The following is a 57332-nucleotide window of genomic DNA, read 5'->3' as shown; positions in this document are numbered from 1 at the left end:
AGCATTTGAGCGGAACACACCCGTATGGGGCGATACGTATCATATTCCATTCAAAGAGATGGCGGCATTACAAGGTCCTGTCTTAAATGTCGGCCCATTTGGTAAGGATGCCCATCAAAAAACAGAGCGATTACATGTGGACAGTGCGTTTAAAGAGATGCCTATTATGATTGATACATTGATTAAAAGTTTATTTTAAGTAAAAGAAACTTCATTCAAAAGAGCTTTCATATCCTCTCATTTAAATTGTTACCTAATAATCTAAGATGACACAGTACAAAATAGAAAGAGGTTGTTATATGGATTTTGCCGCTTTAACAGGTAAAATAGCAGGGATTATCTGGAGTAATGCATTAGTTTATCTTTGCTTAGGAGCTGGCGTTTACTTTTCGCTTATTATGAAGTTTCCACAGCTACGTCTCTTCAAAGATATGATTAAACAATTATTTAATAGAAAAACTTCGGCAAATGGCGTTTCATCTTTTCAAAGCTTTGCAATGGCATTAGGTGGACGTGTCGGTATTGGGAATATCGCTGGTGTAGCTACAGCAATTTATTTTGGAGGACCAGGGGCTATCTTTTGGATGTGGGTCATAGCCTTTTTAGGAGCTGGTGCTGCCTATATTGAGTCCTCGTTAGCCCAGGTTTGGAAACAAGAAATCGCAGGAGAGTATCGTGGAGGACCCGCATACTATATTGAAAAGGGTTTGAAAAATAAGCCATTTGCTATATTATTTGCTATCGCTACTATTATAGCAACTGGTTTCACTGGTTCAGGTGTTCAAGCCTTTAATATTGCTGATTCTACAAAAAATGCCTTCGGGATTTCACCAATAATTACAGGTATTATTGTTTCCGCAATATTTGGATTTGCTATTTTTGGCGGTATTAAAAGGGTTGGAAAAGTTGCTGAATATGCTGTACCGTTTATGGCAACTGCTTACATACTTCTTGCATTCATTATTTTATTTATCAATATAAAAGATGTACCTGCAATATTTGCTTTAATTTTCAGCTCTGCCTTTAATTTAAATGCTGCATTCGGTGCTGTTTTTGGAAATGCAATTATGTGGGGTGTAAAAAGAGGGGCTTATTCAAATGAAGCAGGTCAAGGTACTGGAGCACAGGCAGCTGGTACCGCAGAAGTATCTCATCCTGCTAAACAAGGGCTTGTCCAAGCATTCTCGGTCTATGTTGATACACTACTTGTATGTACAGCTACAGCCATTATGATCATCTCCACAGGCAGTTACAATATTGCCCATCCTAATGGGGGATTTTTGGTTGAGAATCTACCAGGAGTTGAAGCAGGTACGGCATTCGCACAAGAAGCAATTAACTCATTCATTCCTGGTTTAGGAAGTCCTTTTGTGGCTGTCGCTGTATTTTTCTTTGCAATAACTACTATGCTTGCTTTTGGGGTATACACGGAAAGTAATGTTGCTTACTTATTTAGAAACAATAAAAACTTTGCTACTATTGCTATTGTCGTAAAAGTACTACTAGTTATCTCAATCTTTTTTGGAACAATTCGTTCCTCATCAACTGCTTGGAATCTAGCTGATATCGGTGTAGGTACACTTGCATGGTTAAACCTAATTGCTATTATCTTATTAACAAAGCCAGGTTTAGCTACATTAAGAGACTATGAAGAGCAGAAGAAGTTGGGGCTTGACCCAGTCTTTATTCCCGAAAGATGTGGAATTAAAGATGCAGAATTGTGGAATGAAATCACTGAAAAAAACTATCCAGATCAATTAGCCGCATTAAAAGAAAAAGTTGGCGACTTGAAATAATTAAATGAACCCTGTAGTAGTCACTAAGAAGTTGAAAAGTTGCCGCTATGCAGGGTTCTTGCTTTTTAGATTTCCATAGAATTCAAGTTAGATTATCTATCTTTCAGTTGGGAAATGCTTTACTTGATCAACTGCCTCTAATAATTTTTTTGTTACCATTTCTGATTCATCAATATGGCTTGTTAGAACGCGATTTGTTTCATCAAATAAGGCTGTCGTCCTATTAAATTTATGCATAACGTCTTCGTTTGATAGCTTCTGCTCTTTAATTGAAGCTAATAGCTCATTTATTCCCGTTTGAACATTTGTCATAATATGCAGCAATTGATCAATTTTTACTGATGTTTTAGCACTTTTATCAATGCCTTCCGTTACTAGCTGCATATTATTTTTATTATCCTCGTAAGCAAGTCCAATTTGTTCTTCTATTTTCTTTGTTAAATTAGCAATATCTTCTGTGCTTGTTTTCGTATTTTCAGCTAATTTGCGAACTTCCTCGGCAACAACCGAAAAGCCTTTACCATGCTCCCCTGCTCTTGCTGCCTCAATAGATGCATTCAAAGCTAGTAAATTGGTTTGATTTGATATTTCTCCAATAACATTAACAATTTCCGCTATTTGCTTTGAGCGCTCACTTAAATTACTCATGCTTAAAGATGTTTTTTGAGACTGCTCTCCTAACGCATCAATCAAATGCTCTACCTCCTGAACAGCCTGCTTACTTTCAACCGATAATGTCATCATTTGATCCGAGGAAGAGATTAATAAATCGCCTTTATCTAGGGCATTTTCAGAAATTTTATTGGATTGAATTGTGCTATCCTCCACTTTATTAAACTCTCCTACAATATTTGCGACCATTTCTCCTAAAATAGTATGCTGGTCATTTACCTTGTTATGTTGTTCAATAGTTTCAATGATTTCCTTATGTAACTCATTTAAAAAAATTTGAAATTCATGATCTTTCTTATCCAGCTTTGCATTCAGTTCATCAATTTTAGCCTTAAATTGCTCTATATCTACTTTTTTTGATTGAAACATTGTTAACACAGCCATCACCTCAGAAAATAGAATATGAATATGTATTTATTTTACTGGATTTAAAGTAATTAATATACATTTTAAAAAAACAAACACTCACTACTAACAATGACATAGCGTGATAGTAGTGAGTGTTTTGTTTTTTAATAGGCTAAACCAAATAAAGCTTTAATATGTGTTAAGTAACGAATATTAGAAGCTTCTTTCATTAATGTTGCAGGAAGGCCTTTAAGCTCTGTGTTGCTCGCACCAATTGTAGCAACAGCATCTTTACGACCTAAGCTTGCAAGTGTGCCAGAGTTTACAGCTGAGAATGCTTTCATGTCTTGGTTTTTGTATTGTGCAAATACATTATAACCAGCACATTCACCCATTTGCCATGCAACTTGTGCTGTTGGAGCGTATAGTGGACGACCTCCATCAGCTGGTAGGGCAACCGATGCATCACCAATAACAAAGACATCTTCGTGAGATGTAGATTGTAAGAATTCATTAATCGTTGCTTTGCCACGATCAGCTGCTAGACCTGATTCGCCTACGATTGGAAGTGGAGCTACCCCACCTGTCCAAACAAGTGTATTTGCAACAATTGGTTCACGATCTTTTAAAGAAATAACGTTGCCGTCAACACCTGTTACTGGTGTACCTGTAATAAATTCTACGCCACGTTTAGTTAAGCTTTCAGTAGCACGTTGGATAAGTGTATCTGGAAGAACTGGCAAGATTTTCGGACCAGCTTCAACAAGTTTAATTTTAAGATCAGCAAAATTAACACCATGTTTTGCAGCGATTTTCGGGAAGTTGTCCACGATTTCACCAACAAGCTCAACACCTGTTAAACCGCCACCACCAATAACGATTGTTGCATCTGCTTCATCTTTAGATTGTGCATATGCTTCAATGCGGTCTTCAATATGTTTGTTGATTTTATTGGCATCATTTACTGATTTAAGAACCATAGAGTTTTCTTCTAATCCTGGGATACCAAAGAATCCTGTTTGGCTACCTAAAGATACTACAAGTGTGTCGTAAGTTAATGTATAACCATTATCTAGATCAACTTTTTTAGTATCAACATTAAATTTGGATACTTTCGCAATGTGTAGGTCAATATCTAAACCTTTAAAGATTTTTTTAAGTGGTAATGCAACAGCACCTTCTGCAATTGTACCACCAGCTAAACGGTGAAGCTCAGTGATAATTTGGTGTGTTGGGAATTGGTTTACTACAGTGATTTTAGCTTCATCAGCTGATAGATACTTACGTGCTGTTAATGCAGTTAAAACGCCAGCGTAACCTGCACCTAAGATGACGATTTCTTTTGACATGATTAATTAATCCTCCGTCCTTACGAATTGAATTTACCTTGAGTCTTATTTGGCTTTGCGTTCTGAGCTTACTTGTAAGAAAGCATTAACAAAACGGAAAACATTTTGAACTTGAGGGTCTTTTAACATTTTCACAAGACCGAATAAACCAATTACTTCATGGCTTTCAGATGCACGGTCTTTCGCTTCAATTGCAGTTGCTGCAAGGTTTTTCGCAGAGCCAACTACAGGACCAGCGATTTCTGTTACTGCTCCAACAGTATCGTTTTTAAGCACTTCGTCTGTTGCAACAGCTTGAGCAAACTCATATGATTTCGTTAATAATGTCATCATTTCAGTTAACTTCGGTAATTGCTCAACTAAAGTTGTAAGTGATTCTTGAACTTCAGGCTTTAATAATTGATCTAGTACATCTAATTGCTCTTTACTCACAGTTACTTGTTCAGCCTGTGTTTGGTTATTCGTTTCTGACATTTTGAACTCTCCTTTGCCATCACTAGTACTATTTTTTATTGCTTACATGTAAAAAAGACCATTAAGGTAAAACTTAACAGTCGTTACAGCGTATATCTTACACAATCACCAGTCACAAGGGCTGGATAGCGATTCGTATGACTTGTTATTACAATGTTTACTTTAAATCGCAAAAAGCGCATCATAATACCATCCTTATCTTGTCTTGGTGACATTACAACCTTCATTATAAGACTGTTTGTACATTATTTCAATGAGCTATATCACAATTTCGACAATCTTTTCAAAATTCATTGATTTCATCAACTATTAACTGTCTTGCTATAATAAATTTTCCAACACATCATAATTTTTATTGACAATTCTTTTTCCTGTCATCTCTATATACCCTTCTTTTTGGAAAGCAGATAATCGACGGCTTAAGGTTTCTCTAGTAGTATTCATTAAGGAAGTTAAATCTTTTTTGTTAGTGTCAATAGAAATGTATCATTCTTGGCTAACGAAGCAGATTTTAGAATAAAGGAAGCAAGTCTTTCACTCACTTCTTTAGAAATAGCTTCACTCTAATGATTTTTCGTCTCCTCTATACGAGCAGAAAGCTGGGCTTGTGCAACTGTTGTATCAAACGTTTATGAAGCATAAACAGCTTCTACAAGGCCTCTCTATCGTTGCACGTCTGTCACCACATAAAATTATAGTTCTTCAAAAATGAGCATATAAAAAGCTCCATATAAAGTAGGAGCTTTTCTTTATTTTAATTTAATTACAATAACACGAACGTCTGTAATTGCTTCTAAGCTGTGCTTTTCAGATGGTTTTAAAGCTAAAATTGTATCTGGTGTCAAAATTTCCTCCACACCTTCAACGATAAAGCGAGCTTCACCAAATTGAACAATAATTAGCACTTCATTGTCCGCATGATGCTCAGGAATTTTTTCACCAGCACGCAATTGAATGTTCAAAATATCTGCACCAGCGATACTCCCTAATTTACCAATATGTTTAGTCTTTTCTTCTAGCATTGCTTGGATTGAAATAATTGTCATTGTCATTCCCCCATTACGGTTGTCCCTAGTTTTAGGCTAAAATAGTTTCTTTTTGAGTTACGATGTTCCACTACTTTCTAGGCCACACCCCTACTATAATGAAGAATCGCTCTAATTGTCTGTGACTTACATCACTAAAAAGAAGTATCCCAAATACAATGAGATAACTCCTTTTAAAAACCTATTTTGTGTTAACGTTTTTCAACAGAAAGCCAGAAGAAATTTGTTACTTCCTTTGCCGTCACATCTACTGAGCCTAGCAAAGTTTTACCATCGCCATCTTTAAAATACCCTACAGTCATTAATGCCATAAAGTTATGAGCGAAAAACTTTGCATTTCCTTTTCGAATTGTGCCCTTTTCCATCTCTTCTTGCATAGACTGCTCTATTGTTTGATACATACCATTTTCGGATGCTTGAACTTGTCTCAGCTGCGTTTCCGAAAGATTGATGGTAGCCTCTTTCATAAAATTTTTCATATCAATATCGATCGTGGCTGATAAATGAACTTCAACGAGCTGTTCGAGTCGTTCTTTAAATGGTTTAGGCTGCTCTAAAATTTGTAGAATAGATAGCTTGATACGATCCATCATAGCAATTAAAGCAGATGTATATAAATCCCCTTTAGTTGGGTAGTAGTAATAGACAGTCGCCTTTGTTACGTTACAAGCCTTTGCTACATCATCCATTGAAATATTTTTGTAGCCCTCTTTAATAAAAAGTCTTGTGGCCGTTTCAAGGACAATATCTTTTGTAGGTTTCGCATTTTCATCATGGCGAGGTCTTCCGAGAACACGCGGTGATTGTTTCAACAAGTTCGCCTCCTTAATTAAGCATTCTTTTTACGCATATTATAACATATTAATATTTATGGATTGATTAATTAACCTTCTAGTATATATAATTAAGTCACTTACATGAAATGGGGGTCTTTTGATGAAAAAACATCCACTTGAGCAATGGGGCTCAATGGTTGCAAGTAAAAAGGGAAGATTATTAGCACTAGCTTTTTGGGTGTTATTAGTAGTTGTATTCTCATTTGCTTGGCCACAAATCAATAGCATAGAAAGTGAGTCAGGCAAAAACTTACCTGACACGGAAATGTCTGAGCAAGCTGCGTCCATTATTGCAGAGCAATTTCCTAATGATGCTGGAACACCTCTATTGTTGGTGTGGCATCGCGAAAATGGCTTAACACCTGATGATTTTTCGGCTATACAAGGTGTATACAAAGAGCTGCAAGCAAAGCCCTTAGCCCATCAAACAATGGTTCCACCATTTGATCAAATGCCACCTCAGGCTTTAATGGCTTCCGCTTCCGAAAATGGTACAACAATTGTTACACCTGTATTTTTTGAAAAAGGTGTCGCAACAGATATGCTACAGGATAGTTTAGATAAGCTGACAAAAATAATGGAAGGATATCAAGTCCAATTAGATGATAAATTATCAAGCGATGCACTCCATGTGCGCTATTCTGGGCCAGTGGGGATTGCCACTGATGCTGTCAGTTTATTTTCACAAGCAGATGTGAAGCTATTGATCGCAACTGTATTACTCGTTTTGGTATTACTTATTATTATTTATCGTTCTCCATTGCTAGCTATTATTCCTTTAATTGTTGTAGGGCTTGCCTATGGTGTGATTAGCCCGACACTTGGTTTTTTTGCTGAACAGGGATGGATAGATAAAGATTCACAGGCAGTTTCCATTATGACTGTTTTACTTTTTGGTGCAGGTACTGACTATTGTTTATTTTTAATTTCAAAATATAGAGAAACTCTCTTTGAGGTTGAGGATAAAACGGTCGCAATGAAGCTAGCTGTCAAAGAATCGGGTGGTGCTATTTTAATGAGTGCCCTAACAGTGGTTATTGGTTTAGCGACCCTTAGTCTTGCCCATTATGGCGCATTTCAACGCTTTGCCGTACCATTTAGCTTTGGGGTTCTTGTCATGGGGGTCGCAGCACTTGTTGTCCTACCTGCAATTCTTGTCCTTATTGGGCGAGTAGCGTTCTTCCCCTTCACTCCTCGGACTGAGGAAATGGCCAATAAAAAGGGCAAGAAACAGCATAAGCCTTCACATAAAGTCAGTCATAAAATTGGTCATTTTGTTACCCATAAACCTTGGGTCGTTATCGCTGTAACTGTCATCTTACTTGGAGGATTGGCGGCATTTGTTCCGCGAATTCAATATACATTTGATTTGCTTTCATCCTTCCCAAAAGATATGCCTTCTAGAGAAGGATTTACATTAATAGAAGAGAATTTTTCGCCTGGAGAGTTAGCACCTGTTCAATTAGTAATAGATACAGAAGGTACTGATATTAATATCCAGCAACAACTTGAAGCTATCTCTTATATTGATAGTGTGGCAGATGTACAAATTGGCGAAAAAAATAAAAATATACACTTGTATGAACTCAATTTCAATGCCAACCCTTATGCACAGGAGTCATTAGCTCATATTCCTGAACTACAAAAAGAGGTTATTAAAATACTAGAGGAACAAGGTCTCAACAACGCTGAGAAACATGTTTGGCTTGGTGGAGAAACAGCTAGTCAATATGATACACAACAAATAACTAAGCGAGATGAAACAGTAATCATGCCAACCATGATTGCCTTAATCGCATTATTATTATTTGTCTATTTACGTTCTATTACAGCAACTGTTTATCTATTAGCGACTGTTATTATTTCTTATTTTGGGGCATTAGGCGCTGGATGGTTAATCTTACATCATATCATGGGGGCCGAGGCAATTTCTGGAGCTATCCCATTGTATGCTTTCGTGTTCTTAGTAGCTCTCGGAGAAGATTATAATATCTTTATGATCTCAGAAATTTGGAAAAAGCGTAAAACCACTGACCATTTAACGGCTATAGAAGAAGGTGTTGTCCGAACAGGAAGTGTTATTACATCTGCTGGACTCATCCTAGCAGGTACATTTGCGGTGCTGGCAACATTACCGATTCAAGTGCTTGTTCAATTTGGTGTTGTGACAGCAATTGGTGTATTGCTCGATACATTTATTGTACGACCATTACTTGTACCAGCTATCACAACAGTACTAGGTAAATATGCTTTCTGGCCAGGTAAGCTATTTAAAAAAGATGCCTAAATAGATAACATGGACATTAGCTAGGTATGATTGTCATACATGCTCATGTCCGTGTTTTTTTTATATTAATACTATAAGCATTTCATCATATAATTATAGTAAATTGACCTTATTACATTCTATTTAAATAAGGAGTGGCATGCATGGATCTTCAAAAATTACAGCAACGTTTCCCATTATTAAGCCCCTTCTCAGGTAGAACTGATGGAAATTATGTATTTAATTTCGACAATCAGCTTTACGAAATTCCAATACACACAATGACACAAAATGAATATGAGCTATTGCGAATATTCTCAGAACCCACTGTCTTATCCGATAACTATGATATAGTTTGGCTTGACTATTTAACAGATAAAACAGATATTGCTCCAACTACTCTTCCTATGCATCGTTTGTTATTTTTTCACTTTGATAAAGACTTTACAACACCTACATTATTGCGTTCAGTCTTCGAAGCTTTACTCGGGAAGGATATTATACTGCTATCGCTTCAGCCACAATTATTTGTCATAATCGAATGTATCGACTGCCATGAGTTTTTAGATTTGGCTCATTATGTTAACCCCATAATGGCAGACTTAGAGGCTCATTTTAAGATTTTTGTTTCTGATGTTATACACAACATCACCACGACCAAGGAACGATTTAACTGGTATGTTCACCTTCTACCATCCATTTGGACTTATACACCAAAGCATATACTCACACAGCAAGAGCTTTTAGTGCCATATGTAACGCAGCATCTAGCTTATCAAGAGAAAGAGATTTTTATCTCCTCTATCCTAAAAAGAGCCACTTCTCAGCCAGAATTACTCCATACAATCAAGAAATTGATTGAATGCGATGGAAATATTACATTAGCCTCTAAAAAAATGTATATGCACCGTAATACCTTACAAAATCGCCTAGAAAAATTTCAACAAATGACGCAAAAGGATATTCGGCAATTTTCTCATCGACTAGAAGTTTATCTCGCATTTATTTTCTTAGAATCACTTTAAGACCAACTGCACAAATTATGCCTTCAACACTGTGCAAGCTTTCCATATCACTCTATTCTAAAGTCATTTACAATGAAAATATGACTTGAAAAGGGGTGCAGTATGTATGGCGGAATTACGGTTAGAGCATATCTATAAGATTTACGATAAAAATATCCAAGCCGTAACTGATTTTAATTTGCATATCCATGATAAAGAATTCATTGTGTTTGTAGGTCCTTCTGGCTGTGGTAAGACCACAACTTTACGTATGATTGCTGGCTTAGAGGATATCTCAAAGGGAGAACTATACATTGACGATGTTTTCATGAATGATGTGGAATCAAAAGATCGTAGCATCGCAATGGTATTTCAAAGCTATGCTTTATATCCACATATGACAGTCTATGATAATATGGCATTTAGCTTAAAGCTACGAAAGGTCGATAAAAAGGAAATAGATCGTCGTGTTAAAGAAGCTGCTAAGATTTTAGGATTAGAGGATTATTTAAAAAGGAAGCCGAAAGCTCTATCTGGTGGACAACGTCAACGTGTTGCACTGGGAAGAGCACTTGTCAGAGATGCTAAGGTATTTTTAATGGATGAGCCTCTTTCGAATTTGGATGCCAAATTACGTGTACAAATGCGAGCAGAAATACAGAAGCTCCATCAACGAATTCAAACGACAACGATCTATGTCACACATGATCAAACAGAGGCTATGACGATGGCTACCCGTCTAGTAGTGATGAAGGATGGCCTCATACAACAAATCGGGACACCTAAAGATGTATATAATACACCCCTAAACATGTTTGTGGCAGGCTTTATTGGTTCACCATCCATGAACCTCTTCCACTGTCGCCTAACAGATACCGAGATCCTTTTAGGTGAGCAAAGCTTCCCTATTCCCTCCTTATACCTGTCATTATTAAAGGAAAAAGATTATTTAGGGAAAGAAATTGTTATGGGTATACGTCCTGAGGATTTACAAATTACTGATATTATTTCTCCTTACACGTTCACTGCAACAATTGATGTTGCAGAATTACTAGGAGCAGAAACTTATCTCTATTGTTCTTTAGCAAATCAAAACTTTATTGCTCGAGTACAGGCTGATAGCAATTTGCATCCAACTGACAAGGTTTTCCTAGTTATGAAGGAAGAAAAGATCCATTTCTTCAATCCTCAAACAGAGGAGCGTCTTTGATAAAAACATGCATTGCTCCCACTTGAAAGAAGGGAATTTTTATATCTGACTCGTCAAATAACTTTGCTGAATTAAGATAAAAAACGAAGACGGTGCTATAGCTAATAGCATCGTCTTCGTTACTTTATTTTATTTTTTCGTTTAGCCACTTTTTTATGCAATCTTTGTATAACAGAACGTGTTTCATCTAAATAATCCACTGTCTGCTCATAGGCACTCGTTACTACTCCCATAAATAAAATGTCAATGACAAGTAACTGCGCTAGACGTGAGGAAGTGGCACCACTTCTAAAGGTTGCTTCAACATTGGGAGATACATATAAACAAATGTCTGCTAGGCTAGACACTAGTGAACTACCATAGCGCGTTAAACTGATTGTAGTGGCTGGTGTTTGGCTAGCTATTTCAAGGATTTTAGCCACTTCGTGCGTTTCTCCTGAGAAGGAGATACCTACTACCACATCCCCCTTCTGTGTATTGACAACGGCTGTAGCTCCTAAATGCAAATCCACAAATGCCCTACTATTTTTATTGATTCGTAAAAATTTTTGATCTGCATCCATTGCTGCTATACCTGATGCACCCACTCCAAAAAATATAATTTTATCGGCTTGTGATAAGGCCGTTATGGCACGTTCTAATTCAGCAATATCTATTAAATTAGCTGTTTGTGTCAAAATTTCACTACTTTGCATCGTTACCTTCTCTACAATCGATGGCAACGCTTCATTCGCCTCAATATCCCGATCTTCAATTTTAGCATGTTGTAAATCACCAGCAATGCGCAATTTCAGCTCTTGAACACCACTAATATTTAACGATTTACACAGCCGAATAACTGCTGCACTACTTGTTTGACTTGCCTCTCCTAGTTCAACCGCAGTCATTTTTATAGCCTGTGTTGGATGTGCTAATATATAGCTGGCCACCTTTTTTTCGGAGAGTGGAAGCTTTTCGCACATTTCAGCAAGCATAATTAAACCCGCATTTATTTTTTCCATTTTTCCAGCTCCATCTCTAGATAAAAGGAAGTTATCCACGCACCTCCTTCCTCAATATTTCTTTAGTGCCACCGCTCTACGCACATGCCCTTCTGATTGAGCAAGTAATTCCGTTGCCTCTTCAATCGTTGCATTCGTTAGTAGCACCACAATCGCGAGCTTTACTTGATAATTGTTTTGCTCTAGAACACTTTCAGCCTGACTATAAGAAACACCCGTTACCTCACAGACGATTTGTTTGGCTCTCTCACGCAATTTAAAATTACTAGCATGAACGTCCACCATTAAATTTTTATAGACCTTTCCAAGCTTAATCATGGTTGTCGTTGTAATCATATTTAATATTTGTTTATGAGCTGTTGCAGCCTTTAGCCTTGTAGAACCTGTTAAAATTTCTGGTCCTGTAATCACCTCTATAGCAATATCTGCATGCTTACTAATAATAGAATGAGCGTTGCTGACTAAGCTGATTGTTTTTGCCCCTAGTTGTTGAGCATAGTTTAATGCCCCTTTGACAAAAGGCGTTCGACCGCTTGCTGCAATCCCTATTACTACATCTTGGTTTGTTAGCTGCTGTTTCTTTAGTTCAACCTCTCCTAATGAAAGATCATCTTCTGCACCTTCTATGGCAATCATTACTGCATCTACTCCTCCAGCCAATATTGCCTGCACAAGCTTTGGTGACGTACTAAATGTAGGTGGACATTCTACGGCATCTAGCAAACCAATTCGCCCACTTGTCCCTGCACCAACATAAAATAATCTACCGCCATTCTTTAGTGCATGCACAACAGCTGTGATAGCTTGCTCGATTTCAGGTAAAACCTTTGCTATGGCTAATGGTACTTTTTTATCCTCTTCATTCATCAGCTTTACAATTTCAATAGTGGACATTAAGTCTAGGTTTGTCGTATCTGGATGATAGCCTTCAGTCGTCAGTTTTGTCATTCGTTCCATTGAAATTAAATCCCTCCATACTATTTTTCATGGATACTCATCCAAGTTCCTTTTACCTTTCGTTGTAAAGTCTCTGTGATTGGAATTCCTTCACTGAGAAGTCCATTAACGAAAGCTCCTATAACAGGTGGCACCTCTGGCTGTATTAGTCGATTAAGTATTTTAGCAAGCTGTAATTTTTCTCGAAAGCATTGAACAAAATATAAATTTTCGAATAACCCTCCACATAGGACAATAGAGTCACCTTTTAGCTGCGGCTCTTTTTTCAATATTATTTGGATGAATTGAGTTAAATGATGTATAGCGTGTTCAATAATTTTTTGTGCCCTATCATTATTTTGCTCTGCTAAACACAACACTACACGAGCTATAGAGGCTATGAGTACACGTGGCTGTGGATGCTCATAAACATGCGTAATAATTTCACTAGGATCTTTTAACGCTAGCTGCTCCAAAATAGTCGCTGTAAACAGATCCTCATTCACGCCAATAGCATCATAATGTCGCGTAATAAATCGCAATGCCTCTTGCCCAATATAGTACCCACTGCCCTCATCCCCTAATAAATAACCCCATCCTCCAACACGACTAACTTGATGATTTTTTCCAACCGCATATACGATGGAACCCGTTCCTGCTATCACAACAAGCCCTTGCTGTGTAAATGTGCCGCTAGTAAGGGCCGCTACCGCATCATTGGTGATGGTTATCTTACAGGAGCTAGCAGGGAAAAGGAAGCTAATCCATTGCTCCCATCGTTCTTTATCTAATTGGCGATCGCCCCCTGCCACACATAAGAACACCGTAGCAATATCATTATTTGTCGCATCTATCTTTTGTAGTAACGTGGCAAGAAGCTTGATAATATGTAGCCTTACCTCGTCTGGTGAGGTTGATTTTATATTCGTTCCAGCTCCTTCAACAAAAGCTAGCACTTCCCCATTTCTTGTCCCAATCACTGCACGGGTTCTCGTCCCACCACCATCGATCCCAATAATATATTGCCTATTTAATGGCACCAGCCGTCAGTCCCTCCATAAATTGCTTTGAGGCAATAAAGAATAATAGGATCATTGGTAATGAAGCTAATGTTAAACCTGCAAAAAGAGAGCCCCAATCTGCCGAATGCTCCCCAAAAAGTGACATCATTCCAACAGGTATCGTCCGTTTCATTTTTTCTGTAATAAAAATAAGAGGAAAGAAGAAATCATTCCATGAAGCAATAAAATTTATAATCACCACTGTTCCAAGTGCAGGTCTCATTAACGGTAACATTACATGCCAAAGAACCCTTAAGTTCCCCGCCCCATCTATACGGGCTGCTTCCTCCAATTCATAAGGCATCGTTTTAAAAAAGCCAGTTAAGATCAGCATGGATAGTGGAATACCTGTCGCCATGTTCATCAAAATTAAAGACCATAAGGAATTTATCAGCCCTAAATCACGCATTAAAATAAAGAGCGGTACAATCCCCAACTTTATAGGAATCATCATGCCTAATAAAAAAATAAAGAACAATGCCTGATTCCAAGAGAATTTAAAGCGAGCAATATAAAATGCAGCCAATGAACAAACAACCACTATTAGTACAACAGATACAATACTGACAAATAGACTGTTTAGAAAGTACGTGGTAAATGGAATTTTTGCTAATAATGTACGGTAAGTATCTAAGCTAAAGCTAGTCGGTAAACCCAATGGATTTTTATAGATGTCCACGCTCTTTTTAAATGAAGATAAAATCATTAACAAAATTGGATATAAACTAATGGTCGCCACCGTAAACACCACAAGATAATAAAATGGTCGAACCCAAATAGCGCCTTGCTTCACTAGACTCACCCCTTACATTTGAACATCCCTTTTATTGGCAAAGCGTAAAAATAGCGTGGTACAAACTAATATAAATAAGAATAGTACTGTAGCCAACGCCGAACCCAACCCAATAGCTGTTGTGCCAGAAGCGGTAGAGCTACCAAATGCTAAGCGATAGAAAAACACTGCTAACGTATCTGTAGAATAGTAAGGCTCTCCCATGGAGCCCTGCATTGCATATACTAATTCAAATGCTTCAAACGACTGGATAAATGTTAAAATGCCCATGATCATTATTGATGGTACCATTAAAGGTAAGTAAATTGTACGCAATAAAGTAAAGCCCTTAGCGCCATCTAACTTTGCAGCTTCGACTAACTCACTTGGGATCCCTTGAAAGCCAGCAAGAAAAATTAAGACACCAAAACCTAATCCAAACCAACAATTGACTAAAATAATGGCGATTAATGCCGTTTTGGGGTCACCAAGCCAAGCCTTTTGTAAGGTCTCAAGACCTAATTTCTCCAAAATGACATTTAAAGTACCAAAATTAGGATTGAGAATGAGCTTCCATAAGAAACCTACAACAATAATTGATAATAAACGCGGTAGAAAGAAAGCAGCCTTAAAAAACTCTGCTCCTTTAATTTTTTGATAAATAATAAAGGCAAGAAAGAAAGCTAATCCATTCATAACAATCATTTGCACTACAAAATAGAGGACATTATGTTTAAAGGCATTCCAAAACATAGAGCCATAGGGTTCTGTCGTAAAAAGCGTCACAAAATTTTGGAAACCAATAAAATCACCACGATCCATCCCTTTCCATTCAAAAAAACTATAGGATAATGCCGCTATTATCGGATAAAGTACAAACAACCCATAGATTATCAGTGCAGGGATAGGAAAAAGATGGATAGTCCATCTTACTCTAGATTTCCTTCTTCTTACTGATGAAGCTGTATATTCCCTTATCATGAGTAGCCTCCTTTTACTAATCATGAAACAACAAGACCCCTAAACTCCTTATAACACTTTAGGGGTCTGCTGACTTGATGCTTTCATTATTTTTGAAATGGCGTAAACCAAGTTTTAGCGTTTTCCTGTACTTTTGTGGCAACCTCTTCAGGCGTTACTTGATCTAAATACATACCTTGTAGCTCACTTTCAAGCAAGCTCTTTGTTGTTGGGTCCCCACCAGTAAAATTAGTTACCCACATATATGGCGTTGCTTCATTTGCAGTCGATTGACTAATAGCATTTAACAATGCATCGTCAGAGGTAATACCAGGAATAGCACTGATCATAGAAAACTCTTTTACAAACAACTCCCCAAATTCCTTAGTTGTTAAAAATTCTAAAAATACTTTAGCCGCTTCTTTATTTTTCGAATTAGCATTGATTGCAAATGAGCCATCTACCCAAGTCGTCACTGTTGTATTACTCTCTTTAGATGGAATAGGAAAATAACCTAAATCTAAATCTGGATTCATTTCTAATACAACAGGAATTTCCCAGCTACCTAACGGGAACATAGCCGCGTCTTCTAGCGCAAACAAAGTCCGGATATCATCCATTCCTAAGCCTTCAGAATTGACAGGAAAATACTTTTTCAAGTCATTCATTACTTGAATGGATTCAATAAACTGCGGATCTGTAAAATCCTTTTCTCCTGCGAGCACTGCTTGATAAAAGTCATTACCCTCATAAACAGCAGGACCGACAATACCGTGTAGCAACGATAATAGCCAGCCTTCTTTTGTACCCATTGCAATTGGTGTAATACCCTTTTCTAATAATTGGTCATTTAATGCCATGAATTCATCCCATGTAGTAGGAATGTCAAGATTATTATCTTTAAAGATCTTCTTATTATAGAAAAATTGTGTAGAGCTTAAGTTAATTGGTACACCGTACTGATTCCCTTCGTCATCGCGAGATGCCTTTAATGCTTCTTCAGGAAATACATTCAATTCATTTAAGCCGTTTATTTTCTCAACATAACCTGCCTCCGCAAGCTTCAATCCAGCTGCATAAGGACGTAAGTGAAAAATATCTGGACCCTCTCCAGCCTGTAATGCCGTATTGAGGACTGTATTATATTCAGTATTTTTAGTTGGGTTAAATGAAACATGTATTTCAGGATGTTGTTCATTGAATAAAGCAATCACTTTTTCATACTTGGCAACATCTTCTGTGCGCCAACTCCCTATTGTTAGCGAAACCTCTTCAGTTTTCGGTTTCTCTTTATTATCAGGTGTTGTTGAGGTCGTTATTTTCTCATTCGTGTTACAGCCTACTAAACCCACAACGAGTAATAAAAGAAGCTGCAATAACCATTTACTCTTTTGTCTCATACCAGCAGATCCACCCTTCATATCAGTAATTTTTCATAAATCATCGTATGAAGCTTCTCTCTAATCCTTCCCATGTTTGTATTTCTCCCATAATGCACAGCATTCGTTAGTAAAATGACAAATGCCTTTTTTACAGGGTCCATCCAAATACTCGTGCCTGTAAATCCTGTATGACCAAATGAACCCTTGCTCCACCTCCTACCAAAACAAAATGATGCTTCATCTCCTCCCCATACCTCAAACCCAAGACCCCTCGTTTTAAAAGTTTCCGTATAGGCAAGCTCTAACCATTCATATGGAATCACACTTTGTTGCTTGATCCCCAACCAAATTTCCGCATACTTTGCTAAATCCTCTACACATGAAAATAAACCTGCGCTACCAGCAATACCATCTAGTAATAAAGCTTTCTCATCATGGACTATTCCCTGCACAAATTGACCTGCCACCATTTCTGTAGATGCTGCAAGCCTTCTTGTATGCGCAGGCAGTTGAAAAGATGTATGATGCATGCCCCATGGCTTAAAAACTGCTTGCTCTACAAAACTTTTTAACGAAATGCCAGTAACTTTCTCAATCACCTTTCCTAGGATAATCATACCTAAATCACTATATTGCACTTGTTCATTTGGCTGCCAAACTACATCACTTGCCAGTACCTCCTGAAGGATGTCACGCTTATGATGTCTCTTAACTACAGGTGTTAAATCTGCTGGCAATCCTGAGCAATGCTGCAATAAATGCTGGATTGTAATAAGGGGATATTTAAAATCAGGCAAATAGATTTGAACTGGATCTGTTATATAAACTTGATTTCGACTCATCAGGAGTAAAACAGCCGGGAGTGTTGCGACAACTTTTGTTAAGGAGGCTAAATCAAACAACGTATTACTTAAAATAGCCTGCTCGCTGCCATCCACAGCTGTATAGGCTCCATAATTGCCTGAAAATAGCCTTCTTTCTTGCTGCTGAACAATTAATACAGCACCTGGAATTTTCTGTTCTTTCACTAAGCTAGTTATATATGCATCTACCAAGGAAGCACCCCACTATTAAATATCTAAATTTTCTGTAAATTAGTATTATCATATAAAATAAAATGATGAAAAATAACACCAATCCTAAAATTTTTTTTCATTTGGGCTCAATAAAAAAAATCCCTAGCTAGTAAATGTTTACTGGCTAGGGATACTTGTTTATTTAGTTGGTTTTTTTAAATCCATTGACGCTGCTGCGCTTTCAATTTTTACGCGTTTTAAGAAGAATGCAAGCACGACTGCAATTACTGTTATACCAGCGGCAATTAAGAATGAGTGTGTAATACCATCTAATAAGGCCGTTTGCATAATTTGATCTTGCATTTGTTGCATTTGCTCTGCTGTAGGTGCTGCACCTGCTTGTGCCGCATTTGCTTTTGCCTCGACAATTAATTCCTCAGCTTTGGCTTTTGTACGATTATTCATGAATGTAACTAAAATTGCACTACCAATTGCTCCTGATACCTGCTGTAATGTGTTGTTAATAGCTGTACCATGTGGATTCATCATTTGTGGTAGTTGGTTTAAACCGTTTGTCATAATAGGCATCATGACCATAGACATACCGAACATACGGATTGTGTACATCGATACGATAAATGTGTAGCTTGAATCAATTTCTAGCTTTGTTAAACCGAATGTTGCGATTGTTGTAATCGTTAATCCAATAATGGCCAACACACGTGGACCAAATTTATCGAAAAGCTTACCAGTGATTGGTGACATAATCCCCATGACAAGTGCCCCTGGAAGCATCATCAAGCCTGCTTCAAATGGTTCGATACCACGAATAGACTGTACATATGCTGGTGTTAAAATCATCCCTGAGAACATTGCCATAGAGACAATAACTGAGATAACTGACCCTAAAGCAAACATTGGGTATTTATATATACGTAATTCCAATAATGGCTCATCCATTTTCAGCTGTTTAACAACGAAAATAATTAAAGCAATGAAACCGATTGTAATCGTGCCATATACCCACGGACTTGACCAACCTTTATCCCCTGCTGTACTAAAGCCGTATAAAATACCACCAAATGCAACTGTTGATAAAAGTACTGAAAGGAAATCTAAGTGAACTTCACGTGTCTCCATCACGTTTCTTAGTTTCCAAACGCCAAATAATAAACTAATTAAAGCAAATGGAATAATCATTTGGAAAAGCATACGCCAATCATGATGTTCCACAATATACCCTGATAATGTAGGACCAATTGCTGGCGCCATAATCATAACTAAACCAAAGATCCCCATTGCTGCTCCACGCTTTTCTTTCGGGAAACTTGTTAGCATAACGTTCATTAAAAGTGGTGACATACTAGAAGCTCCTGCTGCTTGCACCATACGACCTGCTAACAGCACGCCAAAATTAGGAGCGAAACCTGCCATAATTGTACCAATTGTAAAGATAGACATCGCTGTAATAAATAAATGCCTATTTTTAAAGCGTGTCACAAAAAATGCTGAAGCAGGCACTAAAATACCGCTCACAAGCATATACCCTGTTGCTAACCATTGTACTTTTGAATAGGTGATCCCAAAATCTTTCATGATTGTTGGTAATGCTACATTCAACAATGTGTTATTTAGAAAAGCAACAAAAGCACCCACAAATAGAATAGCTATCATGCCATAAGGGGGCTTTTTCATTGTTTGCTCACTATTCATTTATATCCCTCAATTCTTTCTTGTGTTTTACGATAAAACTTATTTTATACTCGTAGTCTACTTTTTTCAACAAATAAGTTTATATTTTTTATAAACGTTGATATATAAGCGTTTCAAGTGTAGAATAAGAGTATAATATTATAAAAAAGGTGAGGTTATGAACAAAAGAAAAAGACAAATTATAACAGCAGCACGTGAACTTTTTATTGAAAAAGGCTTTCTAGATACATCGATTAATGACATCATCAATGCAGCTAAAATCTCTAAAGGTACATTTTATAATCATTTTACTTCGAAAAATGAATGCTTAATCGCCATTTTAGATGAAGGTCGTGAAGAAGCTAGTAATCGTCGCCATGAGCTCATTTATGGCAAAGACCCTACAGATTTAGAGGTATTGACGCAGCAAGTCGCTGTTCTCATGTATGTCAATCGTGAACATAATTTAGTACAGATATTCGAATCCATCTTCCAATCAAGAGATAAAGAACTAAAAAAAATTATTATTAATTACCATTTACAAGAACTAGAATGGCTCGCCAATCGTCTAGTACAAGTCTTTGGAGAAGAGATTAGCCCTATTAGCTATGAATGTGCAGTTCAAACACTTGGAATGATTAACCTCACTCTACGCGCTGTCTTTATTGCCGATTATAAATATATCAATCGAGAAGCTATTGTACGTGTAGCATTGCGCAATATTAGCGTAATTATACCCACTATGCTTGAGTCGAAAGAGATTATCGTAAGTGTTGAAATGATTAATACCATTCAAAATGTCGTGAACTATAAAACCGTTACAAAAGAAATGGTTATTGAACAACTACAAGGATTTACAAAGGGATTATCAAATAATGAAACAATGGAAGGTTTGGAGTATGCACAATTCTTATTAGAAGAATTGCAGAAAGAAAAACCAAAGCTTTTTATCATCGAATCACTTCTAACACCTTTTCGTAAGGCTTTCGTCGGCACTGAACATATCGCAGAAGCCCGTGACATCGCCAATAACTTATGGCGTTACGTAAAAATTGAACAGCCCGCTGAACGCTGTACGAAAAATAAATAAAAAACGAGGTATCAAATGAATACTTTGATACCTCTTTACTCTGTTGAATGAAATTAAGTTCTATGACAGACTTTTGTCTAGTATTAAGAAAACACAGTGATTCACCTTAATGACATTGAAATTTTAGCACAAAGATTGTCCCATTTTGACCTGAACGAACACTAATTGTGCCATTGTGTAAATCAATGAGCTGCTTCGTAATGGCTAGTCCTAGCCCTGTTCCTGTAATATCGTCTGTTGTATTCGTACCTCGATAATAGCGTTCGAATAGATTATCGAGCTCCTCCTGAGGAATACCTGGTCCTTGATCAGCAATGGTAAGCATCACTTCTTTACCAGTATGTTGTGCTTCCACAATTACCTTCGTTCCTTCAGGTGTATATTTTTTCGCGTTAGTAATTAAATTATCCATTATTCGCTTGAGTAAAAGCTCATCTGCTTGTAACAACACATCACCATACACCTTCACACACACCTGTTCGTCTGCAAATTGTGGTAGCCATGTTGCTAGCGGCAGTACCACTTTATCTAGCTGTATGGCTTTATTTTTTAATTGATACGTATACGTCAAATCCTGAATCAGTGCGTCCATATAGGTTGCCTTTTCCTGCATGGTTGTTGCAAAAATACGCATCTCTTCCTTTGTCCACTCATAATCCTCCGATGCCAGCATCGTTGAATAGCCGTAAATTGAGCTTAACGGGGTCTTTAAATCATGCGATAAACCTGTTATCCACTCCTCCCGTAATTGCTCTGCATGCTTGATTTGCCTTTCATTTGAATCAAGTCGCTCCGATAAGTGATTGAGTGACTCTTCTACAGGTTGGAACAGTTTAAATTTTCTTTTCAACTTCCCTGTCTTTTTATGATGGATTTTTTTGTCACTAATCTCTCTGTAATCGAATTGGGTAAGTCGCTCAATGCGCGATATCACATAGACAAGTGGTCGCACGAATTGACGTGAAATACTAATAGATAAGAAAATAACACCCAACAGCAAAATAACATGTCCCCCAAAGAAGATAGAAACAAACAGTACCATTGCCTTATTAAAAGGCTCTTCAAATGGCTTATACGATGGATTAGGCATTCTTACAACAAATGTCCTATCGTTGGCTAATGTTGTACTTTGCTTTAACTCCGCATGCTCGAAAATATCGTATTTTTCCTCTAGTAATTGTGGCTTATTTAGCTTCTCATAACGTTCGCCTATGACCTCAATCCGATTCCATTGCTCGTCATAAATTTCAACACTAGCTTTATTTTCTTTTAGACGTTGCCGTGTTACAGCTGAAATGTCCCCTGTTGCTGTCCAGTTTTCAAGTGCCTCCTCAAAAAGTGGTTGCACAGGAGTAGTCGGAAGAAATAATAAGTAGTAATTCGGCAATTCCCATGTATGCATGCCTGGTTGCTGCAATGCCAATATTTCACTATCTGACTTTCCACATAGGCCACAGGTATCTCCTGTATAATCAACAATCGTCATGGTTGGATCAAATAAATACAGCTGTCCAACATTTTCTTCAGCTCTCTTCACTAAATAATCAGCAATTTTAACTGTCTTTCCTTTCTCTACAACTGCATCATCTTCGATTTCAAAGGAGCTCATCACATGAATGTTGTCACCCACACGGTCATTGATAAAAATGGCAAAAAACACCAAGCTTATAATAAAACCTGAAATGATCAATAGATAGAATATGATGAAATACGAAACAAAACGGAGTGTTAATTTTCCAGCTGGCTTCATGAAGAAATGTCCCCAACAAGCTTATAGCCAATGCCTCTGACAGTAATAATGCATGTCGGCTTTCCAGGATTTTTTTCTATTTTTTCTCGCAGCTTTCTTATATGTACCATCACTGTATTATCATCAAATAAGCAATCACCCCATACACGTTCGTATATTTGCTCTTTTGATAACACTTGCCCTGCATTGTCACATAAATATTTTAATAAATGAAACAACCGACCACTGATTATTTCCTTTACACCATCTACCTCGATTTCTGCTGCATCACTGTCAAATGTAAAACGTCTGCAAGTAAATATGTGATTTTCTGGTACACTTTTTTTCTTCATATAACGGACTAGCTGCACTTTTACTCTTGCTACAAGCTCTAAGGGGTTAAACGGTTTTGTAATATAATCATCTGCACCATTCATAAAACCACGAAGCTTATCTGCATCACTACTTTTTGCGGTTAAATAAAAAATAGGGGCATCACTTTTTTCTCGAATACTATTCGCCATATCCAGCCCACTTCCATCTGGTAGCATGATATCTAATAGATAAAAGTCAAATGTTTTAGTATTCATTTCTTCTTTTGCTTCTTCAATTGTATTACATAAGGTAATATTGTTAATTCCTTCTTTTCTTAAAATGATTTCAATCATTTCAGCAATGGCACGTTCATCCTCTAACACTAAAATTGATGCTTCCTGCATTTCCTCACCTACTTTTAAGATTACTTTAAGGTAGTCATTATTTCACCATAAGCTTCCCTATTTATTATATGTATAAGATAACCAATTAAGGAGATAAAACGCAATGACAACTAATCGTGTTACTTTCATTGATACAATGCGTGGATTTAGTTTATTTGGCATCTTAATGGCAAATTTGCTAATCTTCCAATTCGGGATGTATGGCAAAGATGAATTAAAAAATCTTTCTACCTTAGATAACGGGGCTTTATATTTTGTAAAAGTTGTGATTGAAGGCTCATTTATGCCCATCTTCACTATTTTATTCGGCTTCTCACTTATTAAATTAATTGAATCCATCCGCAGAAAAAAGAATAAAAGCCGCTGGTCTATTTTACGTCGTGCAACAGGATTAATTGCCCTTGGCTTATTACATTCTATTTTATTGTGGGAAGGCGATATTCTATTTTCTTATGGCTGTATGATGTTATTTTTAATCCCATTTATTAATCGTAAACCAAAAACTTTATTTATTTGGGCTGGCATCCTATTTGTATTAACTACGGCGTTAACATACGGCTCTATGGAAACATCTAAAAAAGAACAAAAAGAGATAGAGACATACATCGAGCAAGCGGATGATGTTTACGCTAACGGAAGCTACTTAGAAATTTTTGATTTTAGAGCTAATGCTGAAGTACCAGGAATGGAGGATTCTTCATTTATTTTCATTATATTAATTTTTGCACCTATGTTCTACGCACCACTATTCCTGTTTGGGATGGCGCTCGCTAAAAAGCAAGCCTTCGTGGAGATGAACAAGGAAATGAAATGGTATAAGCTAGGTGCTCTTCTTGTACCCATAGGACTCGTATGTAAAAGTGTAAGTTTTATAGAAAGTAAAAGTGCATTTTCTTCTATCTTATTAATGGGCGGCTCCCAGTTATTAGCGATTGGCTATGTTTGCCTCGCAGCATACATTTATAACACCCGTCCAGTTCAACTACTAGCTCCTGCATTTGAGAGCGTTGGCAAACTATCACTAACCAATTATTTACTACAAACCATCATTTGTACAACTGTTTTTTATGGCTATGGCCTTGGCTTATATGGCAAATTAGGAGTCTTTGGCGGAATCCTTTTTGGAATCATTGTTTATAGCTTGCAATGTGTTTTCAGCCTTGCCTATTTAAAGAAATTTAAACGTGGTCCATTTGAAACAATCTTACGAATATGGACAAATTGGTCTTGGACTGGGCAAGTAAAGTAACACCCCTCAAACAAGCAAATTAGAAAGGAATATTTTTTATGAATAGTGACACAAAAGAAGACTTTACAGACTCATGGTGGTTTTTAGGCATTTGTGCAGCTGTAGCAGTAATTTTAACACTATTTGCCTTTTCATAGACAACATCGATTTCATTTGCCCCCTTGCTGTATACTAGTATTACAACTATACAGCTTAGGGGGTATTTTGGTGTTACAGCGTATTATGATTACTGGCTATAAACCACATGAGCTTGGTATCTTTAATGATAAACATCCCGGTATTGTCATCATAAAGAAAGCACTGGAAGCTCGCCTACGTACACTGCTTGATGAAGGACTCGAATGGGTTATTATCAGCGGTCAGCAGGGCGTAGAAACTTGGAGTACTGAAGTCATTTTAATGTTAAAAAAAGAATTTCCTCATTTAAAATACGCCGTGATTACACCCTTTTTAGAGCAAGAGAAAAATTGGCAAGATCATAAAAAAGAAAAGTATCAGGCATTAATTGCCCAAGCTGATTTTGTCACAAGCGTGACCAAAAAACCGTATGAAGCTCCTTGGCAATTTATTGAGAAGGACAAATTTATTATCCAAAATACAGATGGACTCTTATTAGTTTATGATGAAGAAAATGAAGGTTCACCGAAATATATCAAACGACTTGCAGAAAAATATATGGAGTCCCATGATTATAATCTTTTAACAGTAACTGCCTATGACTTACAACTAATAGCTGAAGAAATTCAACAGCAAAACTGGTAGAAAAATATTGATATAATTTTCTGACAATTATATACTAGAAGTAATAAAAGCTGATTGTTCTTATGGTTTTTACCTATAATTTGAAAGGAGCTGTCATCATTTGAATAAACATATTGAAATGATTCTTGAAGCTTCTCCCGTAAATGTGTCACATGATACGTATCGTAGAGAATGTCGGTATACACGGGGAATTCATATTGAAGAACAAGAATTTCTTGCTATTTTAAATTCAATGAGTCATGATTCACGCTTATATTTTGATTTCCATAATCCACGTAAAGAAATTAAAAAGGGAACCTATTTGAATGGACACTCCGGTTTAGCCTACAATATTTATGATTACTATAAACAAAATTATAATATTGAGATATCTGAATTAATCAATGGTAAGGATTTTTATGTGAAAATCGTATAAAGCTGAAGCCCCGTTAAAATTTTAACGGGGCTTCTTCGATCTTATAGGTCTGCTACTTGAGCACCTAATTCTTTATTATTATACATTTCTGTATCTAATTCTTTAGTAATACGCGCTGTTGTAACACCAGCAGTCATTGAACCACTTACATTTAACGCTGTACGACCCATATCAATTAAAGGCTCAACAGAGATTAATACACCTGCTAGAGCAATTGGTAAATCAAGTGCTGATAATACAAGGATAGCTGCAAATGTTGCACCACCCCCAACACCTGCTACACCAAACGAGCTAACCGCTACTACTGCGATAACTGTAATAATAAACACAGGGTCAAGTGGATTAATGCCGACTGTTGGTGCAATCATAATGGCTAACATCGCAGGATACACACCTGCACAACCATTTTGCCCGATTGATAATCCGAATGAGCCTGAGAAGTTTGCAATCCCCTCAGATACCCCAAGGCGACCTGTTTGCGTTTTAATATTCATCGGTAAAGTACCGGCACTAGAACGTGATGTAAAGGCGAATAATAATGTTTCTGCCGATTTTTTCAAATACGTAAATGGATTTAAACCACTTAATGTAATGATTAATAAGTGTACGATTAAAACAATAAATAGTGCTACATAAGAAGCAATGACAAACTTACCTAAATTGTAGATCGCTCCAAAATCAGATGTTGCGACAGTACGAGCCATAATCGCTAGAATTCCGTATGGCGTTAAGCGTAATACAATTGTTACAACACCCATTACAAGGGCATAGATGGCATCTAAGCCTTTTTTAATTGTAGCTGCAGTTCCCTCATCTTTACGCGCCACACGTAAATAAGCAAAACCTAGGAATGCTGAGAAAATTACAACCGCAATCGTTGAAGTAGAACGAGCACCAGTTAAATCAAGGAACGGATTTGCTGGGAATAACTCAATAATTTGTGTTGGTAAATCAGGAGCTGCTAAGCCCGTTGTTTTTTCTTCAAGGTATTGGCCACGTGCAGTTTCAGCATCACCTTGTAAAATTTGTGTTGCATCTAAATCAAAGACTGTTGCAGAAAGAATACCTACAGCTGCCGAAACGGCTGTTGTACCGATTAAAATGGCTAAAATAAGTGCTGCCATTTTTCCGAAATTTTTACCAATCTTCATTTTAGTAAATGCAATTAAAATGGAGATAAATACTAATGGCATTGCTACCATTTGCAGCAGTTTCACATACCCAGTACCGATAATATTGTACCAAGATGTTGTTTTGGCTAATACTTCAGAATCGAGACCATAAATAAAATGAAGTCCAAGACCAAGTACAATCCCTAAGCCTAAACCGGCAAAAACACGATTAGAAAACTTCACGTGCTTTTTATTCATAACATATAAAATTCCAACGAACACAAGTAACACTGCTACGTTAAGAATGATTTGTAAATTCGACAATGGAATGCCTCCTAAGATGTTTTATAATAATGTAATCGAATTATATACCCATAATCCCTATAATTCAAGTATGTTTTATTAAGATTAATAAATTCCTATAACAAAATGCTTTCTTGCTAAGGATTATACCCCGAAAAATGGCGTAACAATCATCCTCTGGCAATGGATTAATCATGGAAAAGATCTTAAAAAATGTTTGTAAATGTATAGCTAGTTTAATCACTGCCACTACATTTGGTGACAAATGAGTAACTGCCCCTATACTGTTAGTTTTTAACAGTGTAGGGGCAGCCTTTTAAGCATTTTTCTAAAATTTAGGCTTTTTCTAAGCAAGTGACAGGTTGCCAAATGTGTAGTCTTCTTGAATCCATCTAAGCCTCTTGTAACCAAATTTTAATTTTTCATATATTTTACATATTAGTTCCACAAATCTAGCATAATTTGCTAATGAACAAAATAGTTCTGTTGTTTATTAATGAGGTAACAACTACCAGCGATTTTTTTACACTGTTTTTTCACATGTGTTACCGCATTGGATAATTGTTCGACAGAGTCAAAATACTGATATTCATTCGTAATTATGGCAATGGATAAGGAGGTACATGTTAAAGGTTCCAATTCGCCTGATCTACTAGCTACCTGAACATATGCTAAATCCTCTAACTCGTAAAAACTAAGTATGTTGGCATCAAAGTCATCAATAATCTTTTGACACATCTTTTCTACCTCGTAATACGGCAGAATAGCTACAAAATCATCTCCACCAATATGTCCTAAAAAATCTTCTACGCCGCAGATATGTCTTTTTAGTATTTCTGTTAAATACCGTAAAATTTTATCACCTTTATTAAAGCCATATGTGTCATTGTAGGATTTAAAGTGATCTAAATCAAAATAGATTAAACTATATTGCGATAGCTGTAATGCTTCCTCTAATTTGTCATCGATTAATTTATTGCCAGGAAGACTACTTAATGGATTCAGGAAGCTTGCAATGGCTACTTGTGTATCAACAAGCTTTAACAATAACTCTCGAATACTAACCATGCCATAATAAAGATTGTTTTTCGTGACGATGACATCATCATATAAATCCTCAGGAGGTCTAGCCATAGCTAATGTACTAACCTCTGTGATTGGTGTATTACGATCAACGATTAAAGGATTTTTCTTGATCATCAGCTGATTTTGACGTTCCATTAATAAATGATAGCCATACCGAGTACCGATTTTTTGATAGAAATGTGTGCGTGTAATATGGCCAATTGGTTTTTCATCACGCACAACAACAACGCTACGCAACGATGGATTACTTGTAAAAAGTACATCTACTTCTTTATTTTTCACAAATTCATCAATACATGGAACTTTCTCAATGACTTCCCCTATCTTCATGGTCACCCACCCTTATTTTCCCCATATATATTTCCTTTGCAGGCTTTCCTATCGCATACCCCTGTGCATAATGAATGCCAATACGATGGAGATAATCAAGCTCCTCTTGTCGTTCAATCCCTTCAGCGATGATTTTAGTATTGGCTTGTTCTGCATATTTCATTAACAATGTGACGAGCTGCTGTTGTTCATTATTTTGGTCTATGAATTGAATTAATGAACGGTCTAGCTTAATAAATTCTGGCTTTAAATAGATGAGCGTTTTTAAACTATTATAGCCCGATCCCACATCATCTACGGCAATGCGATAGCCCTGTGATCGATAATGCGATAATACACGTTCAAACTCCATAAAATCTATTACCGCACTCCGCTCAGTCAGTTCAAAAACCACTTGCTGAGGCTTAATACCAAGCTCCTTCAATAATTGTAACGTTTCGCCACTGTGATATTTTTTATCTAATAAAACATTCGGATGTATATTAAGGAACACTAAAAAGTTTTTATTCACCAAGTCTTTGTGTAAACGTTCCTTGAAACGTTGCAAGGAAAGATTTCTACAAAAACATTCAAATAAAAAAACACAATCTGTTTGTCCTACAAACTCATAAAACTGATCCACACTGTTAAATAATGTTGAGGGTAATGGTCGATTTAATGCTTCAAATCCTATTGTTTGCTTTGACTGTAAATCTACAATAGGTTGAAAGTATGTATGTAAATCGTTATGCTGAATAATTTGTTTCAATGCCTTTAAACGTTTCATATATAACGAACTGCTTTGATGCTGCCCATATAAATATTTAAAAAAAGAAAATATATTACTTGTTTTTATACTTTGTCCCACTGCAGACTCCATTCTTGCACCTCTTCAATTTGGTTATTATGGTTCATTGTACGCTTTGATTGTAAATAGACTGTGAATCGAATGTAAAAAGAGCCAGTTCTAGCAATAGGTTTTAACAAAACTCTTTCCTAGTCAATATTTCTTAATATTAAGACAATTACAAATAATTTATTTGATATAAAATAACATTAGTGTATGATTGTAATAATAGGTTTATATTACCTATTATATTTTTTTGTGTTTTTACTGTATCGGTCTTAATAGGGAAACCTATTTAGATAAAAATTATTCAAGGGAGGATCCTGTTAATGAGCTTGTCTATTCAACAGTTATTGGAGAACAAAGGAATTACACCGAAACCTGAACACCTTGAACTATTAAAAACACGCTGGGAAGGTATGCAGTCACTTCGCAGCAATTTAGAAGGTATTGCGATTGATGATGCGGACATCGCTGTACGTAGTATTCCTGGAGGTGATCACATTGACAACTGATTTACATTTAAAATCTGTTGAAGAATTGGCACCTTTACTTGCATCAAAGACGCTATCTCCCGTGGAATTAACGAAGGCTATTTTAGATTTTGCTGAGGAAAGTCAGCCTAAAATCAATTCCTATATGGCTTTTTATCGGGAAGAAGCTTTAGCAAGGGCAAAAGAAGTTGAACAGGAGATTCTCCAAGGCCATTATAAGGGTATGTATCATGGAATACCTATGGCCTTAAAGGACAACTTGTATTTTAAAGATAAAATAACAACGATGTCCTCAAAAATTCATAAGGACTTCGTTTCTGATTATGATGCGACAGTAGTTGAAAAGCTTCGTGACGCTGGTGTTATTTTCACTGGAAAATTAAGCATGCATGAATATGCTTGGGGAATTACCAATAACAACCCTCATTACGGCCCTGTCCGTAACCCATGGGATTTAGATAAAATTCCTGGTGGTTCAAGTGGAGGCTCTGGTGCGGCTGTTGCAGCTGGAGCAAGTGTTGCTTCACTAGGGACAGATACAGCAGGCTCTATTCGAATTCCATCCTCTGCTTGCGGCATTGTAGGTTTAAAACCTACACACGGTCGTGTAAGTAAATACGGCTGCTACCCGCTAGCATGGAGCTTAGACCATATTGGCCCGATGACAAAGACCGTTAAGGATGCAGCGGGCTTGCTCGAAGTTATCGCTGGTTTTGATCATCGAGACCCTACCTGCATTGATATTCCAATAGACAACTATGAGAAGCAGCTTACTGGCAATATCAAGGATCTAGTGATTGGTATCAATGAAGAGTACTTCTTTAATAATGTTGATATTGATGTAGAGAAGGCTGTTAGAGCAAGTATTCAAAGCTTAGTGGATCAAGGCGCTAAAGTGGAAGTGGTGCGTATTCCTTCCCTACAATATGCAGAATGGGCAGAGCTTGTGACGTCTCTTTCAGAGGCAGCAGCTATACACCATTCAGATTTACAAAAGAGACCACAAGACTTTGGTGACGATATTCGTCTGCTATTTGAGCTTGGTGAATTGCCTTCTGCAGTCGATTACTTGCAGGCTCAGCAGGTACGTCGTCAAATAAAGCAGGAGTTTACAGAGATTTTTAATAAGGTAGATGTGCTCATTTCCCCTACCCTACCTGTTGTAGCTAGTACTATTGGGGATGATTTTGCAGAGTTAAACGGTCAAAAAGTAGATTTAATTGATAATATTATCCGCTTTACAGGCCCTAGTAACTTAACAGGCTTACCTGCCCTCTCAGTTCCTTGTGGCTTTAAAGGAAACTTACCAATAGGTCTACAAATTATTGGATCAGCCTTTAAAGAAGGACGCATTTTAAATGTAGGCTATGCTGTTGAGCAAGCAAATCCACAGAGAACTAGAAAACCAAATATTTTTGTTAATATCTAGACGTTAAGCACTGGAAATCTGCTCAATTCACGGTATACCGCTGAATGAGCAGATTTTTTTGCGGGAGAAACCTGCTAGCATTTATAAAAATGGTTTTTTATGTACAAGTAATTTTATAATAGAAGCAAGAAGCTTACTACAGGAAAGGCAATGATCCACACATGAATGTAGAGAAATTTTTACAACTACCTATTACAAAAGACTTCACTGTTATTGCTGGTCACAACGGCTTACATAAAGCTGTTCAAAATGTAGAAATATTAGACTTTGAATTTTCACCTGACATCCACCATGTCAGAGATACCATCTTTACCCCCAACAGTGTTGTGTTAAGTAGTTTATTATTTGCTAAACAAAAGCCTGAGTATTTATTCAATGCTGTTAAAAATCTAATTGAGCTTGGGGCGAGTGCTTTAGCTTATAAGCCTGTTATTTTTAAGGAATTACCGAAAGAAGTTTTGTCGTATGCAGAGCAGCATAATTTCCCTATATTACGCTTTGGTGGAGATGAGTTTTTTGAGAAAATCATTTTAGAAACAATGGCTTACGCTAAGACACAGGATTATTCCTATTTTATCGAAACGATTTTACGAAGGCTAATGGAGGAAGATGTGACACAGGAGCAAATTAAATCCATTTTACAACAGCTCAATAAGCCCTTTGAAAAATATGTATTTATAGCAAATTTACGAGCTGATGACAAAATCCATCAGAGCTGGATGCGGCCCTTTTACTCGTTGGAGCCGCTATTAAAATCGGGTATGATTTGTTCTTATAAAAAAAGTCTATTTGTCATCATGACACATCCATCTCAGCAATTCCAATTTGAAAGGGTTTTACATGAATGGCTAGCATTATACGCCATACCCACTGATACCATCACTTTCGGCTATAGCAGTTGTAATGATACCCAGACTGGATTCCCAATGGCATTACGCGAAGCTTTTTTTGCCAATATTTTTGCTGAAATCGATACGCTCCCTAGCTGTCATTATAAGAATCTCGCGTCCGATTGTTTATTAATCGAGTTATACCGTAAAGATACAACATTCGCTATGGACTTTGTTACCTCCTTTTTAGCACCTCTACTTGATGATAAGGCTGATCCAGACTTAATGGAAACCGCCATAACCTACATCATTAAAAAAGGAAATATTAAGGAAGTTGCTGTAGCACAATTCTGTCATCCAAATACAATTCGCTATCGTATGGCTAAAATACGTCAGCTAGTAGCACCCATAGATAATGATTATGTTTTTTATGAACGCCTAGCTGCAGCCGTTAAATTGTACTTATTACATAGCAAAATGAACAATGACTAATCGCTTTGGAATAAGTACAAAAAAACGCCTGAATATTTAGAAATAAAATCAAATTCTATTCTTCTCTCTTATGCTATTCTATTGAAGTTAGGAGGAAGAAAACATGAAAACTTACATAGCTGATGGCATGTTACTAGTTACTGCAATCGTGTGGGGCAGTGGATTTGTTGTAACGGCCATTGCTCTAGAATATTTAACAGCTTATCAAGTAATGGCTGGCAGATTTTTATTAGCTTCAATCATATTAACCGTTTTATTTGGCGCCCGATTAAAAAAGGCTTCGAAATCAGTAATTTGGAAGGGAGCTTTATTAGGTACGATTTTGTATATAGCGTTTGCCCTTCAAACAGTCGGACTGCAGTATACAACACCTTCTAAAAATGCCTTTTTAACCGCAGTAAATGTCATTATTGTTCCTTTAATAGCATATGCCGTTTATAAACGTCGTATCGATGGCTACGAAATCATTGGTTCGATAATGGCGATTGTGGGCATTGGCTTTTTATCATTACAAGGCTCCTTGACAATGAATATAGGTGATGCCCTATCATTAGCTTGTGCTGTTGCTTTTGCCTTTGATATCTTTTGTACTAACCTTTTTGTTCAAAAGGAAGATGCCATTGCTCTAACTATTATTCAGTTTCTCACAGCTTCCTTTATAGGTGTTCTAGTTGTCATTAGCCAAGGTGAAATTCCTACGTCACTTGAAAAAGAGGCAATTTACTCTCTTGTTTATTTAGGGATTTTTTCTACGACCATAGCTTATCTTTTCCAGAATGTGGCCAATCAATATACAACTGCCACAAAAGCTGCGATTATACTATCAACTGAATCTTTTTTCGGCATGGTTTTATCCGTTATCTTCTTGCATGAAATGCTAACAAGCCGTATGGTCGTTGGTGCCGTACTTATTTTACTAGCTATACTAATTGCCGAAGTGAAACCCGCACATCCAAAAAAGAAGCTAATGAAAGCACTCGATAATCAGACCCCCAAATAGTTTCAGTTTATACTGGAACTTTTTTTATGTTTATTAAACTCGACTAGTAATAATGCTTGTCGTAATCCCCACAACTAGCACTGTAATTATAGATAATAGCAAGGTCGAGGTGGATAGGAGGAAGCCGCCTATAACAATCACGATGGAATCAATAAAAAATATCAATACCCCAACATTGATACCCGTTTTATCACAGATAAATTGTGCTATCAAGTCAGTCCCCCCTGTGCTTGTCTGAAAACGCAGCATTAGACCAATACCAAAGCCTACAAGTATTCCTCCAAGAATGGCACTGTAGAGCGCATCAATTTGCACAAGATTGCGGACAGGCTTTAAAAAATCGATAATGAAGGAAGACGTTATTAAGCCATGTATACTATTGTAAAAATAGGTTTTATATTTAAACCACGCAATAATAAAAATCGGAATACTAATGATAATAATCATTAAACCTATTTGGAGCTTATATAAATAATGTAATATTAGCGCTAACCCTACTACTCCCCCATCTAAAATTTCATAGGGCGTTAAAAATAAGTTTATTCCTAACGACAATGAAATACTTCCTATTATAATGACAAGACTTTTTGTAAAGAAATACATACAACCCCCCTCCGTGTCTATGCATGTCTTATAGTATGAAAATAGGTTATTGAACATGTTATGAAATAACCTTAGATGACTAGCCATTTTTATCGAGTACATTTGCTAAATTTCTTCGAAACTTATTCAATTTATTTCCGTATATACAGATAAATTTTAAAATAACAAAGGGGATAATGATATGGAGCATGCTTTATTGGAACAAGTAAAACATACTAGAACTTTTTTAAGACAAGAACAATTGGAGACAATCTTTGAAGAGTTTGATGTTCAACGAATGCGTTTAACTGAGGTACAGCGCTTGGAGAAATACCGTAAAATGCTTGAAAGTCCATTTCGCTTTTTCCGCGGAAGTGCCTATCTCTTTTATTTTGATATGACAAAATCCGCTTCAATCTTCCATACTCCTGATAGAAAACCGACTTGGATTCAAGGTGACATGCATATGGATAACTTCGGTGCTTTTCAAAATGAAGCAGGCTCCATTGTTTTTGATGTCAATGATTTCGATGAGGGCTATGTTGGCTCTTATTTATACGATATTGTTAGAATGAGTGTTAGTATTGCGCTCTATTTAGAGGAACAAGGCTTACATAAGGTAACCCAAGAAACGGCTATTCAACATTTTCTTAACAGTTATATTGATCAGCTAAAACGATTTGAGCGTAAACAGGATGATCCTCTAACACTCATTTTTACAAAAGATAATACAAAGGGACCCGCAAAGAGGTTATTGAAAAAGCTTGAGAAACGCCAAAGGTCTTACTTCTTACAAGATATTACGTATCACAATGAAGATGGCGAACGTGCTTTCTTATGGAATGAAGAAATTCAACCAGTCACTGCTGAGGAATACAGTGCCATTTCAAACGCACTTTCTACTTATAAAATTAGGGACATAGCTTATAAGTATGGCTCTGGGACAGCTTCTATCGGTTTAAAACGTTACTATATTTTAGTGGAAGACGAAAAGGGTGCATCAGGAGTTGAAAATTTAGTGTTAGAAATGAAAGAAGTACGCACAGCCATCCCTGCCTACTTTCTTCCCTATCAGGATCTATTTTGGGATCACTATGAACACCAGGGAGCCCGTGTAGTCGGAACTCAAAAAGCCATGCACCATTTAGAGGACCCCCATTTAGCCTTTATCACGATGAATGGACAGGAATTTTATATTCGTGAACGTTCTCCTTATAAAAAGAAGATTAAGCCTAAAAACTATAAGGATATAGAGGATTACTTTACTACAACATCACTTATGGGGAAAATTGCTGCTAAAATACATGCCCGAGCTGATATCGATTATTCTCCTGTTTTTACCTATCACAGCGAGGAGGAGATTCTAAAAGCTATCGGCAAAGAACGGAATGTATTTATAGAACATACAATTTTACAAGCAATGAGCTACAAAGAAATCGTCTATACAGATTTTGACTTATTCAAAAATTGGGTTGAAACAAAATTTATGTAATATGTAAAAAAGATGGTGTCAACGGCAGAAAAAGCAACTTTGCAGGGTGAGGGGTTGATTTCCGTTCCGCCAGCGTCCTTTCCAGGGGGCGTCCGATGAGCCGCTTCACTCACTAGCGTTCGCTCCAGGGTCTCATCTGTGACGCTAATCCCCTAGGAGTGACGCTGGCTCCACTCCAATCAACCATGTGCAAAAGTGTCTTTTTCTTATCTTTCATACTAGCCGTAACGATCAAAATAGCCAATGATTTGTATAATTAGGTAGGCTCTTATTTTCAATGTGTAGTGACAACACCTCTTCATAAAGAGTAGTGAACACCTTCACTTTATTTGAAAACCTTTGCTAAAAAGTCAGTGGGTTGAAGTGGAAGGCTACTTGACTCCCGTGGGATAGCGAGATAGGCGAAGCCCTGCACGGAGCGGTAGCGGAGGAAGCGATTCGGCGCTCGCTCACAGGAAAGCAAGTAGCCTGCAACGGAAATCCATTTCTACCTTTCAATTGCCTGTTTTGTTTTTCAACACTAAAAAAGGACCTTCGCTTTTAGCGAGGGTCCTTTCATAGTGAATATTATTTTTGCTTAGCCTTCATACGAGCAAGTAAAAAGCCGCCTTTAAATGACTTAGGCTCATACGAGATAATAAACGCATTCGGTTCAAATTGCTCTACTATTTGAAAGAGCTCTCCTTCACGATTCCTCTTCGTTAAGATCTCATATTTATAGCGGTTACTATCTCGCCCTTCTCCTATATAAATCGTGACTGCAAACCCTTCGTTGCGAAGAAATTTCACAAGGTCTTCATTCTTATTTTGCGTATTAATGGTTGTATAAACATAGCCTATCGCTAGCTTTCGTTCTATTTTTGCTCCTAAAAATATACCTAATCCAAACCCAACTGCATAGACAACCATAGATAACATACTTTGCTTCCCACTGAAAACGAGTGAAAGGCCAAATACATACACCAACATCTCCAGCATCCCAAATATCGCAGCAAGGAACGTGATATTCTTTACTAAAAATATTGTTCGTAATGTTAAAAAAGGTACATATACTAATTGTAGGATTAAAATTAAAACAATACTTTGCATTTGTACTAGACCTTTCTGAGAGTAGTTTTATATAAGTATATGTTGAAAGAGAGAGTTACATGCGATTTCAACAACTCTATTTTAAATTCCCTTTTAGTTCTAATGTTAAACATCCCATATGACTATCTAGAGTTATGTTAAAGGAACAAATTTCAACTAAAGTTATTATCAATAGTTTAAAACATACAGTCCATAACGACAAAAAAGTGGCACCTCCTCAAATCTAAATCAATAGATAAAAGTAGGTGACACTATTCTTTTCATCAAAATATGTAGAATATTTTGATGAATGTTATTTAATTATCTTTTTATACTCCCCCATGCATCGGGTCTTTTTTATGCTTTGGCCCAATCATGTTGAATAAAATATTAAGGATAATCGCTGTTACAGAACCACAAACGATACCATTAGATGTTAAGATTGAAACGCTTGTTGGCAGTGCATCAAAAATGCCAGGAACCACTGATACACCGACGCCTAAACTTACTGCAATCGCAGCAATCATCGCATTTTCTGCTGACTCGTTCATAACTGGTACAAGCATACCCATACCTTGCGTAATGACCATACCGAACATCGCAAGCATCGCTGCCCCTAATACAGACGTTGGAATAATCGTTGTTAACGCTGCGATTTTTGGTAGGAAGCCAAGTGCTACAAGTAAGCCACCTGTGATGTAAATGACTTTACGGTCTTTTACACCTGACATACGCGTTAGTCCCACATTTTGTGAGAATGTTGTGTATGGGAAGGCATTGAAAATACCACCAATTACTGAAGCTAGACCTTCTGAACGATAGCCACGAGCCAAATCTTTTGAATCTAATTTTTTATTACAAATATCACTTAACGCAAAATAAACACCAGATGATTCTACTAAAGATACCATTGCTACAAGTGTCATGGTAATAATCGCCGTTACATCAAATGTTGGCATGCCAAAGTAGAAAGGTTGTACCATGTGAAATACATTAGCATCTGCAACTGGCGTGAAATCTACCTTGTCCATGAAGGCACCTAAAACGGTACCTACTACTAATCCTATCAGAATAGAAATAGCACGAACAAAGCCTGTAGAAAAGCGATAAACGACTAAAATGATAACCAATGTAATGAAGGCTAAGGCTACATTAGAAGCAGAAGCAAAATCCTCAGCACCTTGTCCACCTGCCATATTGTTTAATGCTACTGGTAATAAGGAAATACCGATAATTGAAACAACTGACCCTGTTACTACTGGTGGGAAGAATTTCACAAGCTTACCGAAGAAGCCCGCAATTATCATTACAATTACACCAGAGGCAATAATAGAACCATAAATGTCCGTAATACCCTGCTCTGGGTTTGTACCAATCGCAATAATTGGACTTACCGCTGTGAATGTACAGCCAAGTACTACAGGTAAGCCGATACCAATGAATTTACCTGAATAAACTTGTAAAAGTGTAGCAATCCCGCACATCATAATATCAATCGCTACTAAATACGTCATTTGTGTTGAATCGAAGCCAATTGCCCCACCGATAATCAATGGCACTAAAATGGCTCCAGCATACATTGCAAGTAAATGTTGAATCGCTAGCGCAGTCGATTTAAAGGTATTCATTACGCGCGAGCCTCCGTAGCAAATGTTACTTTGCCATCTTCAAGAGAATCTACAATTGCCAATGACTCAACGCGAACACCTTGCTCACGCAATAATTTTCCGCCATCTTGGAAGCCCTTTTCAATAACAATTCCAACTCCCACAACATTTGCACCCGCTTGTGCAGCAATATCAAGTAAGCCTTTGACAGCCTCACCATTGGCTAAGAAATCATCTACAATTAAAATATTGTCATCTTCGCTTAAGAAATTACGTGAGACTGAGATCTCATTTGTTTCATTTTTTGTGAATGAATGTACCTTTGATGAATAAAGGTTATCTGAAAGCGTTAATGATTTACGTTTACGAGCAAACACGACAGGCGCGCCAATTTCTAAGCCTAACATCACGGATGGGGCAATACCTGAAGATTCTATTGTTAAAATCTTTGTAATCACTTGATCAGAGAAACGATTTGCGAATTCATGACCAATTTCCTTCATTAGAATGGGATCAATTTGATGGTTTAAAAATGTATCAACCTTTAATACGGATGAAGATAATACTTTACCCTCTTGCATAATTTTGTCTTGTAATAACTTCATTTCTTTCATATCCTTCTTTCGTAAAAAATTATAAAAAAACGCTGAATACTTTGATTCCATTCTGCTACGAGTGGAGCAAAGCATTCAGCGCAAAAACGTCGAAATGAATAGAAAACATCATTAAAATAGAAGTTCTCTAAAAGCATTGCTACCCATAGTCGATTCATTTACGGTAAATCGGTAGAAACTTGCGAGCCCTATTCTCGCTATTATATGAGTGAATTTGTATGAAACTATCAGAATAACCAATTTATCACTTTATTCGGCAAGAGCTACTATCTCTCACCAAAAAAAGTTTGATTTTTCGGAATTTAATGGTATTCTGTAACTTTTTAATTGTAAACGTTCGTGTTTTCAATCAACGTACTGATTATAACAGACTATTTTCTAGCTTGCTAGCATTATTTTGATAAATGGAACGGTACTGTCATAATGACGACATTTCTGTGAAATAACAGTGATGTACGAATGAGAAGACTCGATTGGTTGTGTAGCATATGATGCCACCCTTTTTTCGGTAAGAATTGAGGGATAACAACCGTTACTTTATGACCTGTCTTCGTACATTGATGTTCTACTTTATCAATAAATTTAATTAATGGCTGTGTAATGCTGCGATATGGTGAATAGTAGGTAACTAATCGTACATCAGGTTGCCAGGCATTCCACTTCTCTTCAAAAGCTTTTGCATCTGCTTGGTCAAAAGCTACATAAAAGGCTATCACTTTATCAACCTTAAGTGATTTGGCATAATGTAGGGAGTTTTCAACCACCTTTGTTATGCCAGCTACTGGCACAATGAAAACATTCCCCTCAATAGTAGCCAGTTCCTCATGATTTAACCTTAACTGTTCTCCAACAGCTTGATAATGTTGCTTAATGCGATGGAATACAAAAATAATAATTGGTAAAAAGATAAACACCGGCCAAACTTGAGGCATTTTTGTCACAAAAAACATCATTGCCACGATGAAAGAGATAGCGGCCCCAATTGTGTTGATCGTAAATCTTGCTACCCAGCCTTTAGATTTTTCGCGCCACCATTTTCTCATCATCCCCGTTTGCGCTAATGTAAAGGGAATAAATACGCCTACTGCATAGAGCGGAATTAAATGCTCTGTGGCCCCGTCAAAAAGTATAATTAAAACAATGGCAGCAATACCTAGCATTAAAATACCATTTGAATAGCCAAGACGGTCCCCTCGGATTTGGAAGATTCTTGGGATAAAACCATCCTTCGATAAATTCACAGCAAGCAAGGGAAATGCTGAATACCCTGTGTTTGCGGCAAGTACTAAAATCATTGCAGTTGTCCCCTGAACAATATAATAAAGAAAATTCCGACCAACACTAGCTTCTGCTAGCTGGGAAACGACTGTTGCTTCTGCTGTTGGTGCAACGCCATAAAAATAAGCTAGACTAACAATCCCGATGAATAAAACGGCTAAAATGGCGCCCATTGCTAAAAGCGTTTTAGCAGCATTATTTGGAGCAGGATTTCTAAAATTAGGTATGGCGTTAGAAATAGCCTCTACTCCTGTTAACGCTGAGCTTCCTGATGCAAATGCCTTTAATAAAATAAATAGGCTAATCCCTGCCACTGGTGTCCCAATCTTTGGATGTAACTCTGCAGGCACCTGTCCAGTTGCCACATTATAGAGCCCAATCCCGATTAGCAACAGCATAACGCCTACAAATAGATAAACTGGGTAAGCCAAGATAGAGGCTGACTCTGTTACACCTCGCAAGTTTAAAATCGTTAAGAAAATCACAAATATAATAGCAATGGGTACATTATAAGCATGAAGACTTGGAAATGCAGATGTAATAGCATCTGTCCCGGCCGACACACTTACTGCTACTGTTAAAATATAATCAACAAGCAAAGAACCCCCTGCAACAAGACCTGCATTCACGCCTAAATTTTCTCGTGATACGACATAGGCGCCTCCCCCATGTGGATAGGCGAAGATAACTTGACGATAGGATAAAATCAGTGCCACGAGTAGAATAACCACTCCAGCGGCAATAGGTAAAGAATACCAAAACGCCATTGTACCTACCGTCATCAGGACAATTAAAATTTGTTCTGGTCCATAGGCTACTGATGACAATGCATCTGATGATAATATGGCCAGTGCCTTTGTTTTACTTAGCTTTTGTTCCCCTAACGCATCGGATCTTAATGGTTTGCCGATTACATAACGTTTGAATGAGGATTTCATTGATAAACACCTTCTAGTTTCATAGAATGTGTTTCGCCTTTCTAAATTACATCAAAAAACGCCTACAAGTCATCACTAAATAAGACTTGTAGACGCTCATCCGTCTGCCAAGCTCCACTTTTCTGCTCTTAACGCTTACGAGGTTAGCTGTCGGATTCGGGCCTGAGTAGCCCTACTCCTCCAAAAGGAAGAGATTCACCCCAAGAATGGCTATGCCATCCATCAAAATTGGTTCCCCCGCGTTTAGTTGCTTCAGCGATTTAGAAATTTGAAACTTTTATAATGATGTCATAGTACGCCTGCTAATTGAAAAAGTAAAGAAGAAAATTTTTTCTTTTTTGAACATATAAATAACCACTTCTTAAAGTAAATTTCCTGAATACCTAGTAAATACCCACAATTAAAACAATAAAACTGCCTTAAAGGTATGTTCTCCCTTTAAGACAGCTCATTAAATTAGTCATCAAAGCCTTGTTCAAAATCTATAATGTTTCCAGAGACTGCATCCACATCTACTTCGTATTCATATTGACCGTCTTTTAATTCAATTTCATATACACCATCATCAAGCTTAATTTTTGTCACTTTACCCTTTGCTTTTGTTTGGGCTGTCTTGATAGCCTGCTCTTTTGTAATTATTTTTGTTGTAGCAGTCGTAGCAGGAATATGATCATCCCAATCATCGTCATCTAAACGTTCCTTTTTCTGCTTGAGTAATTTCCCACTATAAGCATCAAATTTTAAATCATATTCTTCTGTATCTGTATACACCTCTACTTCATAAATAGAGCTAAACTGATTTTGGTCAAATTCGATATTTGCAACTGTACCATCCACTACCGCTAGCGCTTTCTTCTCAATTTCCTGCATGGATAAGACCTTTTTTTCTTGGGCATTTCCTGATAATAAAGTCGTCGAGCCAATCGCTGCACCCACTCCAAGAGTAATTACTAGTGCTGGAATCATTATCATTTTTTTCATGTTCATCTCTCCTTTGTTTTATCTAAACTTAGCTTACCAAGTGAAGATGATAGAACTATAAGAAGAACATTAGAATTTCATGAGAATGATTTAATGATCGTCATCCCATGTTACAGACAGTACTTTTCCTGAAACAGCATGAATTTGAAATGTAGCTTCGTCCTCCTGCGTTTCAATCTCAACTAAATAGTAACCACCCTCTGAGGTTTCTTCAAAATCAACTGAATCCACTTCACCCTTTAATTGCTTAAGAGCTATTTGAATAGCCTGTTGCTCAGTAATAATAGGCTCTTCGATAGGTTGTTCTTGTGGCTCAACCTTTTTCTCTGCCAGTAGTTCGCCTGTATAACCATCAAGGGTTAAATCCTTTTGAATTTTCTCATTTTCAACACGTACAGTATAAACGGAGTCTGTAAGCATAACGCTTTCTACATCTCCATATTCCTTTTTAACCATTTGTCTGATCTGCTTTTCTGTTAATAGTAATTTACTTTGTCCTTCTTTCATGATTAGAGCAGTTACCTGTTGTGTCGTAACGTCAAGTATAGCTGCATACTTGACATCCTCACGCGTAAAAAGCATTTCAAAGGTATTTCCTTGTTTTTCAACTTGTGTAACATCACCATTGTAGATAGTCTCAATATGGCGAATAGCCTCCGCTTCACTAATAGGTTGAACGTAAAAATAACGATTTTGAACAAACCAAATTACTCCACTACAAAGAAGGATAATAACAACAATTACTAACATCCACTTTTTCATTGCTGTCCCTCCTTTGGTATACATAAAGTAAAGCTTGAGCCTTCCCCTAGCTTACTTTTTACATCGATCGTTATACTTAATTGTTGTGACAGTTCATGTGCTATTGCTAGCCCTAGCCCTGAACCACCTGTTTTACGATTACGATCCTCTGTTACACGATAAAAACGCTCAAACAAATGAGGAATATGCTCGATTGGAATACCAATACCAAAATCTTGGATGGTAATACGTACATGATTGGTTGTTTCAGTGGCTTGAATACGTACTTCATCCTCACTATATTTCCTAGCATTATCCAGCAAAATAAAAAGTAGTTGCTTCAATATTTTTTCATCACTATAAATAAACTTTGGAATCTGCTCATCAATTCTAAATGTTCGATGATAAGCCTGTTCCATTTGTAAAGCTACTTTATTTAAGAACGGGGCAAGCTCTAGTTGTTCGAAATGAACGTCCAATTGCTCTTTGTTTTTAGCTAGTTCTAGCAATTGCAATACCATTTCATGCATACGAGATGATTCATTGGCAATAGCTTGCAAGGATTCCTGAGCAACCTCCCGATTATCAAACCCCCTCCTTAGGAGTAGTTTTGCATAGCTTTCAATGACAGTTATAGGAGTTTTTAATTCATGGGAGGCATTTGATACAAATTCTTGTTGCTTCTGATAATGTTGTTCAAGCTTCTCCATCATCATATTAAAAGTGCGGTTAATGTTTGTTAATTCGTCCCCACCTTTTTCTGTGGTATCTATTTTTTCATATTTCCCAGTAGATGCACTTTTGCGCATGGTCTCATTTAAACGTTCTAACGGTAATAAAATAAGTCGCCCAAGTACCAAGCTCGCTAGGAAAATAGGAATCGATGCCACAACAGATACAACAACTAAGATGACCTTTAACAAATCTAATGTCCGTTCTACTTCTTCCATAGATTGCTGCAATGTTATGTCCACCACCGTTCCGTCGATCCAAATGGCAGGCATTGTGTAGGTAATAGAAGGGACCTCTTGCATTTCAAGTGTAGCCTGAACCTTCGTTTTCAAAAGTTCACCATCATAAATATAAACGGCACCATCTGTTGGCATATAGGCTCTTAATACTTGCTGTAGGTTGGTTTGTGCATTTAACTGACTCAGTGTAGAGCTTAACTCATTTGCCCGTGACTGAAGCTGATTATATTCCGTATCATAGGCAAATTTCTCATACAACAAATAAATTCCACTATTTGTTGCCACTACTATAACTAGCATAAGCAATGTTGTTAGTAGATGGATTTTTGTTTTAAGTCTCATAACTATGTTCCTTTAGCACATATCCAACACCTCGAATTGTCTGGATAAGAGGTGTTGGATTAGCAGCCTCAAGCTTTTGTCGTACATAACGTATATAAACATCCACAACATTTGTATCCCCATAATAATCATAGCCCCACACAGCCTCTAATATTTGCTCCCTTGTCAGTACTTGTTTAGGATGCTTTAGTAAATAGAACAACAAATCATACTCACGAGGTGTCAGCTGAATTTCCTTATCAAAATATACAACTTCCCTTGTTTGCTCGTTTATCGATAAATGGCCAAATGAAAGTGCAACTTGCTTTGGACTTACCTTCTGCGAAAACCGTAATGCATTGCGAATTCGTGCCAGTAGCTCCTCAATTTCAAAAGGCTTTGTCACATAATCATTGGCTCCTAAATCCAAGCCCTTTACCTTATCCTCTACCTCGCTTTTGGCAGTTAGCATGATAACAGGTGTTTGAGATTCTGTTGCACGAATACGCTTTAGCACATCAATACCGCTCATCTCAGGTAGCATGATATCAAGTAAAATTAAATCCCATTGCTGCTCACGGTATTGTAGTAAGCCTTCTGTTCCTGTATGGGCCATTGCTGCCTCATATCCTTCAAATTGAAGCTCCAGTTGTAGCACTCTCGCAATATTTTCTTCATCTTCTATAATTAAAATTCGATGTGTCATGTCGAATCCGTCCTTCGCCTTTTCTTTTCATCGTATACGATATAAGTGGTGAAAGTCTAATTAGAAAATGATGAGAATTGCACATACTTATAGAAGGATAAAGCAAACCACTTCACTTTTTTTATTCCTAGCGTTAGAATACTAATATCTTATTTTCCTATAGGAAACTTTATTTCATTGATGATACTTTTTGAAACGAGGGAACAATATGGTTTACAAACGAGTCACAAAATCGTCAGCAGAGGCGGTTTTAGATGGAGATATAAGAGGTTGGCGAAGATTTTTACCATTTTTAGGACCTGCTTTCATTGCAGCAGTCGCCTATATCGATCCTGGTAATTTTGCTACAAATATTACAGCAGGCTCTCAATACGGCTACCTGCTACTTTGGGTTATAGCCTTTTCTAATTTAATGGCTGTGTTAATTCAGTCTCTGTCTGCCAAGCTTGGGATTGCGACAGGAAAAAATTTACCTGAAGTCGCACGCGAGCATTTTTCTAAAAAAACTTCTATCTTTTTGTGGATACAGGCAGAATTGGTCATCATTGCCACTGACCTCGCGGAATTTATCGGAGCAGCATTAGGGCTTTATTTACTTTTCAATATCCCAATGCTTCCCGCCGCATTAATTACAGCAGTGGGTTCATTTGCTATTTTAGAGCTGCAAAGAAGAGGATTTAGAGCCTTTGAAGCAGGTATTTCTGGCATGGTTTTAATTGTTGTATTGGCATTTGCCTTTCAAACATTTTTAGCGCAGCCAGCATGGGGCGATGTAGCGATCGGCATGTTCACGCCACACTTTGAAGGTGTAGATTCACTATTATTAGCAACAGGTATTTTAGGTGCAACCGTTATGCCTCATGCTATTTACTTACATTCCTCTTTAACACAAAGTCGTATTATTGGTCGGAATGAGGCAGAAAAAAAACGTATTTTCCGTTTTGAATTTATCGATATTATCATCGCTATGATTATTGCTGGTGCCATCAATATGAGTATGCTCATAATTGCCGCAGCAGTATTCCATACCCAAGGCGTTGTAGTTGAAGATTTAGATGTTGCCTATAATGGCTTAAAAGATGCGCTCGGCCCACTGGCTGCCATTTCCTTTGGTCTTGGTTTACTTATTGCAGGGCTTGCTAGTTCCTCTGTAGGGACTTTAGCCGGTGACGTAGTGATGCAGGGCTTCATTCAAAGAAAAATACCTCTTTATTTACGTAGAGCGATTACCATGGTGCCACCACTTGCAATCATTGCCTCTGGTGTGAATGCTACCTATGCTTTGGTTCTTAGTCAGGTTGTTTTATCATTTGGTATTTCCTTTGCACTTGTCCCTCTTGTTATGTTTACAAGTAAACGAGACATCATGGGAAGCCTAGTTAATCACCGTATTACAACTGTTTTAGGTTGGTTTGTCGTAGTCATTGTTGTTACGTTAAACATTTACTTACTGTGGGAAACAATTTTTGGATAACAAAAAGCCAGGTACTCTAGGAATGAGCACCTGGTATCTTTTTGATTAAACATCCACCTTTTCGATATTTCTAATGGCTAAATAAGCAATACCCAGTCCCACGATTGCTAAAGTAATTGGAATAATAATTATATCGTTTAAAGTAAAGTTACCTGAATTTGACGAAGTGACAGACACAATTATAATAGATGAAATGATAGTTGTCGGTATAGAGTATTTTCTCATCCCAAAGTACAATGGGATTAAAGCTATGCCTGAGGCAGCTATCGCATTCATCAATACAGAAGGTATATGCTGAATAATTAAAGAACTTGATAGTACATCTGGAATTAATTCATATCGATCGCTTACGACACAAAAAATGGCTGTAATAAGAGCATTGGAGATAATGATCATACTGAAAGTAAATAGCATGACAATAGCAAGCTTTGCGACCATTAATTTCTTTCTACTTATCGGATACATAAAGGCTAATGTAATGGTTTTAAATTTATATTCTCCGATGATTAACTTAGCTATTAACGTAGAAGCAAAAATAATAAAAACTGCTCTTACAAATGAATCAATGACACTTAAAGCAACCTTGTAATTTTCAAGCCCTGGATCTCCTTCTACTTTAGAAATAAATAAAATCATAAACAGAAACCCGAGAATGACTAAATTAGCAATGATAGCTCCTCTAACATATGATCCTAAATGGAACTTTTTCATTTCTAAACGCATTAAATTAAGCATGAACAACGCCTCCATTGATTAGCTTTAAGAAATAATCCTCTAATGAACTTGTTTTTTTACTAATCTCTTCAATCTCAACGTCATGTTCAATTAATGCTCTTGATAGGCTTTGTTGGGATACAGTTGAGTCGTATATACGTATAGAGTTATCATCCATCAGCTTAAAATTAGTAATGTTTAATTCGTTTTCAATAATAAACGCTGCCTTTTTCCCATCACTTACGATCACTTCGGTATAATTGACCTGATCACGATTAATAGTATCCATTGCTACCTCAGTGATGAGCCTTCCATTCTTAATAACACCTATTGTATCGACCAATTGTTCTATTTCAGCCAAAATATGACTTGAGATAATAATGGTTATGCCGTACTCCTTACAAAGCATCTTGAAAAGCTCTCTTAACTCCTTTATTCCTACTGGGTCCAATCCATTAATTGGTTCGTCTAATATAAGTAACTCTGGCTTTGTAATAATGGCCCTTGCAATGCCTAATCTCTGCTTCATCCCTAGAGAAAAATCTTTAACCTGCTTATTCTCTGTATTCGTTAACTTTACTAAGTTAAGAACATGTGCAATTTCTTTCTTATCATAATAACCCATGTATTCACAATGTAATTCTAGGGTCTCACTAGCCGTTAATTTTTCATAAAAAATAGGATATTCAATAATTGTCCCCATTCTTTTTAGTATTTCATAGGATTTGTCGGTCAATTTCTCCCCTAATATTTCTACATCTCCACTTGTAGGCTTCGTTAGATTAGTTAGCATCTTCATAACAGTGGTTTTACCTGCACCATTGGGACCTAAAAATCCATAAATCTCTCCCTTCTTAACGTTCATATTGACAGCAGAAACAACTTCCTTTCCATCGTACACTTTCGTAAGCTGATTTGTTTTTACAATGTATGTCATGTAATTCGCTCCCTCAATTGTGACTAGCTTCATTATAAAAAATGAAACTCTCTATTTTATTACTGCATTCTTACAAATTTCTTAAGTAAAAAAGCCTGCAAAGCATTAAAGCTCTACAAGCACAACTGGATTCAATACATCATTCGTTTTAGCGAAATGGTAAAAGTAGTTTTTTCATTAGGAATACTCGATAACCGGATGGAGCCATTCATTATTTCTACTAGCCGCTTTGTAATCGTTAGTCCCAAACCACTGCCTTGAAAAGATTTATTTCGAGAATCCTCAAGTGTATACATCCTTTCAAATACGCTATCGATATGATATTCATCAATACCCTTGCCACAATCCCACACATCAATATCAATATTGGCTTCTTCATGTCTTACGGTAATTCCAATTACATTGCCATCTGCTCCATATGCAATAGCATTAGACAGTAGATTGTTTAGAACCCTATTTAATGCTTCTTCATTACCAAGGGCATACATGGGGCTTGCAGGAATATCAATATTAACATCTAATCCCATTGAAGTAACCAGATCGTAAAAAGACAAAATATTTTTACGGCATATTTCACTGACATTGATTTTAGTGATTGGGTAATCTGTATCTCCAGCCTCTAATTTCGCCAAGTCAAAAAATGTATGGATAATTTTTAACACTTCTAATGTTTTAGCATGTACACCTGTAAGTAATCGTTGGCGTTCTTCGTCACTCATCGCATTTTGAAGTTGAAGCATTTCAATATAGCCAAGTACAACGGTTAAAGGTGTTTTAAGATCATGCGAAATATTGGCCAACATCTTTTTCATGGAATTTTCCATTTTTCGATGTGTAGCCTGGATTTTTTGATGTTGATCTAGCAACGTATTCAGTTTAATAAGTAACTGTTGAATTTCTGAATTTGTAGTTGTTACTAGAATCTTTTCATACGTCTGTTCATTCACAATTACGTGTAGTTTACTATGAATGTATTGGATAGCGCGTTCTTGTTCCCTCTTGACTTTCCATTGAAAAATTAGGACCCCGATTAGCAATACAATTATTATTAATAGAAATATCATCATATTTTTATCCCTCAAACTTATAGCCGATTCCCCATAGAGTTTTAATATACTGAGGATTTGATGGATCATCTTCTATTTTTTCACGTAGTCTTCTAATATGTACATTTATAATATTTTCATCTCCGTAATAGGCATCTTTCCATATCATCTGATAAATTTGCTCTTTGGTAAAAACCCTGTGACGATTTGTCACAAACAATTTTAAAATGGAAAATTCCTTTGATGTCAGCTTTATCTCTTGTCCGCTCTTTGTTATTGAGAAATTAACGATATCTATCTTTAAATTATCAATTTCGAGGACCTCTTGCTTTTGTTCAGCTTGACTAGAGTATTTCGTAGCTCTTCTGATAACAGCCTTTACACGTGCTGAAAACTCCAGCATAGAAAAAGGTTTAGCAATATAATCATCTGCCCCCAATCCTAAGCCCAATGCTTTATCAACATCACTGTCTTTTGCAGACATAATAATGATAGGAAGTGCTGCCTGCTCTCTAATAATCTTTAATACTTCCAAACCATTTAATTTAGGAATCATAATATCTAAGATGACCAAATCAAAGGTATTTTGCAAACAATTATGTAATGCCTCTTCGCCATTAGTCGCTGTTGTGACATTGAAACCTTCCATCGTTAAGTAATTATCAACCATTTCACGAATGGCTTCATCGTCTTCTACCAGTAAGATATGTTTTTGCACTATCATGCACCTCTCCTATCAAAACCCAATTTCCATATGTATATTACATTACCATATTTATGATGTTTGATTAGAGAGATTTTGTTTATGAGTGTTGAAAAAAGAACTGCCCCATAAACCATCGCTCTTAGGTTTACAGAACAGCTCTATTATTTAATCTTCAACTTTTAAATCACAATCTTTAAGTGGAAGCATTTTTGTTTTGTGCTTTATTTTATAGCCCAACCATAATGCTAAAAATAATGGAATCCCAATATACGAAACAAGGATACCGTACCAATCAATCTTATCGCCTGTAAAGGCTGTGTAATTTTGTCCAATGACTACAATCATACAAACTGTAAAAGCAAATAGTGGTCCAAACGGATATAATTTGGCTTTATAAGGTAATAATCTTGGATCTAAGCCCTGTGCATCAAACGCTCGGCGGAAACGATAATGACTAAACGCAATACCTAGCCATGCAATAAAGCCAGACATTCCAGAAGCATTTAATAGCCAGATATAAACCACTCCATCGCCAAAGAAGGATGCCAAAAATGCTAAACAGCCTACAGCTAATGTTGCCATAAGTGCATAAATCGGAATACCTCTACGACTTAGCTTTGCAAAAAATTTAGGTGCATGTCCATCCACTGCTAATTGCCATAGCATACGAGAAGATGCATATAGTCCTGAATTTCCTGCTGACAGCATAGCCGTTAAAATAATGGCATTCATTAAAGAAGCAGCAAAGGCAATACCTAGACGGTCAAACACTAGTGTAAAGGGTGATACTGCGATATCTTCTGATAACAAACGTTCGTCTGTAAATGGAATCAACATCCCGATTGCACCAATCGCTAAAATATAAAACAAAAGAATACGCCAAAATACAGATTTAACAGCCTTCGGAATATTTTTACCAGGATTATCTGTTTCACCAGCTGTAATTCCTAGTAATTCTGTCCCTTGGAATGAAAATCCTGCAGCTAGGAAAATACCAAATGTAGCAAGGAAGCCACCATGGAATGGCCCATCACTAACAAAGAAATTAGTAAAACCTACAGGAGCCTGCCCACCTAAAATACCAAAAATCATTAGTAAGCTAATGATAATAAAAACAATAACCGTTGCTACTTTAATCATGGCAAACCAATATTCACTTTCACCATAACTTTTTACGGATAGTAAATTAAACGTCAATACAACAGCAATAAATAATACTGTCCAAAGTGCTGATGAGCTATCTGGGAACCAATATTTCATAATTAATGACACAGCAGCAATTTCGGCAGCAATGGTGATTGCCCAGTTATACCAGTAGTTCCAGCCTAATGCAAAGCCCAAAGCGGGATCTACAAATTTGGTTGCATACGTACTAAATGAACCTGATGATGGCATATAGGCAGCCATTTCCCCTAAGCTTGTCATTAAAAAATACACCATAATACCGATTAAAGCATAGGCAAGCAATGCTCCCCCAGGCCCTGCCTGAGCAATAGCACCTCCACTGGCTAAAAATAGCCCCGTACCAATTGTACCGCCTAAAGAAATCATTGTAATATGACGGCTTTTTAATTCTTTTTTCAGCTTCGGCGCTTTATGTCCGAGCTGATTTACTTTTATTTCACTCACGATATAGCTTCCTTCCTATTTATGAGGCAAAAAAATGCCATCACATATACACTGTGATGGCTACGTTAATCCTCAGTTTTTCCTACATGATAGCTCAACACGTTGTACAAACGTGACAGTTCTGTTCCTTTCGGAGACAGCCCCAGCATGAGGTTTTCAAGTCCCCTCACACTTCGGCAATATTTCCTTTCAGCTAATCTCATCAATGCTTGTCATTTCAATTAGCATACTTATAAATATCGCGACCTCTACCTCAATACAAACATGAGGCATATAATTATTAAATTTATGATGTTTATTATACTAACATAAGACCATAGACATTTCAATACCGCAAGAAATGTTCCGTATTTTATGAATCTTCTACTATTTTTAATAGTGTGATAAAGTGTTATAGTAGTTCAATTAGAATGGTTATTATTAGGGGGGATTTATTTTGACTACAAATGATCATACCACTAGTTATCCAAGTAAAAAAATTAGCTGGAAAGGAACAACCTTACTTTTAGTCTTTGGCGTTATCTTTATAGCCTCTACATTACGAATGCCACTAACTGTTGTTGGTCCAATTATATCCTTTATCCGTGAAGATCTTGGAATATCTAATGTAGTGGCTGGCTTTCTAACAACAATTCCATTGCTGGCTTTTGCTATTATATCTCCATTTGCACCAGTTGTAGCACGCAAACTAGGGCTTGAGCTAACATTATTTTTATCAACTTTTCTCTTGGCCTTAGGAATTGTCCTACGTTCACTTGGTACGACAGAATTACTTCTATTGGGTACTGTGTTAATTGGCGTAGCCATTTCTTTTGGAAATGTACTAATTCCAGGATTATTAAAATTGAAATTTCCATATCATGTGGGTTTATTAATGGCCTTTTTCACCATGTCCATGAATTTTACTGCTGGCCTTGGAGCTGGTATTAGCTATCCGATAGCTAATTCATCGTTAGGCTGGCAAGGTGCGCTTTCCATTGCACTCATACTCGTTCTAATTACAATCCTAATTTGGATACCTCAACTAAAGTCAAATTACCCAGAACCAGTTACTACATCTAAAAAGACCAGTACACCTTTATGGAAATCACCTGTTACTTGGGCTGTCACAGGGGCAATGGGTTTACAGTCTTTATTATTCTATACAACAGCAGCGTGGATACCTGAGATCTATATTGCTCAAGGTTTAGCGCCTGATAAAGCTGGCTGGATGTTTTCAATCATGCAATTCTCACAAGTACCAATGGCTTTGGCAGTGCCTATTATTGCAGGTAAAATGACTTCTCAACGCCCACTTGTATTGATGTTTACATCCTTCTATTTAGTAGGCTTTGTTGGAGTTGTCATGGAATGGACAAGTCTTGGGGTCCTGTGGATGGTTCTTCTAGGGTTAGCAGGTGGTTCTTCATTCGCCCTAGCAATGATGTTCTTCACTCTCCGTACTCGTACTGCATTTGAAGCAGCAGATTTATCAGGCTTTGCACAATCTTTGGGTTATTTATTTGCCGCAATTGGTCCTATTCTTTTTGGCTACTTGCATGATTTATTTGGTGGTTGGAATATTGCGGGATGGCTCTTTGTCGTTGTGGCAATTTTACTCTTCTTTTGCTCAATGAGAGCTTCTAAGAATGAATATGTGCATTAAAATTAAATAAAGCAGGTGGTTCAGCTTCCTCCATCTGCTTTATTTCTATATAGTGTTTACACATTACTTAATTGTCGAGTTGCTGGATTAATGTTAGCAATTCAGCAAGGCATTCTGATGCTTCATTATTACGAGCTGTTATAGTAGAAAAAATAGGAACAGCCTCTTGTAAAAGCAAATAACTATAATAGTAATAGCCTACAAAAGCTTGCTTTCCATAGCCCTTTGGCGTTTCTTCCTCCCACTCCTGCTCATCATTGTCCTCATTTTCTATCCATAAATAGTTGACGTCTAATAGCTCCTGCATATTTTTAACAGTATTGACTGGGTCGAGATAATCTTTCGTAATAGCATGTGCCACAGCTAAATATAATTGTATTTCTTGTAAGGAGACAACCTCTAATTTTTTACTAGTAAGCTTTTTTAACAGGACAAGCAAAACCCATAGTGTCACCTGCCACAGTGTACCTTGATGTTCGATTAATTCAGCTAGTTGTGTGTATTGCTCCTGTTCTATCAGCTTAGGAATGGCTGTACCTCTACCATAAGGTGTCGTCAATTGTCTCCACGGGATATTGGGAATTTGCTGATCTAACATAGTAAGCCCTCTTTCATCAAAAGTGTTGAAAGTAAACAATTCCTTTACACTAATAGCATGGTTTTTGATAAAAATAATTTGGTGTATGATATATATTTACATAGGGTTTATGGAATATGTGAGTTGTGGCAGGGGAAAGTGGTGGGATTAACCATGTCCAGTTGCCAGTAACTTCTCTTCCTGTTGATTTTTCAGCCTCCTCAAACAATCTAAACTGCTGAGCTGCTGTATGATGATCAACAATGCTCACACCCTCTTCTTTAAATGAGTGAAGAACAGCAATATTAAGTTCTACTAAAGCACGATCACGCCAAAGAGACGCTTGTTTGGTTGTATCAAGATTAAAAATCTCTGCAATTGCAGGTAACATATTATAACGATCATGATCTGCTAAATTTCGAGCACCAATCTCTGTTCCCATATACCAGCCGTTAAATGGAGCTGCTTGAAAATCAATTCCAGCCATTTGAAAACGCATACTCGAAATAATAGGTACAGCATACCACTTCATTCCTAATTTCTCCACATCGATTGACTCTGGATGGCGGATTGAAACCTCTACTATATTTTCTTCAGGAATTACAAACATTTGAGGAGCACGATCATCCACCTGTATAACGATTGGTAGTACATCAAAATCAGTTCCTTTACCTTTCCATCCTAACGACTCACACACTTTTGTAAATTTAATGGACTGCGAATCTCCAATAATGCCTGCCTCTGTTTCATAGCCTGCATAACGAATTAGTTGATGATTCCAAATCCGTACTCTATCTGAAGCAAACACTGTTATAGTTGGACGGATTTTCCCATGATTTGTCGCATAATCAATATGTTCTAGTAATTTTTGAAAAATAGCCTTTTCATCTAAAACATCACGTGCATCTACTACATGCAGTGACTGCCAAAACAGACGTCCAATACACTTATTGCTATTTCGCCATGCCACCCGTGCGCCAAAAACTAGCTCCTCTGTTGTTGGGTGATATTCACCTGCATCCTTAACTGCCTGTAATCTATTCTTTAACCAAAATTCTGATTCATTTTGTTCTGTCTGATATAGACTTAAAAATTGCTTTATCTCCTGTATATTCATATCGATTCCTCCACTTATCCTCATATTAGAGGAACAAAACCACAAGCACCATGAAAATAGTAATTGAAAAAACATACATATTTTATATATGAAATAGTTTGTTCAAATTTACTCTATAGACTCTCTTTCTTAAGAGAATGTAAGGGAGAGGGATCCTAACTATTGTAAAAAGTCTACATTAATCATATAACCTTCATAGTGTTGTAGCAAAGCAATCAATAGAATTTTTTATGAAAGATAAAAGTCTTTCCATTTTAGGCTACTTACATGCTGCTGACGCTTGGCTTTCGCGCTGCGGTTAGCCTCTTTCTGGCTAACCCCGGCAATCAAGTAGTCTTCCTCATTTATCCCACAAATAAATTGAAGGTGTTCACTTATGGCTGGCTGTTGTAACTGATTCCCTACTCCACATTGAAAATAAGAGCTTATCTCCTCTAAGCATACAGATAATGGGCTTTTTGATCGCTATGCTACTATGAAAAAAGTAAAGTAAAGACACTTTGCAGAAAAGTTGATTGTAGTGGAGCCAGCGTCACAGATGAGACCCTGGAGCAAACGTAAATGAGTGAAGTGGCTCATCGGACGCCCTCTGGAAAGGAAGCTGGCGGAACGGAAATCAACCTCTTACCTTGCTAATAGGTGTCTTTTTCTGCTAGTGATCTTTTCTCAACAACATGAAAAAGGAGAATAGAAAAAAGCATGTAACACACATCTGTGCTACATGCTTGATGACCCGTACGGGATTCGAACCCGTGTTACCGCCGTGAAAGGGCGGTGTCTTAACCACTTGACCAACGGGCCGTGGCTCCGAAGGCAGGACTCGAACCTGCGACAACCTGATTAACAGTCAGGTGCTACTACCAACTGAGCTACTTCGGAATAATGATGGGCCTAAATGGACTCGAACCATCGACCTCACGCTTATCAGGCGTGCGCTCTAACCAGCTGAGCTATAGGCCCATTTTGGAGCGGGTGATGAGAATCGAACTCACGACATCAGCTTGGAAGGCTGAGGTTTTACCATTAAACTACACCCGCAATAATGGTGGGTCAGGACGGAATCGAACCGCCGACACTTAGAGCTTCAATCTAATGCTCTACCAACTGAGCTACTGACCCGAAAAATGGAGGAGGTAGAGGGATTCGAACCCCCGCGCGGTGTTACCCGCCTGTCGGTTTTCAAGACCGATCCCTTCAGCCAGACTTGGGTATACCTCCAAAAATATTACAATGGTGGAGCCTAGCGGGATCGAACCGCTGACCTCCTGCGTGCAAGGCAGGCGCTCTCCCAGCTGAGCTAAGGCCCCATTTATCATGAAAGATGGTCGGAATGACAGGATTCGAACCTACGACCCCTTGGTCCCAAACCAAGTGCTCTACCAAGCTGAGCTACATTCCGTAAACATGATTTTATTGGCGCGCCCGACAGGAGTCGAACCCATAACCTTCTGATCCGTAGTCAGACGCTCTATCCAATTGAGCTACGGGCGCATGCTAATTAAAAAATGATGAGCCATGAAGGACTCGAACCTTCGACCCTCTGATTAAAAGTCAGATGCTCTACCAACTGAGCTAATGGCTCATGAAATTAAAAATGGCTGGGGTACTAGGATTCGAACCTAGGCATGACGGAATCAAAATCCGTTGCCTTACCGCTTGGCTATACCCCAATTTTAAAATGGGGCGACTGATGGGAATCGAACCCACGAATGTCGGAACCACAATCCGATGCGTTAACCACTTCGCCACAATCGCCACTATATAAATTATATTAGCTGTATTATGAACGAGTACCTCAATACCTGGCAGGGGCAGTAGGAATCGAACCCACACCAAAGGTTTTGGAGACCTCTATTCTACCGTTGAACTATGCCCCTAAAATGGTGGAGGGGGACGGATTCGAACCGCCGAACCCTAAGGAGCGGATTTACAGTCCGCCGCGTTTAGCCACTTCGCTACCCCTCCAAGGGAATGGTGCCGGCGATAGGAGTCGAACCCACGACCTACTGATTACAAGTCAGTTGCTCTACCAACTGAGCTACACCGGCAATAATAATGGCGGTCCCGACCGGGATCGAACCGGCGATCTCCTGCGTGACAGGCAGGCATGTTAACCGCTACACCACGGGACCAAAATGGTGGAGGATGACGGGCTCGAACCGCCGACCCCCTGCTTGTAAGGCAGGTGCTCTCCCAGCTGAGCTAATCCTCCACAAAAAATAAGCGAAGCGACGTCCTACTCTCACAGGGGGAAGCCCCCAACTACCATCGGCGCTAAAGAGCTTAACTTCCGTGTTCGGTATGGGAACGGGTGTGACCTCTTTGCCATCATCACTTCACTTATTCAGCTGAAAGACTTATTCTTTCAAAACTGGATAAACGATACATTGAATGTTTCAAACTTTTTTGGTTAAGTCCTCGATCGATTAGTATTCGTCAGCTCCATGTGTCACCACACTTCCACCTCGAACCTATCTACCTCATCGTCTTTGAGGGATCTT

General features: G+C 37.4%; 51 protein-coding genes, 17 tRNA genes, 2 rRNA genes, 1 pseudogene and 3 riboswitches. Of the genes and pseudogenes, 16 read left to right on the top strand and 55 right to left on the bottom strand.

Going from position 1 to position 57332, the window contains the following annotated elements; all coding sequences use genetic code 11:
- Positions 1-199: pseudogene (locus RCJ95_RS22125) on the top strand (amino acid degradation protein); the annotation flags it as partial.
- Positions 200-299: 100 nt separating this feature from the next.
- Positions 300-1796, top strand: coding sequence for an alanine/glycine:cation symporter family protein (locus RCJ95_RS22120; RefSeq protein ID WP_221683387.1), 1497 nt, complete (start codon positions 300-302; stop codon positions 1794-1796).
- Between the two features lie 96 nt (positions 1797-1892).
- Here RCJ95_RS22120 and RCJ95_RS22115 read toward each other — a convergent pair whose 3' ends face one another.
- The 7 genes from RCJ95_RS22115 to RCJ95_RS22085 form a co-directional block, all read right to left on the bottom strand.
- Entirely contained in the window at positions 1893-2852 is a 960-nt protein-coding gene (locus RCJ95_RS22115) for a methyl-accepting chemotaxis protein (protein WP_255601754.1), read from the bottom strand.
- 128 nt (positions 2853-2980) lie between these two features.
- A complete protein-coding gene (locus tag RCJ95_RS22110; RefSeq protein ID WP_257521016.1) occupies positions 2981-4165 on the bottom strand; it encodes an NAD(P)/FAD-dependent oxidoreductase in 1185 nt (394 codons plus the stop codon).
- A gap of 45 nt (positions 4166-4210) precedes the next feature.
- Positions 4211-4639 (bottom strand): DUF1641 domain-containing protein, encoded by a 429-nt coding sequence (locus RCJ95_RS22105; RefSeq protein WP_004227758.1) that lies wholly within the window; start codon positions 4637-4639, stop codon positions 4211-4213.
- A gap of 83 nt (positions 4640-4722) precedes the next feature.
- A complete protein-coding gene (locus tag RCJ95_RS22100) occupies positions 4723-4854 on the bottom strand; it encodes a hypothetical protein (RefSeq protein ID WP_255349861.1) in 132 nt (43 codons plus the stop codon).
- A 106-nt stretch (positions 4855-4960) separates the two neighbouring features.
- Positions 4961-5116: a helix-turn-helix domain-containing protein gene (locus RCJ95_RS22095; RefSeq protein ID WP_446722790.1), complete on the bottom strand. Its 156-nt coding sequence runs from the start codon at positions 5114-5116 to the stop codon at positions 4961-4963.
- A gap of 272 nt (positions 5117-5388) precedes the next feature.
- Positions 5389-5685: a cupin domain-containing protein gene (locus tag RCJ95_RS22090; RefSeq protein ID WP_221683383.1), complete on the bottom strand. Its 297-nt coding sequence runs from the start codon at positions 5683-5685 to the stop codon at positions 5389-5391.
- 191 nt (positions 5686-5876) lie between these two features.
- Positions 5877-6497 carry a TetR/AcrR family transcriptional regulator gene (locus RCJ95_RS22085; protein ID WP_257521015.1) on the bottom strand — a complete coding sequence of 207 codons (621 nt, stop codon included), beginning with the start codon at positions 6495-6497 and terminating at the stop codon, positions 5877-5879.
- A 124-nt stretch (positions 6498-6621) separates the two neighbouring features.
- Between RCJ95_RS22085 and RCJ95_RS22080 the strand changes: the two genes are divergently transcribed.
- The 3 genes from RCJ95_RS22080 (at position 6622) to RCJ95_RS22070 (ending at position 11001) form a co-directional block, all read left to right on the top strand.
- The gene (locus tag RCJ95_RS22080; RefSeq protein WP_221683381.1) at positions 6622-8808 is read left to right on the top strand and encodes an MMPL family transporter; all 2187 of its coding nucleotides are present in this window, start codon (positions 6622-6624) and stop codon (positions 8806-8808) included.
- Positions 8809-8951: 143 nt separating this feature from the next.
- A complete protein-coding gene (locus RCJ95_RS22075) occupies positions 8952-9812 on the top strand; it encodes a PucR family transcriptional regulator (protein ID WP_312131024.1) in 861 nt (286 codons plus the stop codon).
- Between the two features lie 106 nt (positions 9813-9918).
- Complete coding sequence (locus RCJ95_RS22070; RefSeq protein WP_221683379.1) at positions 9919-11001, top strand: ABC transporter ATP-binding protein; 1083 nt, start codon at positions 9919-9921, stop codon at positions 10999-11001.
- A gap of 119 nt (positions 11002-11120) precedes the next feature.
- On the opposite strand, the gene RCJ95_RS22065 is transcribed toward RCJ95_RS22070, so the two are convergent.
- The 8 genes from RCJ95_RS22065 to RCJ95_RS22030 all read right to left on the bottom strand — a co-directional run bounded on the left by RCJ95_RS22065 (position 11121) and on the right by RCJ95_RS22030 (position 19842).
- Complete coding sequence (locus tag RCJ95_RS22065) at positions 11121-12002, bottom strand: MurR/RpiR family transcriptional regulator (protein WP_221683378.1); 882 nt, start codon at positions 12000-12002, stop codon at positions 11121-11123.
- Between the two features lie 51 nt (positions 12003-12053).
- A complete protein-coding gene (gene murQ, locus RCJ95_RS22060; protein ID WP_221683377.1) occupies positions 12054-12959 on the bottom strand; it encodes an N-acetylmuramic acid 6-phosphate etherase in 906 nt (301 codons plus the stop codon).
- Positions 12960-12979: 20 nt separating this feature from the next.
- Positions 12980-13978 carry an N-acetylglucosamine kinase gene (locus RCJ95_RS22055; protein ID WP_221683376.1) on the bottom strand — a complete coding sequence of 333 codons (999 nt, stop codon included), beginning with the start codon at positions 13976-13978 and terminating at the stop codon, positions 12980-12982.
- Entirely contained in the window at positions 13965-14792 is an 828-nt protein-coding gene (locus RCJ95_RS22050) for a carbohydrate ABC transporter permease (RefSeq protein WP_004227733.1), read from the bottom strand. The genes RCJ95_RS22055 and RCJ95_RS22050 overlap by 14 nt, the downstream gene beginning before the upstream one ends.
- A gap of 12 nt (positions 14793-14804) precedes the next feature.
- Positions 14805-15752 carry a carbohydrate ABC transporter permease gene (locus RCJ95_RS22045; RefSeq protein WP_446722789.1) on the bottom strand — a complete coding sequence of 316 codons (948 nt, stop codon included), beginning with the start codon at positions 15750-15752 and terminating at the stop codon, positions 14805-14807.
- 86 nt (positions 15753-15838) lie between these two features.
- Positions 15839-17131: an ABC transporter substrate-binding protein gene (locus RCJ95_RS22040; RefSeq protein ID WP_446722788.1), complete on the bottom strand. Its 1293-nt coding sequence runs from the start codon at positions 17129-17131 to the stop codon at positions 15839-15841.
- Between the two features lie 17 nt (positions 17132-17148).
- Positions 17149-18168: a serine hydrolase domain-containing protein gene (locus tag RCJ95_RS22035; protein WP_446722787.1), complete on the bottom strand. Its 1020-nt coding sequence runs from the start codon at positions 18166-18168 to the stop codon at positions 17149-17151.
- 159 nt (positions 18169-18327) lie between these two features.
- Positions 18328-19842, bottom strand: a complete 1515-nt coding sequence (locus tag RCJ95_RS22030; protein ID WP_221683372.1) for a DHA2 family efflux MFS transporter permease subunit — start codon at positions 19840-19842, stop codon at positions 18328-18330.
- A gap of 157 nt (positions 19843-19999) precedes the next feature.
- Between RCJ95_RS22030 and RCJ95_RS22025 the strand changes: the two genes are divergently transcribed.
- A complete protein-coding gene (locus tag RCJ95_RS22025; protein WP_009373341.1) occupies positions 20000-20911 on the top strand; it encodes a TetR/AcrR family transcriptional regulator in 912 nt (303 codons plus the stop codon).
- Between the two features lie 106 nt (positions 20912-21017).
- Here RCJ95_RS22025 and RCJ95_RS22020 read toward each other — a convergent pair whose 3' ends face one another.
- Together RCJ95_RS22020 and RCJ95_RS22015 are read right to left on the bottom strand one after the other, a co-directional pair.
- Positions 21018-22661: a sensor histidine kinase gene (locus tag RCJ95_RS22020; protein WP_202342935.1), complete on the bottom strand. Its 1644-nt coding sequence runs from the start codon at positions 22659-22661 to the stop codon at positions 21018-21020.
- Positions 22658-23359, bottom strand: coding sequence for a response regulator transcription factor (locus RCJ95_RS22015; RefSeq protein ID WP_221683371.1), 702 nt, complete (start codon positions 23357-23359; stop codon positions 22658-22660). The genes RCJ95_RS22020 and RCJ95_RS22015 overlap by 4 nt, the downstream gene beginning before the upstream one ends.
- A gap of 103 nt (positions 23360-23462) precedes the next feature.
- Here RCJ95_RS22015 and RCJ95_RS22010 point away from each other — a divergent pair, with 103 nt between their 5' ends.
- The 3 genes from RCJ95_RS22010 to RCJ95_RS22000 all read left to right on the top strand — a co-directional run bounded on the left by RCJ95_RS22010 (position 23463) and on the right by RCJ95_RS22000 (position 25785).
- Positions 23463-24608, top strand: a complete 1146-nt coding sequence (locus RCJ95_RS22010) for a DUF418 domain-containing protein (RefSeq protein WP_221683370.1) — start codon at positions 23463-23465, stop codon at positions 24606-24608.
- Between the two features lie 207 nt (positions 24609-24815).
- On the top strand, positions 24816-25370 hold the full coding sequence (locus RCJ95_RS22005) for an SLOG family protein (RefSeq protein ID WP_221683369.1): 555 nt from the start codon (positions 24816-24818) through the stop codon (positions 25368-25370).
- A 100-nt stretch (positions 25371-25470) separates the two neighbouring features.
- A complete protein-coding gene (locus RCJ95_RS22000) occupies positions 25471-25785 on the top strand; it encodes a hypothetical protein (RefSeq protein WP_004227712.1) in 315 nt (104 codons plus the stop codon).
- Between the two features lie 41 nt (positions 25786-25826).
- On the opposite strand, the gene RCJ95_RS21995 is transcribed toward RCJ95_RS22000, so the two are convergent.
- From RCJ95_RS21995 to RCJ95_RS21985, 3 genes are all read right to left on the bottom strand, one after another.
- Complete coding sequence (locus RCJ95_RS21995; RefSeq protein ID WP_004227708.1) at positions 25827-27221, bottom strand: L-cystine transporter; 1395 nt, start codon at positions 27219-27221, stop codon at positions 25827-25829.
- A gap of 444 nt (positions 27222-27665) precedes the next feature.
- Positions 27666-28616: a GGDEF domain-containing protein gene (locus tag RCJ95_RS21990; protein ID WP_312130876.1), complete on the bottom strand. Its 951-nt coding sequence runs from the start codon at positions 28614-28616 to the stop codon at positions 27666-27668.
- Positions 28594-29475 (bottom strand): EAL domain-containing protein, encoded by an 882-nt coding sequence (locus tag RCJ95_RS21985; RefSeq protein WP_004227704.1) that lies wholly within the window; start codon positions 29473-29475, stop codon positions 28594-28596. Before RCJ95_RS21985 ends, RCJ95_RS21990 begins: the two co-directional genes overlap by 23 nt.
- A gap of 296 nt (positions 29476-29771) precedes the next feature.
- Between RCJ95_RS21985 and RCJ95_RS21980 the strand changes: the two genes are divergently transcribed.
- The 4 genes from RCJ95_RS21980 to RCJ95_RS21965 all read left to right on the top strand — a co-directional run bounded on the left by RCJ95_RS21980 (position 29772) and on the right by RCJ95_RS21965 (position 33687).
- Entirely contained in the window at positions 29772-29957 is a 186-nt protein-coding gene (locus RCJ95_RS21980; protein WP_009373346.1) for a hypothetical protein, read from the top strand.
- Positions 29947-31365: an amidase gene (locus tag RCJ95_RS21975; protein ID WP_337976377.1), complete on the top strand. Its 1419-nt coding sequence runs from the start codon at positions 29947-29949 to the stop codon at positions 31363-31365. Before RCJ95_RS21980 ends, RCJ95_RS21975 begins: the two co-directional genes overlap by 11 nt.
- A gap of 161 nt (positions 31366-31526) precedes the next feature.
- A complete protein-coding gene (locus tag RCJ95_RS21970; protein ID WP_337976378.1) occupies positions 31527-32687 on the top strand; it encodes a PucR family transcriptional regulator in 1161 nt (386 codons plus the stop codon).
- A gap of 103 nt (positions 32688-32790) precedes the next feature.
- Positions 32791-33687, top strand: coding sequence for a DMT family transporter (locus tag RCJ95_RS21965; protein WP_337976379.1), 897 nt, complete (start codon positions 32791-32793; stop codon positions 33685-33687).
- A gap of 33 nt (positions 33688-33720) precedes the next feature.
- Here RCJ95_RS21965 and RCJ95_RS21960 read toward each other — a convergent pair whose 3' ends face one another.
- Positions 33721-34290 (bottom strand): YitT family protein, encoded by a 570-nt coding sequence (locus tag RCJ95_RS21960; protein ID WP_257521002.1) that lies wholly within the window; start codon positions 34288-34290, stop codon positions 33721-33723.
- 181 nt (positions 34291-34471) lie between these two features.
- Between RCJ95_RS21960 and RCJ95_RS21955 the strand changes: the two genes are divergently transcribed.
- A complete protein-coding gene (locus RCJ95_RS21955) occupies positions 34472-35761 on the top strand; it encodes a DUF2252 domain-containing protein (protein WP_221683360.1) in 1290 nt (429 codons plus the stop codon).
- 567 nt (positions 35762-36328) lie between these two features.
- Here the strand turns inward: RCJ95_RS21955 and RCJ95_RS21950 are convergent.
- From RCJ95_RS21950 to RCJ95_RS21915, 8 genes are all read right to left on the bottom strand, one after another.
- Positions 36329-36850: a DUF2179 domain-containing protein gene (locus RCJ95_RS21950; RefSeq protein ID WP_202342928.1), complete on the bottom strand. Its 522-nt coding sequence runs from the start codon at positions 36848-36850 to the stop codon at positions 36329-36331.
- Between the two features lie 308 nt (positions 36851-37158).
- Entirely contained in the window at positions 37159-38457 is a 1299-nt protein-coding gene (locus RCJ95_RS21945) for a nucleobase:cation symporter-2 family protein (protein ID WP_257521000.1), read from the bottom strand.
- Positions 38457-39041: a xanthine phosphoribosyltransferase gene (locus RCJ95_RS21940; RefSeq protein ID WP_221683358.1), complete on the bottom strand. Its 585-nt coding sequence runs from the start codon at positions 39039-39041 to the stop codon at positions 38457-38459. Before RCJ95_RS21940 ends, RCJ95_RS21945 begins: the two co-directional genes overlap by 1 nt.
- A gap of 135 nt (positions 39042-39176) precedes the next feature.
- A riboswitch (purine riboswitch) is annotated at positions 39177-39278 on the bottom strand.
- Between the two features lie 164 nt (positions 39279-39442).
- Positions 39443-41266, bottom strand: coding sequence for an APC family permease (locus RCJ95_RS21935; protein ID WP_446722786.1), 1824 nt, complete (start codon positions 41264-41266; stop codon positions 39443-39445).
- Positions 41267-41384: 118 nt separating this feature from the next.
- Positions 41385-41534, bottom strand: a riboswitch (cyclic di-AMP (ydaO/yuaA leader).
- A gap of 188 nt (positions 41535-41722) precedes the next feature.
- A complete protein-coding gene (locus tag RCJ95_RS21930) occupies positions 41723-42247 on the bottom strand; it encodes a PepSY domain-containing protein (RefSeq protein WP_054548692.1) in 525 nt (174 codons plus the stop codon).
- A gap of 90 nt (positions 42248-42337) precedes the next feature.
- Positions 42338-43009, bottom strand: a complete 672-nt coding sequence (locus tag RCJ95_RS21925) for a PepSY domain-containing protein (RefSeq protein WP_337976402.1) — start codon at positions 43007-43009, stop codon at positions 42338-42340.
- Complete coding sequence (locus RCJ95_RS21920; protein ID WP_446722785.1) at positions 43006-44301, bottom strand: HAMP domain-containing sensor histidine kinase; 1296 nt, start codon at positions 44299-44301, stop codon at positions 43006-43008. The genes RCJ95_RS21925 and RCJ95_RS21920 overlap by 4 nt, the downstream gene beginning before the upstream one ends.
- Positions 44291-44986, bottom strand: coding sequence for a response regulator transcription factor (locus RCJ95_RS21915; protein WP_009373358.1), 696 nt, complete (start codon positions 44984-44986; stop codon positions 44291-44293). The genes RCJ95_RS21920 and RCJ95_RS21915 overlap by 11 nt, the downstream gene beginning before the upstream one ends.
- Positions 44987-45194: 208 nt before the next feature.
- Here RCJ95_RS21915 and RCJ95_RS21910 point away from each other — a divergent pair, with 208 nt between their 5' ends.
- The gene (locus RCJ95_RS21910; RefSeq protein WP_221683353.1) at positions 45195-46460 is read left to right on the top strand and encodes an Nramp family divalent metal transporter; all 1266 of its coding nucleotides are present in this window, start codon (positions 45195-45197) and stop codon (positions 46458-46460) included.
- 45 nt (positions 46461-46505) lie between these two features.
- Here RCJ95_RS21910 and RCJ95_RS21905 read toward each other — a convergent pair whose 3' ends face one another.
- The 5 genes from RCJ95_RS21905 to RCJ95_RS21885 form a co-directional block, all read right to left on the bottom strand.
- Positions 46506-47195, bottom strand: coding sequence for an ABC transporter permease (locus RCJ95_RS21905; RefSeq protein WP_221683352.1), 690 nt, complete (start codon positions 47193-47195; stop codon positions 46506-46508).
- A complete protein-coding gene (locus tag RCJ95_RS21900; protein ID WP_221683351.1) occupies positions 47188-48111 on the bottom strand; it encodes an ABC transporter ATP-binding protein in 924 nt (307 codons plus the stop codon). Before RCJ95_RS21900 ends, RCJ95_RS21905 begins: the two co-directional genes overlap by 8 nt.
- A 131-nt stretch (positions 48112-48242) precedes the next feature.
- Positions 48243-49178 carry a sensor histidine kinase gene (locus tag RCJ95_RS21895; protein ID WP_446722784.1) on the bottom strand — a complete coding sequence of 312 codons (936 nt, stop codon included), beginning with the start codon at positions 49176-49178 and terminating at the stop codon, positions 48243-48245.
- Positions 49179-49182: 4 nt separating this feature from the next.
- Positions 49183-49875, bottom strand: a complete 693-nt coding sequence (locus tag RCJ95_RS21890) for a response regulator transcription factor (RefSeq protein WP_312130939.1) — start codon at positions 49873-49875, stop codon at positions 49183-49185.
- 153 nt (positions 49876-50028) lie between these two features.
- On the bottom strand, positions 50029-51492 hold the full coding sequence (locus RCJ95_RS21885) for an amino acid permease (RefSeq protein WP_221683348.1): 1464 nt from the start codon (positions 51490-51492) through the stop codon (positions 50029-50031).
- Positions 51493-51574: 82 nt separating this feature from the next.
- Positions 51575-51751: riboswitch (Lysine riboswitch) on the bottom strand.
- Positions 51752-51928: 177 nt separating this feature from the next.
- Between RCJ95_RS21885 and RCJ95_RS21880 the strand changes: the two genes are divergently transcribed.
- Positions 51929-53137, top strand: coding sequence for a CynX/NimT family MFS transporter (locus tag RCJ95_RS21880; RefSeq protein ID WP_221683347.1), 1209 nt, complete (start codon positions 51929-51931; stop codon positions 53135-53137).
- A gap of 67 nt (positions 53138-53204) precedes the next feature.
- Here the strand turns inward: RCJ95_RS21880 and RCJ95_RS21875 are convergent, their stop codons facing one another.
- The 21 genes from RCJ95_RS21875 to RCJ95_RS21775 all read right to left on the bottom strand — a co-directional run.
- Positions 53205-53735 (bottom strand): hypothetical protein, encoded by a 531-nt coding sequence (locus RCJ95_RS21875; RefSeq protein ID WP_446722783.1) that lies wholly within the window; start codon positions 53733-53735, stop codon positions 53205-53207.
- A 49-nt stretch (positions 53736-53784) separates the two neighbouring features.
- Positions 53785-54831, bottom strand: a complete 1047-nt coding sequence (locus tag RCJ95_RS21870) for a nitric oxide synthase oxygenase (protein ID WP_446722782.1) — start codon at positions 54829-54831, stop codon at positions 53785-53787.
- A 729-nt stretch (positions 54832-55560) separates the two neighbouring features.
- A tRNA-Glu gene (locus RCJ95_RS21865) sits at positions 55561-55632 on the bottom strand.
- A 1-nt stretch (position 55633) separates the two neighbouring features.
- Positions 55634-55710 (bottom strand) — tRNA-Asn (locus tag RCJ95_RS21860).
- 7 nt (positions 55711-55717) lie between these two features.
- Positions 55718-55791, bottom strand: a tRNA-Ile gene (locus RCJ95_RS21855).
- 4 nt (positions 55792-55795) lie between these two features.
- Positions 55796-55869, bottom strand: a tRNA-Gly gene (locus tag RCJ95_RS21850).
- A gap of 5 nt (positions 55870-55874) precedes the next feature.
- Positions 55875-55950, bottom strand: a tRNA-Phe gene (locus RCJ95_RS21845).
- Positions 55951-55956: 6 nt separating this feature from the next.
- Positions 55957-56049 (bottom strand) — tRNA-Ser (locus tag RCJ95_RS21840).
- Between the two features lie 13 nt (positions 56050-56062).
- Positions 56063-56138: transfer RNA gene (locus tag RCJ95_RS21835), tRNA-Ala, on the bottom strand.
- A gap of 15 nt (positions 56139-56153) precedes the next feature.
- Positions 56154-56230, bottom strand: a tRNA-Pro gene (locus tag RCJ95_RS21830).
- A gap of 15 nt (positions 56231-56245) precedes the next feature.
- Positions 56246-56322 (bottom strand) — tRNA-Arg (locus RCJ95_RS21825).
- An 18-nt stretch (positions 56323-56340) separates the two neighbouring features.
- Positions 56341-56413: transfer RNA gene (locus RCJ95_RS21820), tRNA-Lys, on the bottom strand.
- A gap of 13 nt (positions 56414-56426) precedes the next feature.
- A tRNA-Gln gene (locus RCJ95_RS21815) sits at positions 56427-56501 on the bottom strand.
- A gap of 9 nt (positions 56502-56510) precedes the next feature.
- Positions 56511-56586, bottom strand: a tRNA-His gene (locus RCJ95_RS21810).
- 48 nt (positions 56587-56634) lie between these two features.
- Positions 56635-56708, bottom strand: a tRNA-Trp gene (locus tag RCJ95_RS21805).
- Positions 56709-56712: 4 nt separating this feature from the next.
- Positions 56713-56796 (bottom strand) — tRNA-Tyr (locus tag RCJ95_RS21800).
- A gap of 7 nt (positions 56797-56803) precedes the next feature.
- Positions 56804-56879, bottom strand: a tRNA-Thr gene (locus tag RCJ95_RS21795).
- 8 nt (positions 56880-56887) lie between these two features.
- Positions 56888-56963: transfer RNA gene (locus RCJ95_RS21790), tRNA-Asp, on the bottom strand.
- Between the two features lie 4 nt (positions 56964-56967).
- Positions 56968-57043: transfer RNA gene (locus tag RCJ95_RS21785), tRNA-Val, on the bottom strand.
- Positions 57044-57054: 11 nt separating this feature from the next.
- Positions 57055-57170, bottom strand: a 5S ribosomal RNA gene (gene rrf, locus RCJ95_RS21780).
- Between the two features lie 67 nt (positions 57171-57237).
- Positions 57238-57332: ribosomal RNA gene (locus tag RCJ95_RS21775) — 23S ribosomal RNA — on the bottom strand; the annotation flags it as partial.

The sequence above is a fragment of the Lysinibacillus sp. BSL11 genome, from assembly GCF_052928325.1.
The sequence above is the reverse complement of the archived record's forward strand: the minus strand, read 5'-3'. Positions and strand labels throughout refer to the sequence as shown.

Coding starts and splice junctions, on each gene's coding strand:
- RCJ95_RS22120 (WP_221683387.1), top strand. CDS start 300: ATGGATTTTGCCGCTTTAACAGGTAAAATAGCAGGGATTATCTGGAGT.
- RCJ95_RS22115 (WP_255601754.1), bottom strand. CDS start 2,852: ATGGCTGTGTTAACAATGTTTCAATCAAAAAAAGTAGATATAGAGCAA.
- RCJ95_RS22110 (WP_257521016.1), bottom strand. CDS start 4,165: ATGTCAAAAGAAATCGTCATCTTAGGTGCAGGTTACGCTGGCGTTTTA.
- RCJ95_RS22105 (WP_004227758.1), bottom strand. CDS start 4,639: ATGTCAGAAACGAATAACCAAACACAGGCTGAACAAGTAACTGTGAGT.
- RCJ95_RS22100 (WP_255349861.1), bottom strand. CDS start 4,854: ATGTCACCAAGACAAGATAAGGATGGTATTATGATGCGCTTTTTGCGA.
- RCJ95_RS22090 (WP_221683383.1), bottom strand. CDS start 5,685: ATGACAATTATTTCAATCCAAGCAATGCTAGAAGAAAAGACTAAACAT.
- RCJ95_RS22080 (WP_221683381.1), top strand. CDS start 6,622: ATGAAAAAACATCCACTTGAGCAATGGGGCTCAATGGTTGCAAGTAAA.
- RCJ95_RS22075 (WP_312131024.1), top strand. CDS start 8,952: ATGGATCTTCAAAAATTACAGCAACGTTTCCCATTATTAAGCCCCTTC.
- RCJ95_RS22070 (WP_221683379.1), top strand. CDS start 9,919: ATGGCGGAATTACGGTTAGAGCATATCTATAAGATTTACGATAAAAAT.
- RCJ95_RS22065 (WP_221683378.1), bottom strand. CDS start 12,002: ATGGAAAAAATAAATGCGGGTTTAATTATGCTTGCTGAAATGTGCGAA.
- murQ (WP_221683377.1), bottom strand. CDS start 12,959: ATGGAACGAATGACAAAACTGACGACTGAAGGCTATCATCCAGATACG.
- RCJ95_RS22045 (WP_446722789.1), bottom strand. CDS start 15,752: ATGATAAGGGAATATACAGCTTCATCAGTAAGAAGAAGGAAATCTAGA.
- RCJ95_RS22040 (WP_446722788.1), bottom strand. CDS start 17,131: ATGAGACAAAAGAGTAAATGGTTATTGCAGCTTCTTTTATTACTCGTT.
- RCJ95_RS22030 (WP_221683372.1), bottom strand. CDS start 19,842: ATGAATAGTGAGCAAACAATGAAAAAGCCCCCTTATGGCATGATAGCT.
- RCJ95_RS22025 (WP_009373341.1), top strand. CDS start 20,000: ATGAACAAAAGAAAAAGACAAATTATAACAGCAGCACGTGAACTTTTT.
- RCJ95_RS22020 (WP_202342935.1), bottom strand. CDS start 22,661: ATGAAGCCAGCTGGAAAATTAACACTCCGTTTTGTTTCGTATTTCATC.
- RCJ95_RS22015 (WP_221683371.1), bottom strand. CDS start 23,359: ATGCAGGAAGCATCAATTTTAGTGTTAGAGGATGAACGTGCCATTGCT.
- RCJ95_RS22010 (WP_221683370.1), top strand. CDS start 23,463: ATGACAACTAATCGTGTTACTTTCATTGATACAATGCGTGGATTTAGT.
- RCJ95_RS21990 (WP_312130876.1), bottom strand. CDS start 28,616: ATGAAGATAGGGGAAGTCATTGAGAAAGTTCCATGTATTGATGAATTT.
- RCJ95_RS21985 (WP_004227704.1), bottom strand. CDS start 29,475: ATGGAGTCTGCAGTGGGACAAAGTATAAAAACAAGTAATATATTTTCT.
- RCJ95_RS21980 (WP_009373346.1), top strand. CDS start 29,772: ATGAGCTTGTCTATTCAACAGTTATTGGAGAACAAAGGAATTACACCG.
- RCJ95_RS21970 (WP_337976378.1), top strand. CDS start 31,527: ATGAATGTAGAGAAATTTTTACAACTACCTATTACAAAAGACTTCACT.
- RCJ95_RS21965 (WP_337976379.1), top strand. CDS start 32,791: ATGAAAACTTACATAGCTGATGGCATGTTACTAGTTACTGCAATCGTG.
- RCJ95_RS21960 (WP_257521002.1), bottom strand. CDS start 34,290: ATGTATTTCTTTACAAAAAGTCTTGTCATTATAATAGGAAGTATTTCA.
- RCJ95_RS21955 (WP_221683360.1), top strand. CDS start 34,472: ATGGAGCATGCTTTATTGGAACAAGTAAAACATACTAGAACTTTTTTA.
- RCJ95_RS21950 (WP_202342928.1), bottom strand. CDS start 36,850: ATGCAAAGTATTGTTTTAATTTTAATCCTACAATTAGTATATGTACCT.
- RCJ95_RS21945 (WP_257521000.1), bottom strand. CDS start 38,457: ATGAATACCTTTAAATCGACTGCGCTAGCGATTCAACATTTACTTGCA.
- RCJ95_RS21940 (WP_221683358.1), bottom strand. CDS start 39,041: ATGAAGTTATTACAAGACAAAATTATGCAAGAGGGTAAAGTATTATCT.
- RCJ95_RS21935 (WP_446722786.1), bottom strand. CDS start 41,266: ATGAAATCCTCATTCAAACGTTATGTAATCGGCAAACCATTAAGATCC.
- RCJ95_RS21930 (WP_054548692.1), bottom strand. CDS start 42,247: ATGAAAAAAATGATAATGATTCCAGCACTAGTAATTACTCTTGGAGTG.
- RCJ95_RS21925 (WP_337976402.1), bottom strand. CDS start 43,009: ATGAAAAAGTGGATGTTAGTAATTGTTGTTATTATCCTTCTTTGTAGT.
- RCJ95_RS21920 (WP_446722785.1), bottom strand. CDS start 44,301: ATGAGACTTAAAACAAAAATCCATCTACTAACAACATTGCTTATGCTA.
- RCJ95_RS21915 (WP_009373358.1), bottom strand. CDS start 44,986: ATGACACATCGAATTTTAATTATAGAAGATGAAGAAAATATTGCGAGA.
- RCJ95_RS21910 (WP_221683353.1), top strand. CDS start 45,195: ATGGTTTACAAACGAGTCACAAAATCGTCAGCAGAGGCGGTTTTAGAT.
- RCJ95_RS21905 (WP_221683352.1), bottom strand. CDS start 47,195: ATGCTTAATTTAATGCGTTTAGAAATGAAAAAGTTCCATTTAGGATCA.
- RCJ95_RS21900 (WP_221683351.1), bottom strand. CDS start 48,111: ATGACATACATTGTAAAAACAAATCAGCTTACGAAAGTGTACGATGGA.
- RCJ95_RS21895 (WP_446722784.1), bottom strand. CDS start 49,178: ATGATGATATTTCTATTAATAATAATTGTATTGCTAATCGGGGTCCTA.
- RCJ95_RS21875 (WP_446722783.1), bottom strand. CDS start 53,735: ATGTTAGATCAGCAAATTCCCAATATCCCGTGGAGACAATTGACGACA.
- RCJ95_RS21870 (WP_446722782.1), bottom strand. CDS start 54,831: ATGAATATACAGGAGATAAAGCAATTTTTAAGTCTATATCAGACAGAA.